Origin of the sequence: Paraburkholderia tropica (assembly GCF_914484835.1) — a bacterium.
GTDB lineage: Bacteria > Pseudomonadota > Gammaproteobacteria > Burkholderiales > Burkholderiaceae > Paraburkholderia > Paraburkholderia tropica_A.
Window position 1 is genome coordinate 229,677 of sequence record NZ_CAJZAR010000079.1, and the last position, 55,814, is coordinate 285,490.

The 55,814-nt window shown below is 64.3% G+C and carries 56 protein-coding genes (1 of these 56 only partly in view); 27 read left to right on the top strand and 29 right to left on the bottom strand.

Annotated elements, in window-relative coordinates; translation table 11 throughout:
• The 3 genes in view from LDO54_RS30490 to LDO54_RS30500 are tightly spaced (at most 50 nt apart) and all read left to right on the top strand, a layout consistent with a single transcriptional unit that may run on beyond the window.
• Positions 1-648, top strand: partial view of a DUF4118 domain-containing protein gene (locus LDO54_RS30490; RefSeq protein WP_224015037.1) — the 3' portion only. It extends 129 nt beyond the left edge of the window; the window shows 648 of its 777 coding nt (coding positions 130-777); the start codon falls outside the window, past its left edge; the stop codon is at positions 646-648.
• Positions 649-694: 46 nt separating this feature from the next.
• Positions 695-1,579 carry an alpha/beta hydrolase gene (locus LDO54_RS30495; RefSeq protein ID WP_224015226.1) on the top strand — a complete coding sequence of 295 codons (885 nt, stop codon included), beginning with the start codon at positions 695-697 and terminating at the stop codon, positions 1,577-1,579.
• A 50-nt stretch (positions 1,580-1,629) separates the two neighbouring features.
• Positions 1,630-2,373, top strand: a complete 744-nt coding sequence (locus tag LDO54_RS30500) for a MipA/OmpV family protein (protein ID WP_224015228.1) — start codon at positions 1,630-1,632, stop codon at positions 2,371-2,373.
• Positions 2,374-2,409: 36 nt separating this feature from the next.
• Here the strand turns inward: LDO54_RS30500 and LDO54_RS30505 are convergent, their stop codons facing one another.
• Together LDO54_RS30505 and LDO54_RS30510 are read right to left on the bottom strand one after the other, a co-directional pair.
• Positions 2,410-2,784 carry a BON domain-containing protein gene (locus LDO54_RS30505; protein WP_224015039.1) on the bottom strand — a complete coding sequence of 125 codons (375 nt, stop codon included), beginning with the start codon at positions 2,782-2,784 and terminating at the stop codon, positions 2,410-2,412.
• 122 nt (positions 2,785-2,906) lie between these two features.
• Positions 2,907-4,022: an extracellular catalytic domain type 1 short-chain-length polyhydroxyalkanoate depolymerase gene (locus LDO54_RS30510; RefSeq protein ID WP_224015041.1), complete on the bottom strand. Its 1,116-nt coding sequence runs from the start codon at positions 4,020-4,022 to the stop codon at positions 2,907-2,909.
• A 331-nt stretch (positions 4,023-4,353) separates the two neighbouring features.
• Here LDO54_RS30510 and LDO54_RS30515 point away from each other — a divergent pair, with 331 nt between their 5' ends.
• A complete protein-coding gene (locus LDO54_RS30515; protein ID WP_224015042.1) occupies positions 4,354-4,635 on the top strand; it encodes a DUF4148 domain-containing protein in 282 nt (93 codons plus the stop codon).
• 25 nt (positions 4,636-4,660) lie between these two features.
• Here the strand turns inward: LDO54_RS30515 and hutC are convergent, their stop codons facing one another.
• The 6 genes from hutC to LDO54_RS30545 form a co-directional block, all read right to left on the bottom strand.
• Positions 4,661-5,395: a histidine utilization repressor gene (hutC, locus tag LDO54_RS30520; RefSeq protein WP_224015230.1), complete on the bottom strand. Its 735-nt coding sequence runs from the start codon at positions 5,393-5,395 to the stop codon at positions 4,661-4,663.
• A 46-nt stretch (positions 5,396-5,441) separates the two neighbouring features.
• A complete protein-coding gene (locus LDO54_RS30525) occupies positions 5,442-7,052 on the bottom strand; it encodes an HAL/PAL/TAL family ammonia-lyase (protein ID WP_224015044.1) in 1,611 nt (536 codons plus the stop codon).
• A gap of 19 nt (positions 7,053-7,071) precedes the next feature.
• Entirely contained in the window at positions 7,072-7,863 is a 792-nt protein-coding gene (locus LDO54_RS30530; RefSeq protein WP_224015045.1) for an ABC transporter ATP-binding protein, read from the bottom strand.
• A 25-nt stretch (positions 7,864-7,888) separates the two neighbouring features.
• Positions 7,889-8,635, bottom strand: a complete 747-nt coding sequence (locus LDO54_RS30535; RefSeq protein ID WP_224015048.1) for an ABC transporter permease — start codon at positions 8,633-8,635, stop codon at positions 7,889-7,891.
• Positions 8,636-8,653: 18 nt separating this feature from the next.
• Positions 8,654-9,376 (bottom strand): ABC transporter permease, encoded by a 723-nt coding sequence (locus LDO54_RS30540; RefSeq protein WP_224015050.1) that lies wholly within the window; start codon positions 9,374-9,376, stop codon positions 8,654-8,656.
• Positions 9,377-9,471: 95 nt separating this feature from the next.
• Entirely contained in the window at positions 9,472-10,320 is an 849-nt protein-coding gene (locus LDO54_RS30545) for a transporter substrate-binding domain-containing protein (RefSeq protein ID WP_224015052.1), read from the bottom strand.
• A 352-nt stretch (positions 10,321-10,672) separates the two neighbouring features.
• On the opposite strand from LDO54_RS30545, the gene LDO54_RS30550 reads away from it, so the two are divergent.
• The 3 genes from LDO54_RS30550 (at position 10,673) to LDO54_RS30560 (ending at position 12,965) form a co-directional block, all read left to right on the top strand.
• On the top strand, positions 10,673-11,245 hold the full coding sequence (locus LDO54_RS30550; RefSeq protein ID WP_224015054.1) for a TetR/AcrR family transcriptional regulator: 573 nt from the start codon (positions 10,673-10,675) through the stop codon (positions 11,243-11,245).
• A gap of 66 nt (positions 11,246-11,311) precedes the next feature.
• On the top strand, positions 11,312-12,175 hold the full coding sequence (locus tag LDO54_RS30555; RefSeq protein WP_224015056.1) for an SDR family NAD(P)-dependent oxidoreductase: 864 nt from the start codon (positions 11,312-11,314) through the stop codon (positions 12,173-12,175).
• Between the two features lie 112 nt (positions 12,176-12,287).
• Complete coding sequence (locus tag LDO54_RS30560) at positions 12,288-12,965, top strand: NAD-dependent epimerase/dehydratase family protein (protein ID WP_224015058.1); 678 nt, start codon at positions 12,288-12,290, stop codon at positions 12,963-12,965.
• Here LDO54_RS30560 and LDO54_RS30565 read toward each other — a convergent pair.
• Positions 12,962-13,360 (bottom strand): gamma-glutamylcyclotransferase family protein, encoded by a 399-nt coding sequence (locus LDO54_RS30565; protein WP_321787463.1) that lies wholly within the window; start codon positions 13,358-13,360, stop codon positions 12,962-12,964. The genes LDO54_RS30560 and LDO54_RS30565 overlap by 4 nt on opposite strands.
• Before the next feature lie 143 nt (positions 13,361-13,503).
• Between LDO54_RS30565 and LDO54_RS30570 the strand changes: the two genes are divergently transcribed.
• A complete protein-coding gene (locus LDO54_RS30570) occupies positions 13,504-14,328 on the top strand; it encodes an AraC family transcriptional regulator (protein WP_224015062.1) in 825 nt (274 codons plus the stop codon).
• A 179-nt stretch (positions 14,329-14,507) separates the two neighbouring features.
• Here the strand turns inward: LDO54_RS30570 and LDO54_RS30575 are convergent, their stop codons facing one another.
• The 7 genes from LDO54_RS30575 to LDO54_RS30605 all read right to left on the bottom strand — a co-directional run bounded on the left by LDO54_RS30575 (position 14,508) and on the right by LDO54_RS30605 (position 21,432).
• Complete coding sequence (locus tag LDO54_RS30575; RefSeq protein WP_065057435.1) at positions 14,508-14,813, bottom strand: putative quinol monooxygenase; 306 nt, start codon at positions 14,811-14,813, stop codon at positions 14,508-14,510.
• Positions 14,814-14,854: 41 nt separating this feature from the next.
• Positions 14,855-15,604: an SDR family NAD(P)-dependent oxidoreductase gene (locus LDO54_RS30580; RefSeq protein WP_224015064.1), complete on the bottom strand. Its 750-nt coding sequence runs from the start codon at positions 15,602-15,604 to the stop codon at positions 14,855-14,857.
• Between the two features lie 42 nt (positions 15,605-15,646).
• Positions 15,647-16,330: a hypothetical protein gene (locus tag LDO54_RS30585; RefSeq protein WP_224015066.1), complete on the bottom strand. Its 684-nt coding sequence runs from the start codon at positions 16,328-16,330 to the stop codon at positions 15,647-15,649.
• A gap of 81 nt (positions 16,331-16,411) precedes the next feature.
• The gene (locus LDO54_RS30590; RefSeq protein WP_224015068.1) at positions 16,412-17,800 is read right to left on the bottom strand and encodes a cytochrome c; all 1,389 of its coding nucleotides are present in this window, start codon (positions 17,798-17,800) and stop codon (positions 16,412-16,414) included.
• Between the two features lie 5 nt (positions 17,801-17,805).
• The gene (locus tag LDO54_RS30595; protein WP_224015231.1) at positions 17,806-19,593 is read right to left on the bottom strand and encodes a GMC family oxidoreductase; all 1,788 of its coding nucleotides are present in this window, start codon (positions 19,591-19,593) and stop codon (positions 17,806-17,808) included.
• 86 nt (positions 19,594-19,679) lie between these two features.
• Positions 19,680-20,381: a gluconate 2-dehydrogenase subunit 3 family protein gene (locus LDO54_RS30600; RefSeq protein WP_224015070.1), complete on the bottom strand. Its 702-nt coding sequence runs from the start codon at positions 20,379-20,381 to the stop codon at positions 19,680-19,682.
• Between the two features lie 7 nt (positions 20,382-20,388).
• Entirely contained in the window at positions 20,389-21,432 is a 1,044-nt protein-coding gene (locus LDO54_RS30605) for a porin (RefSeq protein WP_224015073.1), read from the bottom strand.
• Between the two features lie 613 nt (positions 21,433-22,045).
• Between LDO54_RS30605 and LDO54_RS30610 the strand changes: the two genes are divergently transcribed.
• A complete protein-coding gene (locus LDO54_RS30610; protein WP_224015074.1) occupies positions 22,046-22,567 on the top strand; it encodes a GlcG/HbpS family heme-binding protein in 522 nt (173 codons plus the stop codon).
• Positions 22,568-22,676: 109 nt separating this feature from the next.
• Here LDO54_RS30610 and LDO54_RS30615 read toward each other — a convergent pair whose 3' ends face one another.
• Positions 22,677-23,597, bottom strand: a complete 921-nt coding sequence (locus LDO54_RS30615; protein ID WP_065057441.1) for a LysR family transcriptional regulator — start codon at positions 23,595-23,597, stop codon at positions 22,677-22,679.
• 255 nt (positions 23,598-23,852) lie between these two features.
• Between LDO54_RS30615 and LDO54_RS30620 the strand changes: the two genes are divergently transcribed.
• Entirely contained in the window at positions 23,853-25,169 is a 1,317-nt protein-coding gene (locus LDO54_RS30620; protein WP_224015076.1) for an MFS transporter, read from the top strand.
• 91 nt (positions 25,170-25,260) lie between these two features.
• On the opposite strand, the gene LDO54_RS30625 is transcribed toward LDO54_RS30620, so the two are convergent.
• Entirely contained in the window at positions 25,261-26,034 is a 774-nt protein-coding gene (locus tag LDO54_RS30625) for an alpha/beta hydrolase (protein WP_224015078.1), read from the bottom strand.
• 759 nt (positions 26,035-26,793) lie between these two features.
• Entirely contained in the window at positions 26,794-27,069 is a 276-nt protein-coding gene (locus tag LDO54_RS39100; protein ID WP_356792108.1) for a helix-turn-helix transcriptional regulator, read from the bottom strand.
• 328 nt (positions 27,070-27,397) lie between these two features.
• Between LDO54_RS39100 and LDO54_RS30635 the strand changes: the two genes are divergently transcribed.
• The 5 genes from LDO54_RS30635 (at position 27,398) to ttdB (ending at position 33,121) form a co-directional block, all read left to right on the top strand.
• On the top strand, positions 27,398-28,597 hold the full coding sequence (locus tag LDO54_RS30635) for a cytochrome c (protein WP_224015233.1): 1,200 nt from the start codon (positions 27,398-27,400) through the stop codon (positions 28,595-28,597).
• Entirely contained in the window at positions 28,594-29,067 is a 474-nt protein-coding gene (locus LDO54_RS30640; protein ID WP_224015082.1) for a (2Fe-2S)-binding protein, read from the top strand. Before LDO54_RS30635 ends, LDO54_RS30640 begins: the two co-directional genes overlap by 4 nt.
• Positions 29,068-31,350 carry a xanthine dehydrogenase family protein molybdopterin-binding subunit gene (locus LDO54_RS30645; protein ID WP_224015084.1) on the top strand — a complete coding sequence of 761 codons (2,283 nt, stop codon included), beginning with the start codon at positions 29,068-29,070 and terminating at the stop codon, positions 31,348-31,350.
• Between the two features lie 305 nt (positions 31,351-31,655).
• Positions 31,656-32,516: a L(+)-tartrate dehydratase subunit alpha gene (ttdA, locus tag LDO54_RS30650; protein WP_065057448.1), complete on the top strand. Its 861-nt coding sequence runs from the start codon at positions 31,656-31,658 to the stop codon at positions 32,514-32,516.
• Entirely contained in the window at positions 32,513-33,121 is a 609-nt protein-coding gene (gene ttdB / locus LDO54_RS30655) for a L(+)-tartrate dehydratase subunit beta (RefSeq protein ID WP_027818402.1), read from the top strand. The genes ttdA and ttdB overlap by 4 nt, the downstream gene beginning before the upstream one ends.
• A 53-nt stretch (positions 33,122-33,174) precedes the next feature.
• Here the strand turns inward: ttdB and LDO54_RS30660 are convergent, their stop codons facing one another.
• From LDO54_RS30660 to LDO54_RS30670, 3 genes are read right to left on the bottom strand one after another with little or no spacing between them, the layout of a single operon-like run.
• Complete coding sequence (locus LDO54_RS30660; protein WP_224015086.1) at positions 33,175-34,431, bottom strand: ferritin-like domain-containing protein; 1,257 nt, start codon at positions 34,429-34,431, stop codon at positions 33,175-33,177.
• On the bottom strand, positions 34,388-35,254 hold the full coding sequence (locus tag LDO54_RS30665; protein ID WP_224015088.1) for a phosphate/phosphite/phosphonate ABC transporter substrate-binding protein: 867 nt from the start codon (positions 35,252-35,254) through the stop codon (positions 34,388-34,390). Before LDO54_RS30665 ends, LDO54_RS30660 begins: the two co-directional genes overlap by 44 nt.
• 15 nt (positions 35,255-35,269) lie before the next feature.
• Entirely contained in the window at positions 35,270-36,385 is a 1,116-nt protein-coding gene (locus LDO54_RS30670) for an acyl-CoA dehydrogenase family protein (protein WP_224015090.1), read from the bottom strand.
• Positions 36,386-36,836: 451 nt separating this feature from the next.
• On the opposite strand from LDO54_RS30670, the gene LDO54_RS30675 reads away from it, so the two are divergent.
• On the top strand, positions 36,837-37,109 hold the full coding sequence (locus tag LDO54_RS30675; RefSeq protein WP_224015092.1) for a hypothetical protein: 273 nt from the start codon (positions 36,837-36,839) through the stop codon (positions 37,107-37,109).
• A gap of 197 nt (positions 37,110-37,306) precedes the next feature.
• Here LDO54_RS30675 and LDO54_RS30680 read toward each other — a convergent pair whose 3' ends face one another.
• Positions 37,307-38,056 carry an NUDIX hydrolase gene (locus LDO54_RS30680; protein WP_224015094.1) on the bottom strand — a complete coding sequence of 250 codons (750 nt, stop codon included), beginning with the start codon at positions 38,054-38,056 and terminating at the stop codon, positions 37,307-37,309.
• A 105-nt stretch (positions 38,057-38,161) separates the two neighbouring features.
• Here LDO54_RS30680 and LDO54_RS30685 point away from each other — a divergent pair, with 105 nt between their 5' ends.
• The 5 genes from LDO54_RS30685 (at position 38,162) to LDO54_RS30705 (ending at position 41,927) form a co-directional block, all read left to right on the top strand.
• Positions 38,162-39,190, top strand: coding sequence for an SPFH domain-containing protein (locus LDO54_RS30685; RefSeq protein ID WP_224015096.1), 1,029 nt, complete (start codon positions 38,162-38,164; stop codon positions 39,188-39,190).
• Positions 39,187-40,119, top strand: a complete 933-nt coding sequence (locus tag LDO54_RS30690) for a sugar kinase (protein ID WP_224015098.1) — start codon at positions 39,187-39,189, stop codon at positions 40,117-40,119. The genes LDO54_RS30685 and LDO54_RS30690 overlap by 4 nt, the downstream gene beginning before the upstream one ends.
• 76 nt (positions 40,120-40,195) lie before the next feature.
• Complete coding sequence (locus LDO54_RS30695; RefSeq protein WP_224015100.1) at positions 40,196-40,414, top strand: DUF2945 domain-containing protein; 219 nt, start codon at positions 40,196-40,198, stop codon at positions 40,412-40,414.
• A gap of 219 nt (positions 40,415-40,633) precedes the next feature.
• Positions 40,634-41,458 (top strand): AraC family transcriptional regulator, encoded by an 825-nt coding sequence (locus LDO54_RS30700; protein ID WP_224015101.1) that lies wholly within the window; start codon positions 40,634-40,636, stop codon positions 41,456-41,458.
• Positions 41,459-41,543: 85 nt separating this feature from the next.
• Positions 41,544-41,927, top strand: a complete 384-nt coding sequence (locus LDO54_RS30705) for a cupin domain-containing protein (RefSeq protein ID WP_224015103.1) — start codon at positions 41,544-41,546, stop codon at positions 41,925-41,927.
• Between the two features lie 82 nt (positions 41,928-42,009).
• On the opposite strand, the gene LDO54_RS30710 is transcribed toward LDO54_RS30705, so the two are convergent.
• The 4 genes from LDO54_RS30710 to LDO54_RS30725 form a co-directional block, all read right to left on the bottom strand.
• Positions 42,010-42,699, bottom strand: coding sequence for a hypothetical protein (locus LDO54_RS30710; protein ID WP_224015105.1), 690 nt, complete (start codon positions 42,697-42,699; stop codon positions 42,010-42,012).
• Positions 42,700-42,860: 161 nt separating this feature from the next.
• A complete protein-coding gene (locus LDO54_RS30715; RefSeq protein ID WP_224015107.1) occupies positions 42,861-44,231 on the bottom strand; it encodes an MFS transporter in 1,371 nt (456 codons plus the stop codon).
• A gap of 74 nt (positions 44,232-44,305) precedes the next feature.
• Entirely contained in the window at positions 44,306-44,860 is a 555-nt protein-coding gene (locus tag LDO54_RS30720; RefSeq protein ID WP_224015109.1) for a cupin domain-containing protein, read from the bottom strand.
• Between the two features lie 14 nt (positions 44,861-44,874).
• Positions 44,875-45,990, bottom strand: a complete 1,116-nt coding sequence (locus tag LDO54_RS30725) for an SDR family NAD(P)-dependent oxidoreductase (RefSeq protein ID WP_224015111.1) — start codon at positions 45,988-45,990, stop codon at positions 44,875-44,877.
• 173 nt (positions 45,991-46,163) lie between these two features.
• Between LDO54_RS30725 and LDO54_RS30730 the strand changes: the two genes are divergently transcribed.
• A complete protein-coding gene (locus LDO54_RS30730) occupies positions 46,164-47,762 on the top strand; it encodes an FAD-binding oxidoreductase (protein WP_224015113.1) in 1,599 nt (532 codons plus the stop codon).
• 187 nt (positions 47,763-47,949) lie between these two features.
• Positions 47,950-48,657 carry a TetR/AcrR family transcriptional regulator gene (locus LDO54_RS30735; protein ID WP_224015115.1) on the top strand — a complete coding sequence of 236 codons (708 nt, stop codon included), beginning with the start codon at positions 47,950-47,952 and terminating at the stop codon, positions 48,655-48,657.
• A gap of 8 nt (positions 48,658-48,665) precedes the next feature.
• Here LDO54_RS30735 and LDO54_RS30740 read toward each other — a convergent pair whose 3' ends face one another.
• Positions 48,666-49,334, bottom strand: coding sequence for a FadR/GntR family transcriptional regulator (locus LDO54_RS30740; RefSeq protein WP_224015117.1), 669 nt, complete (start codon positions 49,332-49,334; stop codon positions 48,666-48,668).
• Positions 49,335-49,651: 317 nt separating this feature from the next.
• On the opposite strand from LDO54_RS30740, the gene LDO54_RS30745 reads away from it, so the two are divergent.
• From LDO54_RS30745 to LDO54_RS30760, 4 genes are all read left to right on the top strand, one after another.
• The gene (locus LDO54_RS30745) at positions 49,652-50,683 is read left to right on the top strand and encodes an ornithine cyclodeaminase family protein (RefSeq protein WP_224015124.1); all 1,032 of its coding nucleotides are present in this window, start codon (positions 49,652-49,654) and stop codon (positions 50,681-50,683) included.
• Between the two features lie 15 nt (positions 50,684-50,698).
• Positions 50,699-51,709 (top strand): dihydrodipicolinate synthase family protein, encoded by a 1,011-nt coding sequence (locus tag LDO54_RS30750; protein ID WP_224015126.1) that lies wholly within the window; start codon positions 50,699-50,701, stop codon positions 51,707-51,709.
• An 11-nt stretch (positions 51,710-51,720) separates the two neighbouring features.
• Positions 51,721-53,190 (top strand): NAD-dependent succinate-semialdehyde dehydrogenase, encoded by a 1,470-nt coding sequence (locus LDO54_RS30755; RefSeq protein WP_290371164.1) that lies wholly within the window; start codon positions 51,721-51,723, stop codon positions 53,188-53,190.
• An 86-nt stretch (positions 53,191-53,276) separates the two neighbouring features.
• Complete coding sequence (locus tag LDO54_RS30760) at positions 53,277-54,269, top strand: zinc-dependent alcohol dehydrogenase (protein WP_224015127.1); 993 nt, start codon at positions 53,277-53,279, stop codon at positions 54,267-54,269.
• 161 nt (positions 54,270-54,430) lie between these two features.
• Here LDO54_RS30760 and LDO54_RS30765 read toward each other — a convergent pair whose 3' ends face one another.
• Complete coding sequence (locus LDO54_RS30765; RefSeq protein WP_224015129.1) at positions 54,431-55,657, bottom strand: MFS transporter; 1,227 nt, start codon at positions 55,655-55,657, stop codon at positions 54,431-54,433.
• Between the last annotated feature and the right edge of the window lie 157 nt (positions 55,658-55,814).

The following is a 55,814-nucleotide window of genomic DNA, read 5'->3' on the forward strand; positions in this document are numbered from 1 at the left end:
GCTACCGGGTTCTGCATCACCGCCGCGCTGGTCGAATACTATCTCGGTCTCGCACCCGCGCTCACGGTGATGGTGTTCGGTCTCGGAATCGCCGATTATCTGTTCGTGCCTCCTTACGGCAATATTACGTATTTCGATCGACACGACCTGATCCTTGTCGTGTCGTATCCGCTCGTCACGCTGATCGTGATTACCTTGATCGAGCGCCTGCGGCGCGAGCAATGCCGCGCGCAATTGATCGCCTCGGTCGCGCAATCGCGCTACGAAATGCTGCTGCGTCACGACAACGAGCGCGCGCTCGCCCGCCGCGCCGTCGACGAAACGCATCGTCTGCTGCGCCATCTCGCGCAGCATCACGACGGCTTCATTCTCATCAAGGCGCTCGAAACCAATGCCGCGCAGCGCGCGAGCGTGGGACAGAGCGCCGGTTCCGCGCTGCCGCAGGCGAGTGAGATCGCGCCCGGCCCGCTGTTCGATGCAGTCCATCCCGACGACATGCAGCGCCTCGGCAATACGCTGTGGCCCGGCCATCATCGCGTGCGCCTGCGGCGCGCGCCGCACGAGCGCGAGCATCGGCTCACGAATTGCACCTGCGAGCGCTTCACGACGCACGCGGGCGAATTCCTCGTGCTGCGTACGGAGGCCTGACATGGCGACGATCGAACACCCTCCCGTCGCCGTGAAAGCGCCGGCCATGCAGGCCGCGCGCTTTTTCCACGAAGGCGATTCGCACGCCGTGCTGCTGCTGCACGGCCTTTCCAGTTCGCCGCTCGAATTGCGTTATCTCGCGCGCTATTTGCAGAACGAAGGCTTCACGGTCTGCGCGCCCGTCATCGAAGGCTATAGCGCGGGATCGCCGGTGCAGACGATGGAGCGCTGGCTCGAAGGCGCCGTGCGCGAATTCGACGCGCTGGCTGCGCGCTACGCGCGTGTGTCGGTCTGCGGATTGTCGATCGGCGGCGCGCTGGCGCTGCGCCTCGTGCACGCCCGCCCGGCCGCGCAGTCGCTCGTGCTGCTTTCGCTCACGCTCGCCTACGACGGCTGGGCGATTCCGTGGTATCGCTTCCTGCTCGATTGCGCGTATTACACGCCATTGCGCCACATCTACCAGTATCGCGAAGCCGAACCGTTCGGATTACGAAACGAAGCGCTGCGCGCGAAGATCGCCCGTGCGATGCAGCGCAACGCGTTCAGCGAAGTCGGCCCCTCGACGATTGCGCTGCCCGCGCTGCATCAGGCGCTGCGGCTTTCGCGCGCCGCGCGCAAGGACGTGGCCGAGATCGAGAACGACACGCTCGTGATTCATTCGATCGACGACGAAACCTCGAGCCCGCGCAATCCGCGCTACGTGATCGAGCATATCGGCGCGAGCTTGCTGCGCACCGTCTGGCTCGACGATTCGTATCACATGATCACGTCGGACAACGAACGCGAGATCGTCGCGCGCGAGACCGCGCTGTTTCTGCGCGAAAGCGAAATCGCGCGCGGCGCACGCGACGCGCAAAGCCAGCCCGTGGTGTCGAAGGCACTGGCGCGACGCTTGCGCCAACTGGCGGCCGTGGGAAGGAAAAACACGTGAGGACGCTGCCAAAACTCGCTGGCGCGATAGGCTTGGCGTGCGTGGCCGCGCTGGCCTGCGTTCGCCCCGCATGGGCCGACGATGCGCCGCAATCGTCACAAGCTGACTCGCCGTGGAAGATCGCGATCGGGCCGGGCATGTATATCGCGCCCGAGTACCCGGGCGCGCGTCATTTGAAGGTGTATCCGTTCCCGTCGCTCGATATCTCGTACCGCGACCGCATCTTCTCGCAAGGCCCCGACGTGCTCGGCGTGAACGTGTTCCGCGGCGAGAACTATCACGTGGGCGCGTCGCTGAGCTTCGATTTCCAGTCGCGCAACGTTTCCGACGATCCGCATCTGCGCGGACTCGGCAACGTTGACGACGGCCCCAAGCTGCGCCTGTTCGCCGACTACACGCTATGGGCCTTCACGGGCGCGGCCGCCGTATATCAGGACATCAGCGGGCACGGCCAGGGCACGACGGCTTCGCTCGATCTGTACGCGTCGCTGCCGCTCACGGGCTGGCTGTTCTCGGTCGGTCCTGGCCTCACGTGGGCCAATGCGCTCTACACGCGCACGCTGTTCGGCGTGTCGGATGCGCAGAGCGAGGCGTCCGGCTTGCCGCAATACGCCACCGGCTCGGGCGTGCGCGACGTGCACATGACGTTCTACGCGACGCACGATTTCTCGAAGCACTGGGTCGGCTCCGTCAACGCGACGCTCGGCCGCCTCGAACACTACGCCGCGGGCAGTCCGATCACCGAGCGCCGCCGCGAACTCACCACTTTCGCCGCGCTGAATTACCGCTTCTGATCGCCCGCTTCCGGTCACCCGCTACTCGTCACGCTGCTAGCCGTTGCCGCCGTGAAAGAGCGTCAGCTTGTTCGATACGGACGTCACGCCTTGCACCGAGCGCGTTACCTCTTCCGCCTGGCGGATCTGGTCGCCGCTGCGCACGGTGCCGCTCAAGGTCACGGCGCCGCTGCGCGCCCGCACGAACACGCCTGAAACGTCGAAGCCCTGCGCCTTCGCCAGCGCGCGGCGCACCGCGTGAGACAGGGCACGATCGGCCTTGGTCGCCTTCTGGCTCGCGGACGCGGTTTGCGCGGCCTGCGCGGGCATCGACGACGCCTCGGCGGGCGGGCTATCCGTCTGGGCGTACGCGGCGACGCCGCCGCTCAGCGCCACGCAGGCGCACACGCTTCGCAACAGAGTGAGTGTCATGACGATCTCCGTGGGGATGCGGATCGGCCGCGCAAGCCATGCGCGGCTGTTACGGTTATACGCCAGACGCGCGCGACGGGTCGCCTGGCTGCAACGACAGCACGCGCATCGCCCACAGAATACTAAGTAGTCCTTTTCTGCCGACGAAAGAATTGCCAGAGCATCGCGGTCGATTCGGGACCGCGCCCCGAATGAAACGCCTCGCGCGGATCGCCGCCGCTCCACGCGTGACCGAGCCCGCGAATCACGCAGACGCGCACGATCAAACGCCCGCCTTTCAGATAATCGACATAGTCCGCGCCGTCGCGCTCGAACGCACGCTCCTCGCCCACGCGCAGCACGCCCTGCGCATCGACAAGCCGGTTGACGCGCGCGAACTCCACGCCCAGTTGCAGCGCATTGCGCCGCGCCACCACGGCGTCGATCTCGCCATGCACGATCATGGCGGGCATGCCCGGATACGTCTGCACGTCGACAGTGCCGTCGATCAGTTGCGCGGGCTCCTCGCGGCTGCCGCGCCGCATGACGCTCATCGCGCTCATCGTCGACGTGGCCGCGCCGAACACCGGCCCCGAATGCAGCCCCACGGCCGCGAAGAGTCGCGGATGCCGTATCGCGAGTTGCGCCGCGAGTCCCGCGCCCGCCGACATGCCCGCGAGATAGACGCGCGCGTCGTCGAAACCGTACTCGCGCACGAGCGCCGCGACGAGCGACGCCACGGCGGGCGCTTCCGTCTGCGCCGCGTCGCCGTGCCAGTGCCAGCAGCGCTGCGCATTCGCGGTCTTGGCCTGCTCCGGCAGCAGCACGGCGAAACCGGCGCGCTCCGCGAGCTTGCAGATACGCGTGCCCGCCGCGAACGACGCCGCCGTCTGCTTGCAGCCGTGCAGCATGACGACGAGCGGCAAGCCCGCGCGCGGCGAATAACTCGCGGGCAAATACAACTCGTAGGCGAGATGGTTGACGAGGTGGCCCGGCAAAGGCGGCGCGGAATGAAACGAGCGGACCCATTTTCCCGGCACGCCGGACGGCGTGGCGCGCGCCGCCGTGCGTTTGACCGCGGGCTGGCGCTTCGCGGCAGGTTTGATGACGGGCTTGAGGACAGACGTGGCAGCGGCCTTCGTGCCCCGCTTCTTCAGCCCGGATTTCGCGGCTTTCGGCGGCTTGACGGGCCGCACGCCGAGCGCGCTTGAAAGCAGATCGAAACCTCTGAGCCAGACGCTCGACTTTTTGCGGGGCATGGGCAGCGGCGCCGAAGTGTGCGGAGAGACGTGTGCGGAAATTCGCGGTGCTTCGTGGTGTTTCGCGAAGCTTGCGTGTTCGCGCCCTTCAATGCGGACGCGGTTCGAAACCGCGCGCGGGCAGCCTGCCACGCACGCTCGCCTCACTGTATCGCGACCGCCAAACCCGCGCTTCGGACGCGCTCGCCTTAGCCGAACTCGCCGCCCGCGCGAGTTAACTTTTCTTCATCAAGCCGTCTCTTTTCTGATAAGTCCAGGGCACTACGCTATGCAACATGGAGCGAGCAATAACACCCGCATCGCTCCTCACTCAACCGTAATGGAGAAACAGATGAAAGCCCTCATGATCGCCGCCGCCCTTGCAGGTATCGCCACCACCACGACCGCCTTCGCGCAGACGAACGTCGGCTCGGCGCCGAATTACGGCACGCATCAAGCCGCGCCCACGCAGGTGAAATACGTCGGCGCGGCCGCATCGGCGGAACAATGGGTGCCGCCGTACGGCCAGGCCGTCAAGCCGCTCACGCGTGCCCAGGTGTATCAGGATCTCGTGCACGCCGAGCAGGACGGTCAGCTCGCGTATCTGGATTCGGTGGTGTACGCGCACTCGTAATGCGCGCCGCAAAGGCAGGCGCGGCTCAGACCGCGCCCGCCAGATGAAAGCGCGACGCCGGATGCCAGAGTTGCATGGCCGTCGCCACGTCGTCGCCGACCCAGGTGCGCCGCCATAGCATCAGGCAAGGCTCGCCGATTTCCATCGCGAGATGGCGGCGAATCTGCGCATCGGGCTTGCGCGCGTAAATGCGGAATTCCGCGCGCTGGATCGGCGCGAGCCGCACCATATACACGTTCGGCGTTTCGAGCGTGAAGTCCTGCTCCAGATAACGCGGAAACACCCGCGGATTCACATAGCGGTCCTCGAACTGAATTGGTTCGTTATCCTCCATATGTACGATGGAGGAATGAAACACCGGACCGCTTTTCAATTCCAGTTCGTCGATCGCGGTGGACCATCCGCTCGCTTCGAGCGCGATCACGCGCGCCGCGTGGCGATGGCCGCGCGAGGCGATTTCGTCCGCGATATTGCGGATATCCAGCACCGTCGATTCGTAATCGCGCGGCGCGACGAACGTGCCCGATCCCTGTACACGCGTCAGCACGTGCTCCGCGGTCAGTTCGCGCAACGCGCGCGAGACCGTCATGCGCGCCACGCCGAACTCCTTCACGAACTCGGTTTCCGAGGGAATCGCATCGCCCGGCTTCCAGGTGCCGTCGGCGATATGCCCCATCACGTAACGCTTGATCTGCTCGTAGGGCGGCGCGACCTTGCGCGGCGCGGACGGCGTGCGCCGCGCCGCGCTTTCGGCCTGCATCGGAGCGCTCATGTCGGTCATGATCTCGTTGCGCCTCGAACCGCGTTCAGCTGCCGACCACGCCCGGCATCGCATCGTTGGCGGACGCCGCGCCCGCGCCTGCGACGGGCTCGACCGGCGCGGGCGTCCAGCGCTCGGGCGTCGACGGCAAATCGAACGGATCGGGCAGCGGCGGCGGTCCGCCATCGGCGATCAGATGGAAGGCCAGCGTCATGTCTTCCGCAAGCGGGCGGTCGTCGCAATAGGTCGGCAGCACGCCGCGCACCTGCGTATAGAGCGCTTCCGTGTACGGCGCGCGCGCCGCCGCGAGCGGCTGCAGATCGTAGGCCTGCGCCGCCGCCAGCAGTTCGATGCCGACAATGCGGCTGCTGTTTTCGATGACCGCGAGCGCCTTGAGCGCAGCGGGCGTCGCGTGACACAGATGATCTTCCTGCAAGCCGGACGTCACCCCGCCGTCGAGACTCGCGGGCGCGGCTTCGCGGCGGTTCTGCGCGACCAGCGCGGCCGCCGTGTACTGCGCGATCATGAAGCCCGAACGCGTGCCGCTCGCTTGCGCGAGGAACGCGGGCAGTCCGCTCACGAGCGGATTCACGAGGCGGTCCAGACGCCGCTCCGCCATCGCCGCGACCTGCGCGACGGCGGCGGCGAGGCTGTCCATCGCCAGCGCGATCGACGCGCCCACCGCGTGCGCCTGCGAATACACGCGAGGTTCATCAGGTGTCCCAACGACAATCGGATTGTCGGTCGTCGACGCGAGTTCGCGATTCACCACTTCCGCCGTCGCGGCCAGCACGTCGCGCGCCGCGCCGTGCACATGCGGAATCGTCCGCATGCTGAGCGGATCCTGGGTGCGCCGCCCGAGCGCCGCCGCCAGCAGGCCGCTGCCCGCGAGCGCCGCGCGCATGCGCGCGCCGACTCGCGCAAGGCCCGGCGAAACGCGAAACGCCAGCGAGCCCGCGTCGAACGCCGCCATCTGCCCGCCGAGATTTTCGAAGCTCATCGCGGCGACCGCGTCGGCCCAATCGAGCAGCCAGTGCGCGCGTTGCAGCGCGAGCGCCGCGAGCCCCGTCACGCACGGCGTGCCGTTCACGAGGCTCAAACCCTCCTTCGCCTGCAACGACAGCGGTTCGAGTCCGAGCCGCCGCAACGCTTCGGCGCCGCTCAGCCGCTCGCCGCGCCAGCGCGCGTGACCCGCGCCCACGCACACGAGCGCGATATGCGCCATGTGACTCAGATAACCGACCGAACCGAGCGCCGGCACTTCGGGCAGGCAGTCGGCTTCGAGCAGCGCCACGAGCCGCTCGACGAGTTCGACGCGCACGCCCGAATGCCCATGCGCGTAGTTGTTGATGGCGGCGGCCATGATCGCGCGCGTTTCCTGCGCGCCCAGCGGCTCGCCCACGCCCACCGCATGGCTCATCAGAATGTTGTGCGACAGCGCGTGCTGTTCGGCGGGCGACACGACCACGTCGCACAGCGCGCCGACGCCCGTGTTCACGCCATACGCGCGGATATTGCGGGTGATGATCTGCTCGACCAGCGCACGCGCGGCGCCGATGCGCTCGCGCGCGTCGGGTGCCAATTCGAGGGGCGCGCCCGCGGCGACGGCGCAGATTTCGCGCCAGTCCAACGGGCGCGTGGAACGGATGACTGACATGATGAACTCGGTCCGGGAATCAGTGAGCGTTGCGGTCCTGGTGGCTCGACACGAACTGGCGGAAGCGTTCCGACTTGTGTTCGCCGAATACCTCGTCGGGCGTGCCGTCCGAATCGACCTGGCCTTGATGCAGGAACATCACGCGATTCGACACATGTTTCGCGAAACCCATTTCGTGGGTGACGACGAGCATCGTGCGGCCCTCGTCGGCGAGCGCGCGCATCACGCGCAGCACTTCGCCCACGAGTTCGGGATCGAGCGCCGACGTCGGCTCGTCGAACAACATCACCTTCGGATGCATCGCGAGTGCGCGCGCGATGGCCACGCGCTGCTGCTGGCCGCCGGACAGATGGGCGGGATAGTGCGCACGCTTGTCGGCGAGACCGACCTTGGCGAGCAGCGCCTCGGCTTCCTCGATCGATTCCGCGCGCGTGCGCTTGAGCACGCGCATCGGCCCTTCGATGAGGTTTTCGAGCACGGTCATGTGCGACCAGAGATTGAAGTTCTGAAACACCATGCCCAGCTGCGAGCGCACGCGGTCCACCTGGCGGCGGTCCTCGGGTTGCAGTTTGCCGTCGCGGCGGCGCTTCATTTTCAGCGCTTCGCCGCCGAGCGCCACGGAACCGTCGTCGGGCATTTCGAGCAGATTCAGGCAGCGCAGGAAGGTGCTCTTGCCCGATCCGCTCGCGCCGAGAATCGAAATCACATCGCCTTCGTGGGCGTCGAGCGAAATGCCCTTGAGGACGTGATGGTCGCCGAACGACTTGTGAATGTTCTTCACGGACAGGGCGACCGGTGCGGATGCGTTCATACGTTTCTCCGGGGGGATGCGCCGCTCACGAAGCGGCGCGACGGGTTTCGAGTTGCGTGGCGGTACGGCGCGCGGACACGGGCGCGGCGCGCAGATGGCGCGACAGGCGGCGCTCCAGCAGCCCGATCAGGCGAACCACGAGGAAATTCAGGCACAGATAGATCAGCGCGGCGCAAGCGAACACTTCGGTGGTCCGATAGGTCTGCTGAATGATTTGCTGCGCGACGCCGGTGACTTCCCACACGGTGACGAGGCTCGCGAGCGCCGTCGACTTCACGAGCAGCACCGCTTCGGTCGAATACGCGGGCAGGCACTGGCGCAGCGCGATCGGGGCAATCACGCGGCGCAGCAGCGAGAAGCCCGAAAGACCGACCGCATAGCCCGCCTCGATCTGCCCGACCGGCACCGCCATCAGGCCGCCGCGAATGATCTCGGCCGTATAGCCCGCCGTGCAGAGCGCGAGCGAGAGCACGGCGCACACATACGGCTCGCGCAGCACGGGCCACAGAAAACTTTCGCGGATCACGCCGAACTGGCCGAGCCCGTAATAGACGAGAAACATCTGGATCAGCAGCGGCGAGCCGCGAAACACGAGGATGTACGCGCGCGCGAAGCGATTGGGCAGCCAGTGCGGCGAGACGCGCATCGTGACGATCACGAGCGACAACAGCCCGCCGATCACGAGCGAGGCGAAGAACAGGCCCAGCGTGACCGGCACCGCCGCGATCAACTGGCGCGTGGTGTCGAGAAGAAAGTCGAAGTCGATTTGCATGATGGGGCCGCTCTGGCGTCAGTTGCGCGCGAAGTTGCGCTTGAAGGAGCGGCCGACAATCGCCTCCGCCCGGCCGAACACGCGGTTCGATACACCCGTCATCGCGAGATACAGTGCGCCGCCCACGACGAAGAACAGGAAATACTGATGCGTCGATCCCGCCGCCACCTGGCTCGCGCGCAGCAACTCGACGAGACCGGTCACCGAGATCAGCGCGGAATCCTTGAGGCTCAATTGCCAGACATTGCCAATACCTGGCAATGCGAAACGAAGCACCTGGGGAATCAGGATGCGGCGCGCCATCGTGAGCGTGGGCATGCCGATCGCGCGCGCGGCTTCGAGTTCGCCGCGCGACACCGCCTGCACGGCGGCGCGGTAAACCTCGGCCTGATACGCGCCGGAAATCATGCCCACCGCGAATGCGCCGATCACGAACGGCGGCACGCCGATGAAGCCGTCCGCGCCGAACCACTGCCCGATCGAGGACACCAGCGACGAGCCGCCGAAATAAAACAGATAGATGACGAGCAGTTCCGGCACGCCGCGAAACACCGTCGTGTAGAAGTCGCCAATCACGCGCGCCGTGCGAAAGCGCGAGAGCTTGGCGGCCGCCACCAGCGCGCCGAACACCGCGCCGATCGCGAGCGCCGCGATCGTCAGCACCACCGTCATGAGCGCGCCGAGCAGGAGCACACCGCCCCAGCCTTCGGTCCCGAAACCGAGCATTTGGAAAAGAGCCATCACGCCACCTCAAGCAAGCCTGCGAAACCCACCGCGCGACAACCGCCGTTCACACCGGAGCGGACGGTCGCGCGCGCTCACGCGATGCGCGCCGCTCAGGGCGTCACGTCGGTCTTGAACCACTTCTCCGAGAGCTTCTTCACGGTGCCGTCGGCAATCGCCGCCGTGATCGCCGCGTCGAACTTCGCCTTCAGGTCGGCGTCCTGCTTGCGGAACGCGAGGCCCTCGCCCGGCCCCCAGATCGGGCCGCCGATCTTCGGGCCGGCCGTGACGGTGGGCACGGCTTCTTTCTTGTCGGCGTTCGCGGCGTAATAGGTCACGTCGTCGAAGGACGCGTCGATGCGGCCGTTGGACAGGTCGAGATCGCGTTCCGGCGAGGTCTTGTAGACGCGGATCGAGGCAACGTCCTTGAAGTTCTCGTTGATGAAGCGCGTGTACACCGTGCCCGACTGGATGCCGATGGTCTTGCCCTTGAGCGCCGTGCGCAGCGCCTGCACGGCGGGCGCGTTCGACTTCGCGTCGGTGTCGAGCTTGAGCGCCGCCGAGGTCGGGGCCGCCTTCGGCAGGATCTTCGTGTCGGTCACGGCGAAGGTCGCCGGCGTGGACGCATACGGCTTCGAGAACGCGATGATCTTCTCGCGCTCGGGCGTGATCGAAATCGCATCCATCAGGACATCGAACTTTCCAGCCTGGAGGCCCGGAATCATGCCGTCCCAGTCCTGCGCCACGAGATTGCACTTGAGCTGCGCGCGAGCGCACAGATTCGCGACAAGCTCGGGCTCGAAGCCGCCGAGCTTGCCGCCCGGCAGCGTCATGTTCCAGGGCGCGTAACCGCCTTCGAGCGCGATCGTCACGTCCTTCGCCTGCGCGGCGCCGCCAAACAGGGCCGTGCCGATGGCAGCACCGATCAATCCCTTGGCCAACTTGCTGTACTTCGACTGCATCTCGACACTCCTTTGATTTGCGAAACACCGGAACGGCTCGCAAGGCTTTGTCGCCTCGCGTGTTGTCTAGACAAGATGCGGGAACAAAATAATTGATGCAAGCGGATTTCCCAAAAATCCCCCTTCCCTGGGGTATGCCCCAAGCACGCGAGGCGCTCTAAGGGGCGCAAAGACGTGCATTCGTCGGATGCTTGCCCCAGTACGGGGCAAAACGACAGCCAATCGAAAGCCTACGACCGAGGCATGCACAAAGTTGACTAGACGAGATTCGCGATGCAAACCGCTTGCTCAGATCGCCGCCCCGCTTTATGATTGAGTAATCACTCAGCTATTCACGTCAAACGCCTTCACCATGGCCCGCCCGAAAAGCGAAGACAAACGCAACGCCATTCTTGCCGCCGCCGTCGAGGTCATCGCGGAGCAAGGGCTCGGCGCGCCCACGGCCAGGATCGCGAAGATGGCGGGCGTCGCCGAAGGCACGCTTTTCACCTACTTCGAGAACAAGGACGAGCTGCTCAACGCGCTCTATCTCGCGCTCAAGAGCGAGTTGCGCGAGGCGCTCGTGCCCGACTTCCCGCGCAACGCGAGCCTGCGCGAGCGCGCGCAGCATCTGTGGCGGCGCTATGTCGACTGGGGCGTCGCCAATCCGCACAAGCGCAAGGTCATGCTCGTGCTCAGCGCGTCCGAACGCATTACCGACCAGGTGCGCGCGGCCGGCATGCAGGCCTTCGCCGAAACCGGCACGCTGATCGAACACTGCATCGCCAGCGGGCATCTGCAAGGCCACTCCGCCGCGTTCGCGTCCGCGATCATGGGCGCGCTCGCGGAGACCACCATGGACTTCATCGTCCGCGAACCCACGCAGCGCAACCGCTATCTCGACGCGGGCTTCAACGCCTTCTGGAATGCCGTCGCGCACGCCTGAGCGTGCGTTTTTTTGTCTTTTTAATGAGTGAGTACTCGCTCATATTCAACGAGGAAGGAACCGATCATGTCCAAAGTCTGGCTTGTCACCGGCAGCGCGCGCGGCCTCGGCCGTCATATCGTCGAAACCGCGCTGGATGCGGGCGAACGCGTGCTCGCCACCGCGCGCGATCCGCTGCGGCTCGGCGATCTCGTGACGCGTTACGGCGACCGCGTGAAAACCGCGCCGCTCGATGTCGTCGATCCGGCGGCGGCGCGTGAGGCCGTGCAGCGCGCGCTCGATGCGTTCGGGCGTATCGACGTGCTCGTCAACAACGCGGGCTTCGGTCATATCGCGCCCTTCGAGCAAAGTCCCGAGGACGATTTCCGCGCGCAGATCGACACCAACTTCTTCGGCGTGGCGAACGTCACGCGCGCCGTGCTGCCGGCGATGCGCGCGCAGCGGTCCGGGCATATCCTGCATGTCTCGTCGGTGGGCGGACGGCTGGGCGTGGCGGGGCTCGCCGCTTACCAGTCGGCGAAATGGGCGGTGGGCGGATTCACCGAAGTGCTGCGCCAGGAGCTCGCGCCCATCGGCATTCACATGACGGCGCTCGAACCGGGCGGCATGGCGACCGATTGGGGCAGCGAGGCCGCCAGCCGGATTCCGGCGCTGCTGCCCGACTACGCGCCGTCGATCGGCGTGCTGGCGAAGCGGCTGGAGGAGCACCTGGGCCACGAATGCGGCGATCCCGCGCGCGTGGCGCAGGTCGTGCTGCAACTGACGCGCCACGCGAATCCGCCCGCGCATCTGCTGCTGGGCAGCGACGCACTGCAATACGCGAACGCCGCCGACGCCGCGCGCGCCGCCGAAGGCGAGCGCTGGCGCGCCATCTCGCTGGCGACCGATTTCGGTCACACCGACCCGATTCCGGCCATGCCGCGCGACTAAGCCCGGCGCGCATCGTCCGCCTGAGCGCGCGGGACAGTTCCGGGACGCGTCCCGCCGCTCATCGATACGCTCATCGATACGCTGATCCAACCTTCCGTCCCGAGGACGCAACATGAAAGTGCTGATTTACGGCGCGACCGGCATGGTCGGCCAGGGCGTCTTGCGCGAATGCCTGCGCGCCGCCGATGTCGAACAGGTGCGCGTGGTCGGCCGCCGCGAAACCGGCGTGCGCGATCCCAAGCTACGCGAAACCGTGCTCGCCGATCTCGCGAATCCAGACGTCAACCGCGCCGTCGAAGCCGAACTCACGGGCTACGACGCCTGCTTCTTCTGCCTCGGCGTGTCGTCGGTCGGCATGTCGGAGGCGGAATACGCGCGCGTGAGCTATGACCTCACGATGTCGGTCGCGGGCACGCTCGCGCGGCTGAATCCCGCGATGACCTTCGTCTACGTCTCGGGCGCGGGCACCGACAGCAGCGAGCATGGCCGCAGCATGTGGGCGCGCGTGAAGGGCCGCACCGAAAACGCGCTGCAACGCGCGGGCTTTCGCGCGGTGTATCTGTTCCGGCCCGGCGCGATCGAGCCGCTCGACGGCATCCGCTCGAAAACGCGCCTCTATCACGCGCTCTATGTGCTGATGAAGCCGCTCTGGCCGCTGCTGCGCGTCGCGCTCGGCGACAAGCTGGTGACGACCGCCGACATGGGCCAGGCGATGCTCGCGGTCGCGCGGCACGGCGCGCCGCACGCGGTGCTGGAAGCGCGCGATATCGGCGCGGCCGCGCGCGGCTAGGGCTGACGCGGCGAGTTGGCGTCGACGTAAACCCACGCCGCGACGCCAGACGCGAGCGTGACGCGATCGCGCCGGTACGCGGCGACTTCGTAATCGTCCGCGTGGGCGAGTTCCTGCGCGGTGATCGCGAACACGGCGCCCGTCACGCGGTCGGCGGGATTGCCGGTATAGGCGACCACCGGGTGATGCGTCTTGCCGCTCGTCGCGACCACTTCGGGGTCGTCGATCTTGACCATCGTGAGCGAGAAGCCCGGCATTTCGTCGGGCTGCGCGTCGAGCTTGCGGCCGAAAGTGGCGAGCTGAACCGGTTCGAGCTGGAGCGTGCCGTAGGAAAACAAACGCTCGGTATGGAGGGGATCCTTCTGGGGCTGATCGGTATTCGTCATGATGAGCATGTTGAAGCGCGGTTGAACTGCGCGCGCGCCCTCTGATCAGGCGGCGTCCACGGCAGCGATATCGCGCCAAGTTTAAAATGTGCGCTCCGCACCGGCCACATCGGATTGGCCAACTTCAGCAGCGAATCGGACACACACGCAGCATGGCAAAGAGTTCCAACCGGGATGACTATCAAACGATTTCGCGTCCGGTCGGCGCCATGGCGAAGGAATTCGCGCGCGGCAGCGTGAGCACGTGGCATCGGCATCCGCGTGCGCAGTTGCTCTACGCGCCGGTCGGCGTCATGGAAGTGAAGACCGGCGGCGTGTCGTGGATCGCCTCGCCGCATCGCGCCGTGTGGATTCCGCCCGACTGCGAGCACGAGGTGCACTTCAAGACGGCCACCTCGGTTAGAACGTTCTATATCGCGCCCGATGCGATTCCCGTGAATGCGCCCCCCGTGCCCTGCACGATCGAAGTTTCCACGCTGCTGAAGGAACTCATTCTGAGGGCCGTGGAAATGCCCGTGGAGTACAACGTCGACGGCCGCGACGGACAGATCGCCGCGCTCGCCCTGGCGGAAATCGAATGGTCGCGCGCGCGGCCGTTGAAACTCCCCGCCTTCACCGACCAGCGGCTTCAGCCGCTCCATGCCGCGCTCGCGGCCACGCCCGCCGACGCGCGGACGCTCGATCAATGGGCCAGCGCATTGAACATGTCGGCGCGCACGTTGGCGCGGCTATTTCAGGCGCAGGTCGGCATGTCGTTTACGCAATGGCGTCAGCATATGCGCGTGCTCGCGGCGCTGCCGCGCCTCGCCAGCGGCGAGCCGGTCACGTCGATTGCATTCGATCTGGGCTACGATTCCGCGAGCGCGTTTTCAGCGGTCTTTCGACGGATCATGGGCGTGGTGCCCAGCCAATATTATCGGTCACCTACCGTCGGCGCGGAATTCGATCAGGATTCCGATCTATTCGACGACGAATAAACACACGACCCATCGACCTGCATGATCGCGGTTTGCGCATTGCGCGCGAGATTCACAATTTGATTGTGACAAAAAAAGAAGCCTTGGCCGGGTTCCGGCGGCCAAGGCCCTTAAAAATACGAGGCTGGTCGTCCTCGCAAATTCACACCTGGGTCAGTGTGAAATCCTGTACTCGCGCGTCAGGCGTGACGCTGAAAGAAGCGCACCGTGCGCTCGCCGTCGAGCAGCGGCGCGGCGGCGGCTTTGAAAGTCGCGAAATGCGGCGTGCGCGTATGCCATTCGTAGGCGGAACGATCCGCATAGACTTCGTGGAAAACCACCAGGTTTTCATCGCCCTCGGTCAACAGCACGTCGAACGCGCTGCAACCGGATTCGTTCGCCATGGAATCGCGCGCGTCGGCGTGGGCCGCTTCGAGGAATGCCTCGCGCTTGCCCGGCAGCAAGCGGAATTCGGCCATCACCACATACTTTCTGGATTCGCTCACGTTATTGCTCCGTTAAAAAGAAGTTCGTGCGTATCAGGCGCTTAAACGCGCCGCTTGACCGCAAGCGGACCTGGCGCCTGGCAGGTCGGCATCATTTCGATGGCGTTGATATTGACGTGCTCGGGCAGCGAGATCAGCCAGCGAATGGTGTTCGCCAGATCGTCGGCGGTGATCGGATCGGTGCCTTCGTAGACCTTGTCGGCCTGCGCGCTATCGCCCTTGAAACGCGTCGTCGAAAATTCGGTGCCGCCGCACAGGCCCGGTTCGATCGAGCACACGCGCACGTTCTTGCCGACCAGATCCGCACGCAGATTCAGGCTGAATTGATGCACGAATGCCTTCGTCGCGCCGTACACATTGCCGCCCGGATACGGATAGGTGCCCGCCGTCGAGCCGAGATTCACGATCCAGCCGCGATCGCGCGCAACCATGCCCTTGAGCACCGCATGCGTGCAATAAACGAGCCCCTTGATATTCGTGTCGATCATGTCGTCCCAATCGTCGAGCGACGCCTTGTCGGCCGAATCGAGACCCAGCGCGAGACCCGCGTTATTGACGAGCCCATCGATCGGGCCGACCTCTTCCTCGATTTCGGCGAACACGTTTTGCACAGCGCCGCGCTGCGTGACGTCGAGTTCGCGCCCAATGAAACGCGGACCGAGTTCAGCGGCGATCTGCGCGAGACGCTCGGCGCGGCGCCCCGTGCCCGTCACCGTATGTCCATCCGCCACGAGCGCTTTCGCGATCGCGAGGCCGAATCCGGCAGTCGCGCCGGTCACGAGAATATGCATGGCTTACCTCACAATTTGAAATGGAATGACGGCGCGTTTCAATCAGAGCACGCAGGCCTGATTGTCGTAATGCTTGCCGGGCTTTTTCTTGAGCGTGATGATGACGCGCACGTCCGGCGCATCGCCGACCTGGCGCGCCGTGTGGCCGACGGGATCGCCCGCCTTTTCGGCAAACGCACCCTGATCGGAATTGAATTGAATCTGTCCGGGGCCCTGACGCAGCGTCGTGCCGTCGGCGGTTTTGATTTCCCATTCGCCCGACAAATCGATCACCCATTGCGGACCCGGCGCGTGATGCCAATCGCCATACCAGCCGACCGGCAAGACCGAATACACGATGCTTTGAATGTCCTCGGGCGCGACGCCCATGTAATACGGCGCGGCGGGCGGCGCGAAGCCGTGCAGCTTCAAACCTTTGAGCACGCAATGGCTCACGTGCGTGCGGCCGTGATCGTCGGCCCAGACGTTCTGGAACGGAATCAGGTTCTCTGCGATCAGCACGTCGTCGGTCGTATTCGGCGGGGCGGGCTCGGTCGAGAGCAGGATCGGGGCCGCGTGCGCGGGCTTCACTGCGGTTTGGGTTGCCGCGTTGGAAGCTGCGTTGACGGCAGCAACCGGCGCGCTCGCATCGAGTTCAGGCATCGCCGCCTGCGCCGCCGCGCCATTGAGCAGCACAAAGCTGCACACGGCGCTGGCCGCGGCCCATTTCGTCATTAACTGGTTCATGCGATTTCTCCGTTAATTCGATCGCCAAAATCATCGGCGACCGGAGTTCTCAATCTCATTCGACGCGTATTCAAACGTCGCTCAACCGCCGCTCAATCCCGTATTCGCGCCCGATGCCGGCGCGTGCGGCGCAGCGTGATGCAATTGCGGCTGCGCGGGCACGACGCTTTGCGCTTCCACCGGCACTGCGTTTTCACGAATGCGCTTGACGTCGTTCGCCGAGGCAGTGCCGCCTTTATTGCCCCACGCTGTTTCAATGAACGTGACGACCGACGCCACCTGTTCGTCGTTCAGCACGTCGCCGAGCGGCCCCATCGTGAATGCAGAAGGCGCGTTTTGCGTCGAGGGCTGACGCCCGCCTGAGAGCACGATATGAATCGCCGAAGTCGGGTCTTGCGTCTGCAAAACCGGATTGCCCGCGAGCGCCGGAAATGCCACGCCCGCACCCGAGCCATCGGCGCGATGACACGCCGCGCAGCGATCGAGATAGATTTGCGCGCCTTCGTTCGGCACTTGCTGATCGCGCATTTGCAGCGCGACGCGATCGTCCTTCACGTAAGGCGCGCGATTATGCGCGGGCGCGAGCGAACGCAAATACAGCGCGATGCTCTTGAGATCGGTATCGTTCATATGCTGCGTCGAATTCACGATCACGTCGTTCATCGCGCCAAACGACACGGTCTGCGTCGTGCGGCCCGTCTTGAGGAACGCGACGATATCGGCTTCGCTCCATCCGCCGAGACCGCCACGGTTATCGCCGCGCAGCGACGGCGCGACCCAGCCGTCGATCACCGAACCGCCTTCGAGATAATCGAGGCCGTCCGCATCGGTCAGCGCCTTCTCCTCCAGCGCCACGCCGCGCGCCGTATGGCAACTGCCGCAATGGCCGAGACCTTCCACGAGATAGCGGCCGAGCGAGACCGAAGGGCTATCGAGCGTCGTCGGCGTGAACGGTTGCGGACGCGGCGCGAATGCCCACGCCCAGAGCCTGAGCGGCCAGCGCATCGACAACGGCCACGGAATCTCATTGGCGCGATTGGGCTGATCCACGGGCGCAACGCCTTCGTGGAAATACGCGTAAAGCGCGTGCATATCCGCATCGTTGACGCGCGAATACGAGGGGTACGGCATGGCCGGATAAACCGTGTAACCCTCGCGCGTCTGACCCGTGCGCATCAGGCGCGCGAAATCGTCATAGGTCCAGTCGCCGATACCGGTTTGACGATCCGGCGTGATATTGGTCGCGTAAATGCGGCCCATCGGCGTGGCGAGCGGCAAACCGCCCGCAAAAGGCTTGCCGTTTTTCGCGGTGTGACAGGCCATGCAATCGCCCGCGTGCGCGAGGTATTCGCCGCGCGCAATCAAGGCGGCATCGGCATCGTTCGACGTCGCGGATGCCGCCGCGTGTGCCGTGCCCATCGCCGCCGCGCCGCACGCGACCAGCATGAGCCAATACTTGATAAGCTTCATCGTCTTCACGCCGTCATCAGGTGGCCGGGATTCTTCAGGTATTGCTCGCGAATCGCGCGCGCCGTCCAGTAGGCGAGCGCGCAAACGAGCCCCGTCGGGTTGTAGCCAATGCCATTTGCAAACACCCCCGAACCCGCCGCGAATACATTCGGCACATCCCAGCTCTGGCAATAGCGATTGAGCGCGCTCGTGCGCGGGTCGGTGCCCATCGGCACGCCGCCCGACCAGTGCGTGGTCTGATACGGACGCAAATCGAACGCCTGGCCGAATTCCATGACATCCGAGTGCATGGCGCGCGGATTCATTTCCCGCGCAATACGCTCGGCCTGCTTCGTCACGTACTGGCTCATGCGGATATCGTTGTCCTGCCAGTTGAACGTGAAGCGCAGCAGCGGCTGACCGAATGCGTCGCGATAGGTCGGATCGAGATCGAGGTAATTCGCGCGATAGACCATATTCGAGCCGTGGCAAATAATCTCGACGTAATGGTTGTAGCTGTCCACCACGGCCTGTTTCCAGCGTGCGCCCCACTTCGGCGTGCCCGGCGGCAACGGTACGTTCGCAATCGGCTTCACGCCGGCCGGATTGCACCAGATCGGCGAGCCGCCCACGAAACCGAGTCCCGCATGATCGAAGTTGTCGGCGTTGTATTCATCGCAGGCCATGGCATTGCCGCCCGAGCCGATAAAGTTATTCGTCTCGGTTTGCTTGTCGAAATAGACCTGCACGGTCGACACGGTTTGATAGGACACGTTGCGCCCCACGACGCCCTCGCCCGTTTGCGGATCGAACGGCTTACCGATGCCCGAGAGCAGAAACAGATGCGCGTTGTTATAGGCGAACGTGGCCGCGATCACGATATCGGCGGGTTGCTCGATCAGCACGCCCTGTGCATCGACATACGTCACGCCGGTGGCTTTACGCCCGGTGTGATCGAGATTGATCTTCAGGACGTTGCTGTTCGCGCGCAATTCGAATAAGGGCGAGCGCACCAGCGCGGGCATGATCGAAACTTGCGGCGAGGCTTTCGAATAATTGAAGCACGCAAAACCCGAACAGAATCCGCAGAAATTGCACGGACCCATCGTGCAGCCGTATTGATTCGTGTACGGCACCGATGCATTCGCGGACGGTTCGCGAAACGGTTGAAAGCCCGCCGCGCGCGCGGCCTGTTCGAAAATATGCGCCGTATACGGGACTTTCTGCGCAGGCGTCGGAAAATCGGCGGAGCGATTGGCCTCGAACGGATTGCCATTGCCGACGATCTTGCCATTCACGCGATACGCCTGCCCCGACGTGCCCATCATCTGCTCGGAAAACGTGAAGTGCGGTTCGAGCTCGTCGTAGCTCACGCCGTAATCCTGCAACTGCATGCCTTCGGGAATGAATTTCGCGCCGTATTTCTCGCGATAATGGCTCGCCATTTTCAATTCCTCGGGATGCACGCGCCAATGCTGTCCCGACCAGTGCAGCCCCGCGCCGCCCACGCCCGTCCCAGGCTTGAACGCACCAATCTGCCGATAAGGCAAGGCCGTATCCTTTGTGGAATGCCGGAAGGTGAAGCTCGACTTCGACATATCCTGAAAGAGCTTGCCGCGCTGGATATAGGTCAGCTCGTCGATGGTCTTCGGATACGCGCCATCGGGATAGGTGTCGCGAGATTCTCCGCGTTCGAGCGCCACCACGCGCAATCCGGCTTCGGTCAATTCCTTTGCGAGAATGGCACCGGTCCAGCCGAATCCGACGATCACCACGTCGGTCGGCTTCATTTTCCTGTCGGCCTTCTTGTCCATCATTTGATACTCGATATTGAATGCGCGATCGCGCTAATGGCGGGGGCGTAACGATTCGAATTCGGCGGCGTGAACACCTGCTTCGCTCAGCCGATGGACACCGGCGGCAAGCGATACGGCTTGCCGTATTGCTCGACCGCGTCCATATAATCGGCGCGCGCGCCGGGGAAATTGATCATCTTCCACGCACCCATGTCCTTGTTGCCGCCGTGAACCGGGTCGCTGAAATAGCCTTCGCGCGTGTTCTTCAGCAATTGGTCGAAAAACACCGGACCGGGTATTTCACCCATCGGCAATTGGCCGTGTTCGAGCGACGTCAGCACGCGATCTTTCGTGGCGTCGTCGAGTTGCGCAAAGGGTTTGCCGTGTGCCTGCATCACCGCCGCATCCAATCCTTGCAGCCCCTTGCGATAGAGATCGCGCGGACCATACGGCAATTGATAACCCATCTGCGGCGGCGCATCGGCGACAAACGGACCGTGCATGTACCAGAGCTTGCCGAAGCCATATGGCAGCATCATCTGCTTGTCGATAAAGCCCGGCACGCCGGCTTCGAGTGCGCCGGGGCCGAGCGCATCGGCGGGAATCAGACGGTCCGTGAGCGCGCAGAGCGTGGTCCATTCCGCTTCGTTGAAATAGACGGGCTGCGAAGACGCTGTCGCCGACGCGCCCGCCGCCTTGATCACCGGCGCGAGCACGCCCGCGCTCGCCACGGCGGCGGCGGGCGCCGCTGCCGCGACGCCGCGCAGAAATGCCCGGCGGCCGGGCGTAATACCAGGAGATTTCATGCGATGCTCAAAAGGAATGGTTGATGCCGACCTGCACGCCCGTCTGGCTCATGCCATAGGGTTGCGTCGAATCGAGCGCGTTGAGGCTGACGGTGTCCGCGCCGTGGTTGTCGAGCACGCCGACGAACGAATAAAGAAACGTGCGCGCCGACAAGTTGTATTGGCCGCCGAGAATCAGCCACGTCGGTTCGCCGCGACCGTCGAACATGGTGTGATGAATCACTTCGCCAAGCAGATGCGTGTGCGACGACACCGCATAAGTCGCCCCGGCCCAATACAGATTGCCGCGCGGACTCAAGCCGAGATCGCCGGAAATATTCGCGTAGCCGCCCATCAGCGCGAGCCGGTCGAAGCGATATTTGGCCGCGACGGTTGCGCGTCGCTCCACGCGATTCGCCTCGGAAATGCCCGTCGTGGTATCGACTTCGCCGCGCGTGTCTTCGTAGATCGCGCGCATCGAAAGCGGGCCGCGGTCGTACGAAAGCGACACACCCATGTAACGGCCCGCGCGCGAATCGCCGGCAATCTGCTGCCCGAATGAATATTCGGCGCTCGCGCTCATGCCATCGACAACTGGCGAGCGATATTTGACCGCATTGCTCGGCCAGTCCGATTGCGCCGGAAACAGATTCGTCGAGAGCAGCGAATATTGCGCCATGCTCGTCGCGTCGAAATCGAGCAGCGCCTGGAACATCAGATTCCATTCACGGCCGAGTTCAATCGATCCCCACGTGGGATCTTCGATCCCAACGAACGCGTAACGATTGAAGAAAGAACTCGAATCGGCCTGCTGGCCCGTATTGACGACATAACCGCTTTCGAGGTCGAAGTAGGCTTTGCGGCCGCTGCCCAGATCCTCCGATCCCTTGATGCCGAATAGCGAAGGAATGGCATTGCCCGATTGCAGGCCAATTTCGGCGTGCCCGCTGCTGCTCGAGTGCGTGAGATATTGCAGGCCTTCATCGACCGTACCGTACAGCGTCACGGACGACTGGGCGTGCGCGATCATGGGACCGGCACCGCACAACAAGACGACAAGCCACTTCTTCATCGAAAAACGCCTTCAACATGAATGCCCCCTTCTCCGCCTTCCTGTTGACGATGTTGCTGATCACGCCCGGAGTGACGCAGTCGCCGATTGCGGAGAATGTGCTCGTTCGGGGAAAAATCCGAGCCGGGCGGATTCTATACACGACGCATTCGCGTAGATTGAGGAAAAGTAAAACCAACTTTTCCTGCCATTCATGAATGAAGGAAGTCACCGCGCGCAGATGAATCGCGCTTCATTCACGGCGTAATCGCGCAAAGCGGTGCTGGGCGGACGATTCGCCGCAACGCGTGTGGCGGCGTGGCATCGGCGTCTCGTGCCGTGGCGCGACTCGATTGATCGCGGCAATCTCACATGAAACTATTTTCATCTGCAGCGCCAGACTTTTATGTTGTTAATATCTCGTGGCTCGAATTTCAAAATCTCTTGCTGCGGCGTCATGCTAGAAAGGCACGGTGCGCGTTTCAGGATTCATTTCGTTGTTTTCGTTTTTCATTGCTGATCGCGGGTGTTGCGCCCGGGTGTTGCATCCGTGTTGTGTCCGGGTCTGCGTCCATTCGCGCGCCGCGTTCAGCCCTTCCGCTGTTCAAGCCAACCCCACTTCCAAGGTACGTTCATGTCCCTTCGTTTCCGGGCCATCGCGCTCGTCGCCTCTTCGCTCACCGCCGCCCTCTCCGCTTCGCTCGCCAGCAGTGCCGCGCTCGCCGCATCGCCGAATGCAGCCGAATTGCCGACGACTCACGTCCTCACGCTGGCCGCCGCTCGCATCATCGCCAACGATGCGACGAGCGACGCCACGCTGCGCGGCACGCCTGGTGCGGTCGCCATCGTGGATGCGGGCGGCCATTTGCTGCTGCTCGAACGCATGGACGGCGCGTCCGCTGCGTTCGCCGATATCGCCACCGGCAAGGCGCGCACGGCCGCGCTGTTCAAGGTGCCCACGAAGAAGCTCGAAGCCGCGATCAATGGCGGTCGTCCGGCGGCCATCACGGCAGGCCTCACGATGATGAACGGCGGTGAGCCGATCGTGTTCGACGGTCAGGTGATTGGCGCAATCGGCGTCAGCACGGCAGTGCCGCCCAACGATGCGCCGATCGCGGAGCAGGCGAGCCAGGCGCTGGGCCACGTCGCACCGTAAAACAAGGGCTATTCTCTTCGCCGCGCATCGCCGAGGCGAAAAAAAACGGGACGCGGTATCGACACCGCGTCCCGTTTCGTCTGATCGATCGCCGTACGTGGCGGCGTCTTCACGCGCCGCCCGCGCGCTCCAGTTCCGCACTCAGAAAATCGACGAAGGCCCGCACACGCGTCGATAGCTGATGCCGCTGCGCATAGACCGCGTAGATATCCGCGCCCGGCGTGCGGTAGTCGGGCAGCACCACCACGAGGCGGCCGTCCGCGATGTAATCCTTCACGTCCCATTCCGCGCGCATCAGAATGCCGTGGCCGTCGAGCGCCCACTTCACCGCGATCTCACCGTCGTTCGTCGTGAGATTGCCATTCACGCGTATCGCCTCGCTTTTCGCGTTGGCCCCGCGCTCCGCCGTGAGCCGCCACACACCATACGCCTCATCGCCCTGACGAATGCCGATGCAGTTGTGACGCGCGAGATCGTGCGGCGACGCAGGCGTGCCGTGCCTGGCCAGATACACGGGCGAAGCGCACAACAGCCTGCGGTTCGGCGCGAGACGGCGCGCAATCACGCGCGCGTCGGGCGGTTCGCCGAAACGAATGCAGACGTCGAAGCTGTCGTCGGTAAATGGCGGCGGCGTGACGGACAACTGCAATTGCACCGACACCTGCGGATAACGCGCGACGAAACGCGAAATGGCCGGCGCGATATGACTGCGCCCAAAACCGAGCGTCGCGTTCACGCGCAGCAACCCGGTTGGGCTGCGCCGCGAACTGCCGAGCAGCTCGCTCAATTCCTCGACCTGATCGAGGATGCGCCGCGCGTGTTCCAGATACACCTCGCCTTCGGGCGTGAGCAACATGCGCCGCGTGGTGCGATTGATCAGCGTGACGCCCGCGCGTTGTTCCATCTGCGTGAGGCGCTTGCTGACGGCGGCGGGCGTGAGTCCTAATTCGCGCGCGGCCGCGCTCAGGCTGCCGCAAATCGCGAGTGTCGAAAAGAAGCCGAGATCGGCGGGAGAAACCACTTCAGTCACGGCGCGGTCTTTGAATTCAGGTTAATGATGGATTAAGTCTAGCACCGGTTACAGCACTTCAGGTTCGGTAAAGTGCCTCTCATCGAGCAATCACTGAGGACGCGGACACGTCGCACGGCACGACCGCTGCACACAGCGTTCGTCAGACGTTTGCCAACATTCAGTCCAACAGATGATCTAGCGAGACCGATATTTGACTCACGGCGCCCAACCATTCGACCAATCAAACCGGCGCTTTCCCCAAGGTGGAGACACATGCAGACTCATCACGACCTCGAAGCGCGCGTGTCGCGCAAACTCATGTGGCGAATCATTCCATTCGTCATGCTGCTGTATTTCGTCAGCTTTCTCGATCGCGTTAATGTCGGCTTTGCGGCGCTGTCGATGAACAAGGACATCGGTTTGTCGCCGAGTGCATTTGGATTGGGCGGCGGCCTGTTCTTCATCGGCTATTTTCTTTGCGAAGTCCCGTCGAATCTGATTCTGCATCGCGTCGGCGCGCGCATCTGGATTGCTCGCGTCATGATTACGTGGGGCATCGTGTCGGGCATTTCGGCTTTCGTCGTCGGACCGACCAGTTTTTACGTGCTGCGCTTTCTTTTGGGCGTGGCCGAAGCAGGATTCTTCCCCGGCATCATTCTCTATTTGAGCCTGTGGTTTCCGTCGCGCCAGCGCGCGGTCGCGGCTGCGTGGTTCATGGCCGCTGCACCGCTGTCCACCGCAATCGGCTCGCCGCTTTCGGGCGCGATCATGCAATTGCCTTCGGTGTTCGGTCTCGCCGACTGGCAAATGCTCTATGTGCTCGAAGCGGTACCTGCGGTATTGCTGGGCTTCGTGGTGCTGCGCCGTCTGACCGACAGCCCGAAGCAGGCCACGTGGCTCGCCGACGACGAACGCACCTGGCTCATCGCGAAACTTCATCAGGAGGCAAGCGAACGCCAGAACCACGCGGGGCACACGGCGGGCGCGCTGAGCGCACTGCGCGATCCTCGCGTGCTCGCACTCGCGCTGATTTATTTCGGCACGTCGGCCGGTTTGTATACGCTCGGTCTGTGGGCGCCGCTCATCATTCGGCAATACGGTTTTACCGCGTTCGAAACCGGCTTGCTCAACGGCGTGCCGAGCCTCGTCGCCGTGCTCGTCATGATTTTCTGGGCACGCAGTTCGGATCGTAGCGGCGAACGCACGTGGCACGTCATCATTCCGTGCGTGCTCGCCTGTGTGGGCTTTATTTTCGCGGGCCAGGCCACGACGGCGATGTTCGTCATCGGCGCGCTCGTCATCGTGAACGTGGGGATCAGCGCAGCGAAAGCGCCGCTCTGGGCCATGCCGAGCATGTTTCTTTCGGGCGCAGGGGCTGCAGCGGGCATCGCCATGATCAATTCGCTCGGCAACCTCGGCGGCTTCGTCGGCCCGGCCGTGATCGGCTGGCTCAAGAACGAAACGGGCAGCTACGCAGCGGGCCTTTACGTCGTAGCAGGAACGCTCGCGGTCTCGTCCGTCGTCACGTTGCTGCTGAGCCGGCGCACGCCTGCCGACGCCGTCATGACGCAAGTTCGCCACGACCATTGATCGCTTGCTGAAGCTGATTCATAGCGGAAAAAAGGTGCGCCCGATGCGGCGCACCTTTTCCATTTCATGCGTCGCTAGTTGTGTGGTGCGATCACTGCGCGTTGAGCCACGCCACGAGATCGCGCAATGCGTCGGGACGGATCTCATGCGACATACCGCGATAAACATGCGCTTCGGGTCGCAGACCGAGCGCCTGCAATCGCGACACCGCCTCGTGTTCATACGCGACCGGGATCACCGTATCCGCGTCGCCGTGCGAAATAAAAATACGCAATGGCTTGAGCGACGGCGATGCACTGACATGCGGCGCGAGCGAATCGAAAAACGCGCCGCTCATTACGCCGATGCCGCGAAATGCCTTCCGGTCCGTCAAGGCGACTTCGTACGACATGATCGCGCCCTGGCTGAAGCCGACGAGATAAACACGGCGCGGATCGAAGTGATATTTGTCGATCAACTGCTGGCGCAATTGTTCGATCGACGCCGTGCTTTGGCGCAGCGAAATGGGATCGCCGTCGAGCCGCCCATTCGGCGCGACGCTCTCGAACCACTCGTAACTGTCGTCGCCCAACACGCCAGGCGCACGCGCAGAAACGATCGCGTACTGCTTCGGCAAGGCGTCGCGCAGCGAAAACAGATCCGCTTCGTTACTGCCCCTGCCGTGCAACAGAATGATCAACGGCGCGTGCTCCGCCGCCTTGAGCGAATCATCGGGCAATTGCAGCAAATAAGGCAGCACGAGATCGCGATGAAGGGGTGCGCCGCCGTCCTGCGCGGAATCGAATGGCGCCGATTGCGCGGTGGCGGGCCCGGTGAGCAGCGCGCTCGCGCTCAACGACGCCGCGATCACGAGACGTTTGAACATGAATGAAGGATCAGGTAGGTGGATTGCACGAAAACGGCCGTAGCGAAACCGGCGGACCATGCCGCGCCGATTACGTCGGTGAAACGCTGCGCCACAACGCGCACATGCGCGCGGTTTGCCGCCGATGCATCGCCCAGCGCAACAGCAACACCACGGCGGCAGCAACATCGAGCGCGATGCACAGCGTGGATCGGCAATGCTCGACCTTCCACGCGGCGCTCGCCAGCAACGCGGCGCCGAGCAGCAGGACCGCTGCGGTCGACGCCATCATCGGCATGCAGAGTTCGGCGTACGCTTGCTGCGAGGGCGTCGTGGTCCGCTTCGCGCGCCACACGACCGGCAGCACGGCGAGCGCGCACACGCACGCCAAGCCCACTCCGATCCACGACATCTCGCCGACGAATAAACCCAGCATATACGCGCCCGCGCTCACGCCGAATACCCAGGCCAGCAACGCCAGCATTTTGCGGAAGACGTAAGTGGACGCGAATTGCGCGGCGAGTGTGCGCGGCGGGCCGAATCGATCGAACAGTTTGTCGAGTGCTGCGTCGGCTAAATCGGCTTTATCGGCGCCATCGGCTTTGGCCGTTTGCGCCGCGCGACTATTCAACGCCGATTCCCGCGAATCGAATTCATCGCCTGACGCGACGCATTCATAAAGATGATCGGCCATTTCGTCGCAAACATCGCGCGCGTAGTGCGCGTCGAATTGCAACGCCTCGCCAATTTCATCCAGCCAGGCTTCGACCGCGGGATGCTTCATGCTTTTTTTGACGGCGTGACAGGCCGCAGAAAGCGGTCGATCGCACTCGAAAAACGGGCCCATTTCGCCGCCTTTCCAGCGAGCTCCGTGCGCCCGGCATCCGTGATGCGATAAGTGCGGCGCTTGCGGCCCGATTCGGACACCGCCCACTCGCTTTCGATCAAGCCTTTCTGTTCGAGGCCATGCAGCACGGGATAAATCGTGCCTTCGGGAAAATCGAACAGGCCTTCGCTGACCTCACGCAGATGCGTGATCAGCGCATAGCCGTGCATCGTGTGTTTGTCGAGCGCGGCAAGAATGGTCAAGTCGATATGACTTGAAAGCGATTTGTCTGTTTTCACCAGAAATAGCAGTAAAGGTGCGGAGCGAATGCGGTCACTTTACCGCACGGCGCGCGCGACGTGCTCTTGACGACGCATCGACATATACCTAGAGTATCTAGGTAATTTGCCGGTCTGTCCATCGCGCGTCGAAACGATCTTGCCTTTGGCTGTTTTCATGTCGTCGCGGCCAGAAAGGCGCAATGCGAACTTCCCTAAGAGGACATGGCCTTTGAGAAAACTTCTTCTCGTCGTTCTGTTGCTGTTGAACGGCGCCGGCATGGCGTACGCCGCGCCGCGCGTAGCGGAGCCAACACTCATCGAGCGCGGCCGCTATCTCGCACAGGCCGCCGACTGCGCGGCGTGTCATTCGGTGCAAAACGCGCCGGCCTTTTCCGGCGGCCTGAAAATGAACGTGCCGATCGGCGCGATCTATTCGACCAATATCACGCCCGATCCGCAAACCGGTATCGGCCAATATACGGAACGCGATTTCGCCCGCGCGCTGCGTGAAGGCGTCGCGCGCGACGGCCACGCGCTCTATCCCGCGATGCCGTATACCTCGTACAGCAAGGTCTCGGATGCCGATGTCGCGGCGCTCTACGCGTATTTCATGCACGGCGTGCCGCCCGTGCATCGCGCCAATCTCACGGCCACGATGCCGTGGCCGCTCACGATGCGCTGGCCGCTCACGCTCTGGAACACGCTATTTCTCGACGATCGCCGCTATACACCCGACACGCGGCAGAGCGTCGAATGGAATCGCGGCGCCTATCTGGTTCAGGGCCTCGGCCATTGCAGCGCATGCCACACGCCGCGCGGCGCGGCCTTCCAGGAACTCGCGCTCGACGAGCACGGCGCAGCCTTCCTTTCGGGCGCGGCGCTCGACGGCTGGTTCGCGTCGAATCTCACGGCGAACGCCCAAACCGGCATTGGCGCATGGAGCGCGGACGATATCGCCACCTTCCTGAAGACCGGCGCGAACGCGCATGCCACGGCATTCGGACCGATGACCTCGGTGATCAATCACAGCACGCAGCATTTGTCCGATCAGGATCTCGCGTCGATTGCGGTTTATCTGAAGTCGTTGAAAGCGGAGAACCGAAACGCCAGCACGACGAGTGCCGTCGATCCCGCCGCCATGGCTCACGGCGCGCAAATCTACCGCGACTTTTGCGTGGCCTGTCACCTCGCGAACGGTAGCGGCACCGCGCCCTGGCTCGCGCCATTGGTCTGGAATCCTAATGTTATGGAAAACGACCCGCTCTCGCTTATCAACATCACGCTCAACGGCACACCGCATCTCACGATCGACGGCCAGCCCGCGCCCTATCCCATGCCCGCGCACCGCGCGGCGCTCAGCAACGCCGATATCGCGGACGTGCTCACCTACACGCGCAACAGTTGGGGCAATCACGCGCCGGCCGTCGCCGCGCATGAGGTCGACACGCTGCGCAAGCAAACTGGAACGCAACCATGACGGCCACGACACCCGACGAATTCACCCTGCACGTCAACGGCCAGTCCGTGCGCGTGCGAGCCACGCCCGACACGCCGCTGCTCTACGTGCTGCGCGATCAATTGTCCTTGAAGGGTCCGCGTTTCGGCTGCGGACTCGGTCAGTGCGGCGCCTGCTCGGTGCTCGTCGACGGAAGCGCGCGGCGCTCGTGCGTGATGCCGGTGGCGTCGGCCACGCACGTCAAGATCACGACGCTCGAAGGCATGGGCACGCCCAGCGCGCCCGACCCGCTGCAAACCGCCTTCATCGACGAACAGGCCGTGCAGTGCGGCTACTGCATCAACGGCATGCTGATTGCGGCGCGTTCGCTGCTGAACGCGAATCCGCATCCCGACGAAGCGCAGATCAAGGACGCGCTCGCATCCAATCTGTGCCGCTGCGGAACGCATATGCGTATCGTGCGCGCGATTCTCAAAGCACGAGGTGCGTGAATGTCGATCGCTGAACCGCTTCAATTTTCGCGCCGCGATTTTCTGCGCCAGGGCGCGGCGCTCGTCATCGGCTTTTCGTTTGCGCGTATCGCGCCCGCGCAGAATGCAACACGCTCGCCCCCTGCTATCCCAGACGAAATCATCGATGAAAACGCCTTGCCCGTCGCGCGCGCGAAAACGCTCGACGCCGCGCGCGTCGATGCATTTCTCGTGCTCGAAAGCGACGGCGCGCTCACGCTCTACACGGGCAAGGTCAATCTCGGCACCGGCAACACCACAGCGCTCGCGCAGATGGTGGTCGAAGAACTGGAGTTTCCGATCGAGCGTGTGCGCGTCGTGCAAGGCGACACTGCGATGACCGTCGATCAAGGGCCGACCAACGGTTCGATGTCGATTCAGGGCGCGGGCATTCAGTTGCGCCAGGCGGCCGCCACGGCGGCGGCGGCGATTCGCGCGGCCGCCGCGCGCGTGTTTCATATCGCGCCCGGCGACGTTCGCCTCGACAACGGTCAGGTCTTTCGCGATGCGCGCGATACGCAAGGCATCGCGTATCACACGCTGCTCGCGAGCCAGCCCGTCGCGCTCGATCTCGACCCGAAGGCGGTGCTCAAGCCACCGAAGCACTATAAGGTCGTGGGCCAGCCGATCAAGCGCGTCGACGTGCGCGCGAAAGTCTTCGCCGAATTCACGTTCATGCACGACGTTCACGTGGACGGCATGGTGCACGCGCGCATCGTCCATCCTGCTGCGTATGGCGCGCAATTGCTCGACGTCGACGAGCAGCACGCGAAGCAGGTGCCCGGTTTTCTGCGCACCGTGCGCATCGGCAATCTGCTCGCGGCCATCGCCACCGACGAGTGGTCGGCGATACGCAGCGCGCGCGCCTTGCGCGTGAAGTGGTCGGCATGGTCGGGCCTGCCGGAGCAAAGCAAACTGTTCGACGTCGTGCGCGCGTTGCCTGTTCACGATCGCGGGCAGTTGCTCGATCGCGGCCAGGCCACCACCACCATCGAGCATGCCGATAAGGTGATTCGCGCGACTTATTGCTGGCCGATGCAAACACACGGTTCGATCGGCCCGTCGTGTGCGATCGGCGACTGGCGCGGCGGCAAGCTCACGGTCTGGTCGTCGACGCAGGCGCCGCATATGACGCGCGACCAGATCGCCGCGATGATGAAGATCCCGAAAGCCGACGTGCGCCTCATCTATGTCGAAGGCGCGGGCTGCTATGGCCGCAACGGCCACGAGGACGCGACCGCCGAAGCCGCGCTGCTTTCGCGCGCCGTGGGCAAGCCCGTGCGCGTGCAGTGGATGCGCGAGGACGAGCACGGCTGGGACCCGAAAGGCGCGCCCGTGGTCTCCGACGTGGCGGGCGTGCTCGACGCGCAGGGCAACATCACAGCGTGGCAGTACACGACGTGGGTGCCCTGGCGCGTCTCCGGCAACGCGGACGTGCCCTTGCTCGCCGCCGAACTCATGCGCGACTCGGCGATGGTCGACGAGCCGAACAACGCGGGCGGCATGGAGTTCAACATGGTCGCGCCTTACGACGTGCCGAACATGAGCGTCGCGGTCAACCGCACGACGCGCACGCCGTTGCGTCCTTCGTGGCTGCGCGGACCGGGACGTGTTCAGCATACCTATGCAAATGAGTCGTTCATGGACGAGCTCGCCGTGGCCGCGCATGCCGATCCGCTCGAATTCCGCTTGCGCCATTTCTCCGATCCACGCGCCCAGGCCGTGTTGCACGCGGTCGAACAGCGTGCCGCGTGGCAGCGACGCCCGCTGTTTTCGCTGCGCCAGAGCGCGGATATCGTGCGCGGACGCGGCATGGCCTGCGTGCGCTATGAACCGAATCACGCCTACGTGGCCGCTGTCGTCGAAATCGAATTGAATCGCGCGACCGGCGTGATTCAGATCGGCAAGGTGACGGTGGCGCACGATTGCGGTCTCGTCGTGAATCCCGATGGCGTGCGCAATCAGGTCGAAGGCGAAGTCGTGCAGACGCTCAGCCGCACGCTGTTCGAACAGGTGGACTTCTCGCGCTCGGCGGTCACGAGCGTCGACTGGCTCACTTACCGCCTGCTGAAATTTCCCGAGCTGCCTTCGCAGGTCGACGTGATGCTGCTCGACCGTCCCGATCAGCCGCCCGTCGGCGCGGGCGAACCCACCTGCGCGGTCATTCCTCCGGCGCTCGCGAGCGCCGTGTACGACGCCATCGGCGTGCGTCCTCGCACCATTCCATTCACGCCCGCTTCGATACTCGCGCTATTGGCCGCGTAATTCGCTTTACCGCCAGAACACCGGGCGAATTCATCCTTAACCAGAATTCAAAGATGGATTGAATTCCGCCCCGGTTACAGCGTTTTCAGTTGGGTAAAGTACGCACAGATCCCATGCTTCCCGACGGACGGAGACACGTAGCGCGGGCCACGCGAACAGGCCGATCAAAACGGCTCGCGATTCCCGCCCTCTCGCGCCTTCTCACGCCGCGACGCGCATCGGCAATCTGCCTACCTATCCCCACAGTCACAGTATCAGGAGAAATCGTGGACAAGGAATCGAGTATCCAGTCCCTGACCGACACGATGGCGAAGTTCACGGCCTATATCGGCAAGCGCCTGCCGAAAGACGTGAAAGCCAAACTGTCCGAACTTCGCACGATGGAGACGAATCCGCTCGCGAAGTCGGTTTACGACTCCATGCACGGCAATCAGGAAGCCGCCGACAAACTCAATCGTCCGAGCTGCCAGGACACGGGCGTCATTCAATATTTCGTGGAAGCCGGCGCGCATTTTCCGTTGCTCGGCGAACTCGAGGAAATTCTGCGCGGCGCGACCGAAGGCGCGACGAAACTCGGGCCGCTGCGTCACAACGCGGTCGAAACGTTCGACGAAAAGAACACCGGCACGAATACCGGCACGCAGATTCCCTGGCTCGACTGGCGCATCGTGCCGGAAAAGGATAGCTGCACGATCGATGTCTATATGGCGGGCGGCGGCTGCACGCTGCCGGGCGCAGCGAAGGTGCTGATGCCGGGCCAGGGTTACGAAGGCGTGGCCGAATTCGTCATGGACGTGATCACCGAACGCGGCGTGAACGCGTGCCCGCCGCTGCTCGTGGGCGTGGGCGTGTCGACCTCGGTCGAAACGGCGGCGCGTCTGTCGAAGCTCGCGATCCTGCGCCCCGTCGATTCGAAGAGTGACAATCCGCGCGCGGCGCTGATGGAACAATTGCTCGAACAAGGGCTGAACGAAGTCGGCATCGGCCCGCAAGGTCTCACGGGCAACAACAGCGTGATGGGCGTGAATATCGAATCGTCGGCGCGTCATCCGTCGACGATCGGCGTGGCGATCAACACGGGTTGCTGGGCGCACCGGCGCGGCAAGATCCGCATCAACGCGGACCTGTCCTACGAAATTCTTTCCCACGAAGGGGTGGTGCTGTGAAGAAGGTCCTTACGACTCCCATCAAGTCCGAAGATCTCGAGGATCTCAATGTCGGCGACGTCGTCTATCTGACCGGACGGCTCGTCACCTGCCGCGACGTCGCGCATCGCCGCCTGATCGAACAGGGCCGCGAATTGCCCGTGAATCTCGAAGGCGGCGCGATCTTTCACGCGGGCCCCATCGTGCGCAAGAAAGACGACGGCAGCTTTGAAATGGTCTCCATCGGCCCGACGACGAGCATGCGCATGGAGAAGTTCGAGCGCGAGTTCATCGAGCAGACCGGTGTGAAGCTGATCGTCGGCAAAGGCGGCATGGGGCCGGAAACAGCGGCGGGCTGCCAGGAACACAAGGCCGTGCACGCGATTTTCCCCGGCGGCTGCGCGGTGCTCGCGGCGACGCTCGTCGAGGAAATCGAAGGCGCGGAATGGCAGGATCTCGGCATGCCCGAAACGCTGTGGATCAATCGTGTTAGAGAATTCGGACCCCTGATCATTTCGATCGACACGAAGGGCAATAATCTGATTCAGCAGAACAAGACGGTGTTCAACGAGAAGAAGAAGCCCATTCTCGATCGCATCAGCAAGGAACTCAGCTTTATCAAGTAAGCGATAGCGCTGTGAAAGACCGCGCGGCGCGAGCCGTATTCGAACCGCGCGGTCTACATGAAATTGCGCGTATGCAGCGACGCGAGTTCTCGCGCTTCGGCCGCGTCGAAACCCAGGCGCACGAGCCGCGTGTAACGGCCATCGGCCATCTCGCGCATCAGATCCTGCACCCGCGCATAGCCGCGCGCCACGGCGGCCGGTGTCAGTTCGCCCGCCGCCACGAGTATCAGCGCATCGAAGACTTCTTCGTTGAGGCCCGCCGTGCCCGCCAGCGCACCGTGACGCGCCTCGATCGCGCGCGCCAGCCGCGTGCGCAAATACGGCTCGCTTTTGAGCCGATAAAGCAGATGCGACATACCGAGCGCCACGTGCCGCGCTTCGTCGCGCGCAGCAAGACGCGCGATCTGCCGTGTCAGCGGATCGGGGCCGTGCGCTTGCAGGAATTGCAGCAGCGCCACGAACGTGCCCTCGCCCATCACCGAAAGCAGAAAGCTCGCGAGCGAAAAATCCGCTTCGTCGAGCAGCGTCTTCAGCGAGGCTTGTCCGCCCGCCGTCGATAAGGCCGGTTCGTGCCCCTTGTGACGAATGCGCCGCGTAAAGACTTCGATATGCCGCGCTTCGTCGGCGACCTGAATCGCGAGCGCCGCCTGCAATTCCCGATAATGCGGATGCAACTGGCCGAGAAAACGCGCGGGCACGATTAGCGCAGCATTCTCGTTTTCGACCATATAGGTCATGATCTGCACCACCGCCGCTTCGACGGGCGCGGGCAATTCGAATTCCACCGACCAGTCGATGGCCTCATCGGGATTCCATTGCGCCGCGACGGCCTGCGCATAGAGTTCGCCCGCGTTTTCCGCCCAGACTTCCTCTTTGCGATCCAGACGAAATGCGTATGGCGGCGAGCCCGCCTCCACCTGCGCCCCGCGCGCCGCCAGCCCCCAACCCGGCGACGCACGCGGCAAGACCGCATCGGGCGCACGCGGATCGCTATGACCGCTTTGCTGCGCGTCGCGCCAACGTCCGTCACGGCCATAGCGGCTGTCGCGTTCGACGAGCGCGTAGCGCCGTTCATCGCCATCCGCGCCATCCGCTCCATCGTTGTCCGTTTGCCACTGCAGAAGATGGCCTTGCGCGCGGCACCAGTGCGCGAGCATCACGTCCCAGCCGGGCGACGCGCCAATCACGCGCAAGCGCTCGCCCGGCCTGAGCGCGTCGAGCGCGTGCCGGACCAGCAGATGCGCGCCCGCGTCGAAACCGAGCAACTCAATATCGATAAGCGGGCTCGATGATCCGGCCTTGATCGTCATAGAACGCCTCCTCCGTGACCGCGCGATCGAGCAAGGCATAGCCGCTCGCGCGGCCGGGCAGCCAGCGCCGGAGCCCTTCCAGTTCGAGCAGCGGACGCACGCTCGCGTCGTTCCAGTCCATCGAGCGCAGCAGCGCGCCAAAGCGTTGCGCGTCGTCTTCCGGCACGCCGGGGCTCACCGTCATGTTGCAGTGATCGAATGCGCCCGTCGTCGCGACGATGCGCGTGCCGCCAGCGGGCAGCGTGCCTTCGTCGGCGAACGCCTTGTAATTGCCTGCGATCATCCACGCCGCGTCGATCTCGCCGTTCACGAGCGCATGGGCCGCATCGCGTTCGCCGCCGATATGATCGCCGTGCTTGCCGCCGAGCACGTCGAAACGGCGCGCGCGAAAATCCTGTTCGGCGACGAGACCGCCCTCGTGACGCAGATGATCGAGCGGAATCAGCGTCGCCTGAGGCGAATCGATCGCGCCGAAACCGATCGTCGCATCGCGCAGATCGTGCAGCGCCTGTACGCGACTATCGCTTCGCACAATTAGTACGGAATGCAGATCGATATCGGTATCGCGCATGACGAGCGATTGAACCGTTTCGCCGCGCGCTTCGGCCATGCGCTGCGCCCGTATCCACGCGAGCGGGGAATTCCAGGCGAAGGCGATATCGCCGGCGAATTGCGCCTCGACCTGGGTTTCGTAATTCGAATACAGCAGATAGTCGATCGCCAGTCCCTGCCCGGCGAACCACGATTTAAAGCCTTCCCAGATCGTGACGACCTTGGGTGCATAGGCGACGGCGCCGAGCATCAGCGGTGCGTGTCGTGACATGGCGTGTTGTCTCCGTCAAGCGAGCGGCATGCCGCAGAGCGCGCGGCCGATGAAGTCGTAGAGGACGTCCGAGGTCGGTCCCATGATGGACGCGGCGCGCGCGTCGCGGAACAGCCGCTCGATGCCCACTTCCTTGCGGAACGCCGCGCCGCCGCAGAGACGCATTGCCGTGTCGGTGACGTCGAGCGCCGCTTCCGCCGCCGCGGCCTTCACTTCGAGCACGCGCAGCATCGCGTCGGCGCGGCCCGCCGACAACGCCGCAAGCGTATCGTCGCGCAGCGTGCGAGCCTGGTCGGCGCGAAGTTGGGCGCGCGCGAGATAGGCGCGGATCGTCGGCAGATCGCACAGCGCCTCGCCGCTCTCCGCGAAGCGGCTCGCGGTGATGTGCTGCGTTGCGCGTTGCAGCGAGCCGTCGGCGAGTCCGATCGACGTCGACGCCACGAGGTTTGCAAACACCGGCAGCGCGTCGCCGTTCATGATGTCGCCGCCGCTGCCGTCCGCGCCGAGCATCGCGCTTGCGGGCACGCGCAGGCCTTCGGCGCGAATCGGCGCCGATGCGTTGCCGCGCAGACCGAGGCCGTCGAACGCGCTCGGTGCTTGTAGCCCTTGAGCGCGGCTGTCGACGAGCCAGAGCGTGCTCGCGCCTTCCGCGCGCGCGGGCCGCGACGACCAGACATAGGAATCCGCTTCCGAGGCGGACGTCACCATGCTCTTGCTGCCGTTGAGCACGAAGTCGTCGCCGTCGGGACGCGCCGTGCCGACCGGCGCCCAGAAGTGGCTGCGCGAGCCGGTCTCCGACCACGCGAGCGTGGTGAGGTGCTCCCCGCGCGCGACCGCGCCACGGATTTCGACCGGGCCATACTTTTCGATCAGCGACGCGCCCGCGTAGTGCATGGTGACGACCATGGCCGTCGACGGGCAATCGCGCGCGATGCGCTCGACGACCTGGCACGCCTGCGCGAGACCGAGTCCCATGCCGCCGACTTCCTCGGCGCTGATGAGACCGAGCAGACCCGCCTGGCCGAGCGCGTCGACGGCCGCGCGCGGAAAGCGCCCAAGCTGGTCAATATGCGGGGCTTCAGGGGCGATGATGGTGCAAATAAGCGGTTCCAGCACTTCGATGTAGGACATCGGAACGTCTCCCGGGCAAGGTTCGCATAAACGGTTGTCCGGTCTGTGCTGAAGCCGCGAGCGGCGCGCGGCTAACCATGGCGCGCCCGTGGGGCGCTCCGGTGCATCTGTCGCATGCAGACCTGCAACAACGACTCTCGCACTTGATGAGGCCCGCTGCACGCAAGCGTGGCGGCGGGTCGAGGCATTATTGCACTTGCCGGAAATGTCTGGGCGCTGGATGCGGGGCGTGGATTGAGCGTGCTTTGGCGCGCGATTAAATGTTTAAGATCGATCGTTCGCGACATTCAAACTGGCAGCACGCAAAAGAAATCGAAAGGAGAATGCACGTGAAAGAAACATCAAGGCACGGTCTTTGCTATTAATTTTTCCGGGAGCGGTTCGTTAACCTTCCTGAGAGCGGCTTGAAGCGCTCTCGCGTCGAGGACAATTCATTCAGGAAGCCAAAGGCATGCAACGCAATTACGACTACAAGGGATATGCCATTCGAGTCAGCACCGAATGCATCTCGGAGCCGGCGCTGCGGAAAATGAGAATGACCGATAGTGGTTTCGTGGCCATGGTATCGATTCATAAGTCAGACAATTCGACGCCGTGCTTTCCGCAAATCCGCCTGGCCGATCTTGGCGACCGATGGTTCGTCAACGAAGTCGATGCGCTGATGCGCGGTTATAGCGTCGGCCGCCGCATCGTCGAAGAAGCGCTGGGCCAACGCGCAGCGTAATCCGACGCAGGAAAGCCGCTAGCCGTCGACGCCTTCAAGTCCGCTGATTTCGATGCCGGTGCCGACCGGCAGCAACACGCTTTTCATACCCGGCTGGCTTCGCACGGCGGTTTGAATCTGCGCTTTCGCCTACGCGGATTGATGCTCGAACTGCTCCACCGTCGTGATCGCGGACGCGAGCGACGCGTTCGCCCAATTCAATCCCCGCCACGCGGACTGAACGTGCGCGGAAACACCGCCGGCGCGCTTCGATCGACGATGGAATAGCCGAGCGCCGGCCGATTCGATTCTCCGGCGACATAACCCGCTTCCTTGAGAAACCCCGCCGCGAGCATCCGCGTGCGAAAGCCGCTTTTATCGACGGGCCGCCCCAGCACGATTTCATACATCCGCTGAAGCTGCGGCAACGTGAACGGCTCCGGCAGCAGGAATGCAGGCAGCGACGTGTATTCGACCTTGCTGCGCAAGCGCTCGACCGCCGCCTGCAAAATGACGTCGTGATCGAAGGCGAGTCCCTGCGCCGCGATCACCGCATCGACCGCGAACCACGCCACCTCAGCCGCATTCGCGCCCTTCGCGAGCGTCACGTCCTGCGCCGCGATCAGCGCGAACCAGACGTGCGTGGCCGACCAGCCGCGCGGGTCGCGCACCGCACTGCCCCAACTCCCCAACTGCTCCAGATACGGACTCGCCACGCCGGTCTTGTCGTACAGCTTGCGGCGCGCGCACTCCTCGAGCGTCCTGTCGACCACTACGTCGACAAAACCGCCCGGCAGCGCCCAGCGTCCCGGGAACGGCTCGCCGGGCTCGTCCGGGCGCTGGACCAGCAAGACCTGCAACGCGTTGTCGAGCACCGAAAAGATCACGACATCGACGGTCGTATGCGGCTGTGAGAACTCGCGCGGCGCGCGCGCGCGTCGTCCGGCGGAAGACTTCGTGTTGGCCATGTGCACCTCGAAAACTTGACGTCCCTGAATCGAGGTTGTATTGTACAACCCATAGAAGTTGTACTGTACAACTCACACCCCGACACGCCACACAAGGAGCCCATCATGTTCGGTATCCGGTACATCAAGTCGCAGCCGACGGTCCACCTCATGCAGTTCCGCGCCGGCCAGATGGTGCGCGAAGGCGCGGGCCTCTCGTTCTTCTATTACGCGCCGGCGACGACGCTGGTTTCGGTGCCCGTCGCCAGCCAGGATCGCCCTTTTATCCTCGAACTGGTGACGGCGGATTTCCAGAGCGTCACCGTGCAGGGACAGGTGACCTACCGCGTGCGCGACCCGCACCGCACGGCCGCGATGATGGACTTTTCGCTCGGCAAGGACGGCCGCAGCTATGTGTCCGACGACCCCAAACGCCTCGGCGACCGCGTGGCGATGCAGGTCGAAGTCATCGTTCAGCAGACCGTGCAGGCGCTCGATCTGAAGCAGGCCTTGCGCGCCTCGGCGGCAATCGCGCAAACCGTGCAGACGGGCCTCGCCGATCAAACCGAAATCGCGGCGCTCGGCCTGGAAATCCTCGGCGTCTCCGTGATGGCCGTGAAGCCGACGCCGGACATCGCCCGCGCACTCGAAGCGGAGGCCCGCGAATCCAACCTCAAGGCCGCCGACGATGCCGTCTATCTGCGCCGCATGTCGGCGGTGGAAAACGAGCGGGCGATCCGGCAAAACGAACTCGATACCGATATCGCCGTCGAGCAGAAGAAGCGGCAAATCCGCGAAACGCAGATGGAAGCGAAGGCCACGCTGATGCGCAAGGAGAACGGGCTGCGCAACGAGCAGATGGCCGCCGATATCGAGCTCGAGGAAAAGCGCAAGGCGTTCGTGTCGGGTCAGGCGCAGAACAGCCGCACGCTCGCGGAAGCCGAGGCGCACCGCGTCGCCGCCGTCATGCAGGCGCTCGAAAAGGCCGACCCGCGCATCGTCAGTGCGCTCGCGGCGGCGGGCATGCAGCCGGGCCAATTGATCGCCCAGGCGTTCGGCGGCATCGCCGAGCGCGCGGAACGCATCGGTCAACTCAATGTGTCGCCCGATCTGCTCCAGGGCTTGCTCGGCAGCACGGAAAGGAAGGCAGCATGAGCGCCGATTCACGCAAGGTCGTGCTGGTGACGCGCCGCACGCGCTATGAAGATCTGATCGCGCGGCACCACACGCTCGCGCAGGCGAAGTTCTACATCGAGCACCTCGGCGCGGACTTCTCCGATTACCTCGCCGAGCACGCCGCCTACGCGCGCGCGCTGGAACTGACGGTTCGCGCGCTGGAAGACTGGGGCCGCTATCAGATTGTCGATCGCAGCTATCTGCCGAATTTCATCTTCGCGCCCGACGATATCGTCGTCGCGCTCGGGCAGGACGGGATCGTGGCGAACTCGATGAAGTACCTCGACGGCCAGCCGCTGATCGGACTCAATCCCGAACCCGGACGATGGGACGGCGTGCTGCTGCCGTTCGAGCCGCCCGAACTCGGCACGGTGCTCGCGGATGTCGCGCGCGGCCGCCGCCCGACGCAGGCGGTCACCATGGCGGAGGCGCGGCTCTCGGACGGACAGGTTCTGCGCGCGGTGAACGATCTGTTTGTCGGCCCGCGCACGCACGCGTCCGCGCTCTACGAAATCGAACTGGGCGAACGCTGCGAATCGCAATCGTCGTCGGGCGTGATCGTGGCGACGGGTCTGGGCTCGACCGCGTGGATCAAGAGCGTGGTGACGGGGTCGATCGGCGTGAGCATGGCCGTGCAGGGTTCGCGCGAGACCTTCCGCTACGAGGCGCGGTCCTGGGACAGCCCTGAGCTGACCTTCGCGGTGCGCGAGCCGTTTCCGAGCCGGGCGTCGAAAACCGAACTCGTATTCGGCCAGGTGAGCGCGGCGCAGCCTTTGCGGCTGCGTTCGCGCATGCCGGAAAACGGCGTGATTTTTTCCGATGGAATGGAGAGCGATTATCTGCGCTTCACGGCGGGCATGGAAGCGACCGTGACTGTGGCGGATACGCAGGGTTGTCTCGTGGTTTAGGCGCGTGGTTTAGCCCAGCGCCCAGGAACACGGAATGCGGCGATTAAAGGCCTTTCAACCACTGGAGCGCACCATCATGTCCCATCGACTCAAAACAGGCGATCGCGTGACGTGGAATACCCCGCAAGGCATGACGACGGGTACAGTCGTCCGCCGCATCATCCGGGATACGGAACTGGACGGTCACGCGGTCGCTGCGTCGAAGGAAGACCCGCATTATGAGGTCGAAAGCGAAAAGAGCGGCGAACATGCCGTTCATCGCGCCGAGGCGCTGGAAAAGGTGCACGGGCACTAATCTGCGCGCCATTCCCCCGTGCCATTCCCCGCTCATAATTCGCCGCGCAATTCCCTACTGGGAATACGGTCGCCATTCAACCCATGCCCGATAAATTCGGCTATCGCGTTATCATGAATCGATGCTTGAATCTGTTTAATCGATAGCGGTGAATATGTCGGGTTTTACACAACCGTTCAGCGGGAAAATCTCCGGGGCCTTGAGGCCGCGAGCACGCGCATGAGCCGCGGCCCGCAATCCCGGCGCGCCGATTGGGTTCAGCGCGCGGAGCCGGTTGAAGGCGTCGAGCGCTTCGAAGCCTTCTTTACCGGCAACGCGTACGCGAGCCATCGCCACGACACTTATGCGATCGGCCGCTCGCTCGCGGGCGTGCACGACTTCCAGTACCGCCGCGGCATGCGTCGCAGCCTGCCCGGCCACACCATCGTGCTGCATCCCGACGAAACCCACGACGGTCAGGCCGGCGCCGAGGGCGGCTTCCGCTACCGCATGATCTACGTCGAGCCGGCGTTGTTCCAGAACGTGCTCGACGGCCGCACGCTGCCCTTCATCGAGCACGGCATTTCGACCGACCCGCGTTTGCTGGCCGCCACCGAAACGCTGCTCCAGCCGATGAACGTCACGCTCGATCCGATGGAGCAGGCCGAAGCGCTCGCCGAACTCGCGACGGCGCTCGCGGCCGTCTCCGGCGCGCGCCCCGCACCCGCCTCGCGCGACTTCGCGAGCGCCCGCCGCGCGCGCGATTTCCTGCACGAGAACGCGCTGCGCGTGGTGACGCTCGATGAACTCGAAGCGGTCACGGGCCGCGACCGCTGGAGCCTCACGCGCGACTTCCACACTTTCTACGGCACGAGTCCGTATCGCTTCCTGACCATGCGCAGGCTCGATGTCGCGCGGCGCATGATGGAAGCGGGCACGCCGCTGGCGAGCGTGGCCGCCGCCACCGGCTTTACGGATCAGAGCCACCTCACCCGCCATTTCGGCAAGACATACGGCATCGCGCCGGCCCGCTGGCTTCAGATGGCGCGCGGCGCGGACGACTGAAAGCCAGTTGCAATATCGTGCAAGACGGTTGTATGCGCGACGGGTAGCCTCTGCGCTATCCATTGCAACCGGGGAAATCGCCGTCATGTCTCGCGACACATCCGATACATCCGACACGCGCGCTACGCGCGGCCAGCGCAGCACCGTCGCCCTTCGCGGCAAGTTCGAACGCATCGAATCGCACTGGGGCCCGCAGGTGATCGCCGAAATGAACGATCACCAGTTCAAGGTCGTGCGTCTGCAGGGCGATTTCCTGTGGCGCAGCCGCGCGCATAGCGACGAGACTTACTTCGTGTTCGACGGCGAATTGCGTCTGGACTTTCGCGATCGTTCGGTGCTGTTGCGGGCGGGCGAGATGGCGGTCGTGCCCAAAGGGGTCGAGCACAAACCGTATGCGGCAGACGAAGTCAAATTGCTGCTGATCGCGCGGCGCGACATCGATCCGTCCACACAGGAACGCTGGATCTAGTCGTTCGACGCCCCGTGTGGAGCGTCGGCCATATCATCGAGAGCGAACCGGCGGATCGCGCGGGTTCGCTTCTCCGCCGCTCTTATTCCGCAGCGTGTTCGGCCGCTTGTTCAGCCGTCACAGCGCTCGCCGGATCGGTTTGCGCAGCGGGCGCCGAAGCCTCCTTCGGCGGCTCCTCTTCCTTGATCACATAGGACGGGTCGCGCACCCAGCGGCTCAGATCCTTGCTGATGACGATCGTCGTGCGATCCAGAATCGAGCAGCTTCCCTTGAACGCGCCCCACACGCCGCCGACCGACCAGCGATTGATTTTGGTGTGACGGATCACCTTGCCGTTTTCGATCAGATCCGCGCTCACCGTCGTCGCCTTCGGGCCGCTCCATGCGCCGCCGCCGACGCCCAATACGTGGGTGATCTGCAATCGGAGAATCCTTGCATCGCCCGCATCGACTTGCGACGAAATCGTGCCGTCGCCGGTCCGGTTGATCTTGCGAAGCACCGCGCCGACATGGCGCGTGAGCATGTCTTCGATGTGGCATTCATCCTTGATCTGCTCGACGACGCTCGCGCCCGGCGCGTAGGTCACCGGTGTTTCCAGTAGAACCTGACTCGCGGCAAACGCCGATGTCGTCGAGAAACACAGTGCAGTCAGGAGGAGTTTCTTCATGGCGTGCAATTTTCTGGTCTTATAGTTGGCTAGGGCGTCCCGGTTGGTGTGCATGCAACGGGCGCGTCGATACGGCGCCGCACGCAACGACTCCAGAACGCACAACGGTGAATTCTTTATTCGCTTCGAGGCGTGTGTCGCTACCGCTTTTCAATTTCGAAGCGGCAGCCCACGTAGAGAGATAACGGCAGCGCGATTTAAATGTTTAATTTAAATCGCGCTGCGTTGTGATGATGGCGCGCGAATGCCGCGCCAGGCAGGCTGTTTCAGCCCGCAGCGGCTTCGGCGCTCGCCTGGGCGCCATCGGCACGCTGCGGTCGAATCATCGTCACGGCTTTTTCTGGAATGACGAATAACGCGAGCACACAGGCGATTGCGAAAAGCAGTGCAAAAAGCGCAATGCCGAGCGACACGCTGCCAGTCAAAGTCTTCACGAATCCGAGAATGGACGGACAGAAGAAGCCCGCGCTGATACCGAGCGTATTGATCACCGCGATTCCGAGCGCGGCCTGTGAACGCGGCAAATAGGTCGACGGCAAGGACCAGAATAGCGCCATGCTGCCGAAAATCCCGACCGCGGCGAATGTGAAGCAGACGAGGAGCGCCGTCGCGCTGCCGGTCCAGAGGAGCGTGCCGACCAGTCCCAGCGCGCCGACTGCGAGACACCCGGCCAGGTGATACCGTCGCTCGAAGCGCACGTCCGAGCTATAACTCAATGCGAGCGATCCGACGATCCCCGCTATGGCAGGAATCGTGGTCAGCCAGCCGATCGTCGCGTTCGAGGTCACCCCCGTGTCGCGGATCATTGCCGGCAGCCAGAAGTTCATGATGAACCCGCCGCACGATCCGGCGAAGTAAATCACGGTCAGCACATAGATCATCGGGTCGCGAATCACCGCAAGGCGCGCGGCGGGCAGGTCATCGCGGGCAGTATCCTGAGCGTGAAGCGCCCGTTGATCGGCACGATGCGCGTGCTCGAGTATCGCCTTGTCCTGCGCCGACAGCCAGCGCGCCTCCTCCGGCCGGTCGTCGAGCCAGAAGTAGCAAACGACGCCCAGCACGCAGGCAGGCGCACCCGCGAGCAGGAACACCCATTGCCAGCCTTGCAGCCCGCCTGCGCCATCCAGACCGCTCATGATGCTGCCGAACAGCGGTCCGCTCACCGCCCCGGCCGCCACGCTGCCGACCCAGAATGCGCTCGTCGTGCGCGCGCGATAGCGGCCGGGGAACCAGTACGACAGGTACAGGATGACGCCCGGAAAGAAGCCCGCCTCGAACACGCCGAGCAGCATACGCAGCGCGTAGAACTGGTGGGCCGTCGTCACGAACATCGTCGCCGATGCCGTGAGCCCCCACGGCACCATGATGCGCAACAGCGTCCGGCGCGCACCGGCGCGCTGGAACCAGAGGTTGCTGGGAATTTCGAGCAACGCATATGGCAGAAAGAAGAGTCCCGCCGCCAGCCCGTACTGCGCGGCGCTCAACCCCAGCGCTTGCGTCATCTGCAATTGCGCGATGCCGACGTTGACCCGATCGAGAAACGCGACCAGGTAGCAGACGAACAGCAACGGCACGATGCGCCGCGCGATACGCCGGAACAACAGGTCTTCCTGCTGGACCTGGGATGCGGATGCCATGGCAGGCACTCCTCAGATGAGGGCGAAACGTTACGCGCCTTGTTGCGCGCGCTTTATTCGATACAGGTCCGGGCTCACTCGCCGGTCTTCGCATCGACGAGAATGAAGGCGATCCGCGCGGGACGATCGGTGCGATTGCTCCACGCGTGCCGCGTGCCGCGCTGGACCACCACGTCGCCGGGCGACAGCCGGGTTTCGCTCTCGTCGAGGACCAGCCATAGCTCGCCTTCCAGCAGGATGCCGTAGTCGATCGTGTCGGTCTGATGCATCAGCGCATGAGGTTCGGCGGCACTATTCCCTTCGGGCCGGACCATGCCGATTTCGGCGAAATGCGCTTCGATGTCGACGTCTGGGCCATCGTGTGCCGCGTCGGGCGGGATGTCACAAATCCTGATGACCGTCCCGCCCGTTTCGGGCGACAAGCGCAGCGGCGCGGCGGCATCGACCGTCGCGCCGAGCGGCGACGGCGCGCACGACGTGCGCCACACCTCGTGGAAAACCAGGCCCGGTAGTCCCTTGACGGGCTTTGCCGGTGTGTCCGTGTTGTCGGCTACGTAGGAGCTTCCGTCTGCACGGCTGCCGGTTACGAAGCGCCTGACATGGCGTGACTCGTGCATCTCCCTGCCCATATCCGTACTCCTTATCAATTTCCGTCGCTGATCGTTGTGCCGCCGTCGACAATCACGTTCTGGCCCGTGATGAAGGCACCGCCCGGCGCGGCCAGCATCAATGCCACGCCCGCGATCTCTTCCGGCGTACCGGGCCGGCGCAGCGGTGTCGCGAGCATGCGGCGTTCGCGCACTTCGGCGTTGTCGAGTAGCGGCCTCGCGAACTCGGTGGCGATCATGCCGGGCGAGATCGCGTTGGCGCGCACGTTGTGCGGCCCCCACTCCACCGCGAGGTTGCGCGCGAGCGCCGCGACCGCTGCCTTGGACACCCCATACACGCCGATCGCCTTGTTGCCGCGCACGCCCGAAATGCTCGACGTCAGAATGATGCTGCCGCCGCCGCGCGCCGCCATGGCCGGCGCGGCCAGGTTCGCGAGCCATACGGCGCTATGCAGGTTGACGTTCATCGTCGTCGTCCACGCGTCGTCGCTGGCGCTGACGAGCGGTCCCAAATGGGGCGCCACGCCCGCATTGCACACGACGATATCGATCGCGCCGCGCGCTCGCACCGCATACGCCCACATCGCTTCGACGCTGGCTCGTTCGCCCGCGTCGAGAAAGCAGAATTCGGCGTCGATGCCCTCTGCCTCGCGCAGCGTCCTGGCGCAAGCCTCACCCTCGGCGGCGTCGTTGCTGGCTATGACGACGCTCGCGCCGGCTTGCCCCAACGCACGCGCGATGGCAAGCCCGATGCCGCGCGACGCGCCCGTCACGAGAGCGTGCTTGCCACGCAGGTCGTACAACGCATGAATCATGTGACTGGCTCCTGCCGGGGCCGCGCCCCGGTGTTCGAACGGCGTGCTGCGTGCACTTCGAGAAACGCGCGCACGGATTGCGGTTGCGCGCTCATCCAGTGCGGCGAGACCCGTCGTTACGATTCGATCCGTGTGTTTTGCAGGCCACGCCCTTCTGGACGTCGACGAGGATGCCCGTGAACGTGTGACGAGCGTTGTCGCTTCCGCTGGCGTATCGCTGCGATTGGCCGAAAATTTAGCGCAATCGTTTATGCAAATGGTGTGCAAATGATCGGTGCTTTCCCCAAGACCGCGTTTTGATGCGGTCGCCTGGCGGTCACCGGTTGTGGCCGCCAAACCCGGCCACGGGATTGAGACTCGTGGAGCGCACGACCCAAAATAATTAGTCATGCAGATCGATATCGATCGAACGACCGCCGCGCGAAGCGAATTGTGCAGAACCATAGTATACGCTATGGTTTTCCGGGAGCGCCTGTCGAGCGCCATATCCAACAACGGAGACAAGAGCCATGAGCGTCGCAACCCCTGCATTCATTCCTGAACGCGGCACCACTGCCGAGCCTTCCGCCGTCGCGGCAGCCCTGGCGGCGATGACGGTGGCGCTTGGCGCCGATCGCGTGATCGTCGGCGACGGCGGCGAGTTTCGCGACCCCTTCCAGCCGACCGCCTGGCACGCATTCGCCACGGCCGGCGTCGTTCAGCCCGACTCGGCGGAGGACGTGCAGACCATCGTGAGGATCGCCGCGCAACATGGCGTGCCGGTCTGGGCGCAGGGCCAGGGACGCAACAATGGCTACGGGGGCGCTGCGCCGCGCGTGTCTGGCGGGATCACCATCAACTTCCGCCGGATGAACCGCGTGTTGAAGATCGACGAGGAACTGGGCTATGCGCTCGTCGAACCGGGCGTGTCGTTCCAGGACATGTACGACGCGATCGAAAACGCCGGTGCGAATCTCATGGTGTCGGTGCCCGACCTCGGCTGGGGCAGCCTCGGCGGAAACTCGCAGGACAATGGCCTCACCTACCTCCCGTACGGCCGCGACTTCCAGGCCGTGTGCGGCCTGGAAGTGGTCACCGCCGACGGCGGCCTGCTGCGCACGGGCATGGGGGCGATGGACGGCAACGAGTCCTGGAATCTCTACAGGCGCAGCCTCGGCCCGACGATCGAGCCGCTCTTTATGCAAGGCAACTTCGGCGTGGTCACGAAACTCGGCATTTGGCTCATGCCGAAGCCGGAAGTCATCACGCACGTGCACGTCGACGTCAAGCGGGATGAAGACCTGATTCCCCTCGTCGACATCCTGCGGCGCCTGCGGCTGGACGGCACGATCGACGGCGTGCCCTGCATCCTGAACACCTTGCTCATCGCCTCCACCATCGCGAAGCGCGATCACTGGTACGACGGCGACCCCGCGCTGCCGATCCCCGACGCGGCCATCGACGCGATTGCCGCGCGCATCGGCATCGGCCGATGGCACCTCCGGTTCGCGCTCTATGGCGACGAGGCGGTGAACGCCCTGCAACTCAAGAAAGTGGAGAAGGCATTCGGCGCCATTCCCGATTGCAGCATCCGGGCGACGACGAGCGGTCCGCAAGAATGGGCGAACCTGCCGGACCCGTCCGACCGCGTCTACGCCGGGGTGCCGAATCTGGACTGGAAAGACATGGGCGGCTGGTACGGCGGCGACCACGGCGGCCATATGAGCTTTGCCCCCGTGGCGCCGCTGAGCGGCAAAAAGGTCTACGAGTTGCAGCGCTGGATGCGCGGCGAGTTCGAGCGGCACGGCATCGACCACACCGCCGACCTCATCGTCGTCAACGCTCGCTCACTCGTGAGCGTCGCCGGTGTCCAGTTCGATATCAACGATGAAGCGTCGACCGCCGCGAGCTATCAGGCGATGCAGGATCTGGTGCGGGAAGCGGGCAAGATCGGCTATGGCGAATACCGCGCGCACCTGCACTTCATGGATCTCGCGCAGGAGCAATATGGTTTCGGCGATCACGCGTACCGCCGGTTCGTCGAGCGGATCAAGGACGCCGTCGATCCGCAAGGCCTGATCAACCCCGGCCGACACGGCATCTGGCCGGCCGGACTGCGGCACGCCTGAGGTGCTTTCGTCGTTGCGTGAGGCGGCTGGACACGCCGCCTCACGCTCTGCTCTCTCGCGAGAATCAGACCGGCAAAAACCCGGCAAAAACACAGTTGCAAAACCCGCCGAATCGCCGCATTCTTGCCACGATTCGAATCTGGCCATACCGGCCGTGGCTTCCGCCCGCACTTCCGAACAACGCTCCGTGACAAACGCTCCCGAAGAACTTCAAGTCCATCCCCCGCAGCAAGAGCGCACCCATGCGGCCTGGGAGCGGATCCTGGATGCCGGCGTCGCGATCCTCGAAGAAGCCGGCTACGAGGGCTTCACGATTGCCGCCATCTGCGAGCGGGCGGGCGTCAATCCGCCCGCCATCTACGCGCGCGTGCGCACCAAGCAGGCGCTCTTTCTCGCCGTGTTCGAACAGGGATTTCGCCAGGTCCGCGAAGAAACCGAGGCAACGCGCGCCCGGCTCACGGCGGGCTCGCCAGAGGCGATCGTGCGCAACGCCGTCGCGGCGATCGTGCTGACGACCTTCGCGCACGAGCGTTTCCAACGCCCCGTGATCCTTCGCGCCGAAGCCGATGCGGAGGTCGCCGCGCGAACGCAACAGGCACGCATGGATACCGCCGCCTGGTTCCGCGACCTCGTCCTGCAACATCCAACGGCACTTCGAGACCCCAAGCGGATCGACGCCTGCTTTCGCGTGATTTTCGCCGCGCTCGTGGCCCGCATCGCGACCCCGAGCGCGCTCGACATCGGCGTGCCTTACCCGGACGACGCGTTCATGAGGGATCTCCAGGACACCGCGGAGCGATGGCTGCTGCCTGACGCTGCGGCACCGGCGTCTCCGGGGCACCCGGACCGCTCGCACTCACACTCACGCTCGCGCGCTCGGCCAAAGCGCGCCTGAAGCGTCGCTTATTGCAGGCCGAAAAGGCTGTCTCGCACCGAATTCAAATGCGCGCGCATGGCCTGTTGCGCCTTGACCGGATTGTGCGTCCTGATGGCGTCGATAAACGAACGATGCTCGTCTCCCGTCGCCTCCAACGGCCCGGCAGCGTCGCCATACACCTCTTCGAACCGGACATCGAGCGTCAGCTTCACCTGGGACCGGAGCGCGTCGTAAAGAATCAGCAACACGGCGTTGTGGGTTGCGGCGGCGATCAGCCGATGGAGTTTGTCGTCCAGCCGCTTCCATTGCAGAAACGATGTCGCCGATGACATTTCGTCGATGCACTGATCCATCGCGGCCAGGTCCGCGGGCGTGGCATGGATGGCCGCCTGCGCGGCAAGCTGCGGCTCGAGCAGCAAGCGTGCGTCCATGATGTGATCCACGCTGATCGTCGCGGCCAATGCCTCGTCGTCGACGCTCGTCTGACGCGGCCCGGCAAAGGTGCCCTTGCCAACGTGACGCCAGATCAAGCCCTCATCTTCCAGCCGCTTGAGCAGCGTCCTCAATCGACCGCGCGAAACCCCGAGCATCTCCCCGAGCTTGGGCTCGGGCGGCAGGCGCGGATTGTCGCTCACCGACGCTTTCTCGACGTACTCGCGCAACCGGAGCACGTCGTCATCAATTGTCCGTTCCATGATTCTTCTGGCCGATTGCCTGATGTCAATCCGCCGATTTTAACGAATCAATTCAGCCGCAGCAAATGAACCCTTCCGACCGCAGGCGCCTTGACGGGCCGACTGGTCCGCCCTCGCGCGGGGACAGAGCGCAATCCCGGCGCACGCTACCCAAACGAATCAAATGCATGATTGACACGCATCAATATCGTTATTAGCATGTCACAAACTTCGCATGATCCGGTCGACGACCTGCCCGCAGGACATGTTCCAGGGCGCATGCGGAGTTTCGAGCCCTAGCCCGCGATCGTCGCAATCCGGCGTGCCCGCGCGCTGCCGTGACCGCCTCCACAGGAACCTGCCGAATGACTCAAGCCCTTCCATCTCCGGTGTTTGTTTCCGGCGATGCCGCCCGCGCCGTCTTCCGATGGGAAGACGCCATCCGCGCAATCCAGCGAACCTACAGTCAGCCCCTCTCGACCGGCGCCACGCCGCCGCGCACCATCGCCCGCGCAGACGGCACATGGCTGCGCACGCTCCCGGCCATCCCGCCGGGCGGCCGCTACTACGGCGCGAAGCTCATGGGCATGGCCACGCGCTCGCCGTCCTCTGGCGTCGAATATGTCGTTGTCCTCTACGATCAGGAGACCAGCCGTCTCGCGGCCTTCGTCGACGCCAACCAGATCACGGGATTCCGTACGGCGGCGACCTCCGCTGCCGCGCTGGACCGCCTCGCGCCGCAACGCCCATTGCGTCTCGCCGTGCTCGGCAGCGGGCTGGAGGCGTCCATGCACACGCGCGCGTTCGCAGCCGTGCGGCAACTCGCCGAAGTCACCGTATTCAGCCCATCCGCCGACCGGCGCGAGGCCTTCGCGCAGGCCGTGACGCAGGATCTCGGCGTGCCCTGCCGGAGCGCCGCGAGCGCGCAGGAAGCCGTCGAAGGCGCCGATCTGGTCCTCGCCGCGGCACGTTCGCGCGACGAGCAGCCGATCCTGTACGGCAACTGGCTTCAACCCGGCAGCGTGGTCGTCTCGATCGGATCGACCGTTCCCGAACAGCGCGAAATCGATGTGTCGGTCGTCGAGCGCAGCGACCTGATCGTCGGCGACATGCTCGAAGAAGTGCTCGAACAGACGGGCGACATGATCGCCGCCCGCCACGCGGGCATCGCGTTCCACGACAAAGCCCTGAGCCTCACGGACCTCATGAGCGGCGCACACGACGAACGGGTGAAAGCGGCCAGGGCGCCCCTCTTCAAGTCGGTCGGCGGCGGCCTTCAGGACATCGTCGTTGCCGAACTCATTCTGAGCAAGGCGCTTGAAGCGGGACTCGCTACGCCGCTGCCGATTGCCTTCGAAACCAAACACTGAAAAAGGAAAATTCTCATGGCTCGCTATCATCGCCACGAAGCCCGTGAATGGGCGCGCGAACATCTGCGCGGCGTCGCCAACGTCGTGATCCCGACGATGACGTCCGACTTCAAGCGCCTGAACGAAAAGGCCATCCGGCACGACGTGGAAACCACCATCGGTCACGGCTTTGCCGGTGCGCTGGCCTGCTCGGAAGTGGCGGTCACGCCCGACGAATACGAGCAATTCACCCGCGTCATGGTCGAGCAGGCGAATGGCCGCATCTTCGTGGTCCATCAGGCCGTCTTCAACACGCTCGAAGACAATATCGAGGCCGTGAAGCGCGCCGAAGCCGCGGGTGCGGAACTCGTGCTGCTCGGCTATCCGCCGTTCTTTTATCCGCAGTCGTACGAAGACGTGTACAACTACACGCGCGCGCTGTGCGATGCGACGAATCTCGCGGTCATGCTGTTCCCCATTCCGACCTGGGGCTTCTCGCGCCTGCATCCGTCCGACCTGCCGATCCCGTTGCTGCGCCGGCTCATCGACGATTGCCCGAATGTCGTCGCGATCAAGGCCGAAGGCGGCATGCCCCACATCATGTCGGCGATCGAAGTGCACCGGGCGTTTCACAAGGAAGTCGTGATTTCCCTGCCGATCGAGTGGGAGTACATCCCGCTCTCGCAGATCATCCCCATCCAGTTTTGCGGCACGAATTTTTCGGCGTACTACGGATCTGCGCTGCCGAAAATTTTCAACCTCGTGCAGGAAGGCAAGTTCGACGAAGCCACGCAATGGTTCTATCGTCTCGATGCGGCGCGCAAGGCGTTCAGCAGCGTGCCGCAGGGCGGCAACGGCCTGATCAACCGGGTGATGTGGAAATACGAAAGCTGGCTCCAGGGGTATAACGGCGGCCCGCTGCGCCATCCCACCGCCCGCCTCTATTCGCGCGATATGGCGGCCTTGCGGCGCGGCCAGGAAGCGTCGGGACTGAATCCCACGAGCGATCCCGACGAGGCGTTCTTCGTCGGCCGTCATCCCGAATGACGGAGCATGCCATGACCCAAGCTGTTCTGCTGCCCCTGAAAGACAGGGACCTTCTGCGCCAGGCCATGCTGATCGACGGAGCCTGGGTGCAGGCCGACAACGGCCAGACGCTGGACGTGCGCAACCCGGCAACGGGCGAACTGGTGGCGCGCGTACCCAACGGAGGCGCCGCGGAAACCCGGCGCGCCATCGCGGCGGCAGAGGTCGCCATGCGCGGCTGGCGCGCGGCGCTCCCCAGGCACCGCGCGCAGGTGCTGCGCACGCTCTTCGATCTCATGCACGCGCACATCGACGATCTCGCGCTCATCATGACCGCGGAGCAAGGCAAGCCGATTGCCGAAGCCCGCGCCGAAATCCTGTATGCGGCGGGATTCATCGAATGGTTCGCCGAGGAGGCCAAGCGGGTGTACGGCGACATCATTCCGCACAACGCCGAAGGCCGCCGCATTCTCGTCCAGAAGGCGCCGATCGGCGTCTTCGCGGCCATCACGCCGTGGAACTTCCCCTCGGCGATGATCACCCGCAAGGCAGGCCCCGGCTGGGCGGCCGGCTGCGCCGGCGTCATCAAGCCGGCCAGCCAGACGCCGCTATCGGCGCTGGCGCTCGGCGTGCTGGCCGAGCGCGCGGGTCTTCCGAAGGGTGTCTGCAATATCGTCACGGGTTCCGCGCGCGCCATCGGCGCGGAAATCACGTCGAGCGCCACGGTACGCAAACTGTCCTTCACCGGTTCGACGGAAGTCGGCGCGCAACTGCTCGCGCAGTGCGCGCCCACGATCAAGAAGACCAGCATGGAACTGGGTGGCAACGCGCCGTTTATCGTGTTCGACGACGCCGACCTCGAAGCCGCCGTCAAGGGCGCACTCGCCGCGAAGTACCGCAATACCGGCCAGGCCTGCATCGCAGCCAACCGTCTTTTCGTGCAGTCCGGCATCTACGACCGGTTCGCGCAGCGACTCGCGGAGGAAACCGCTCGCCTCAAGGTCGGCAACGGACTCGAAGCCGGTGTCGTGCAAGGCCCCCTCATCAACGAGGAGGCCGTTCGCAAGGTCGAAGATCACATTGCCGATGCCGTCGCGAAGGGCGCAAGGATCGCGACCGGAGGCCAACGCCACTCACTCGGCGGCACGTTCTTCGAACCGACCGTGCTCACCGATGTGCCGCGCAATGCGGAGATTTTCAGCGACGAAACCTTCGGCCCCGTGGCGCCGCTATTCCGTTTCGAGAGCGAAGAAGAAGTCATCGCGCTCGCCAACGACACGCCGTTCGGCCTTGCCAGCTACGTCTATACGCGTGACATCGGCCGCGTCTTCCGCGTTACCGAAGCGCTGGAGTTCGGCATGGTCGGCGTCAACGAAGGCCTGATCTCGACGGAAGTCGCGCCTTTCGGCGGGGTCAAGACATCGGGACTCGGCCGCGAGGGTTCGAAATACGGAATCGATGACTACATCGAAATGAAATACGTGGCCCTCGGAGGCCTCTAGCCCCATTGCGCGGGGACGCTCGTCAAGCCCGCTTCACCTGCGTCCCGCGCCCGGACTTTTTGTCGATGCCAGGAGACGCAGGAAAAGTGAAATCAAAAGCCATCGTCTGGACGAGCCCTCGCGCCGTCGAACTGCAGGAAGTGGAAATCGGACAGCCGGGCCCCGGTGAAGTGCTGGTGGAGAATGTCCTCAGCGCGGTGAGCCCCGGAACCGAAGCCGAATGGCTGTCGAGCGACGAATCGCATCATGTGCTGGAAACGACGTTCCCCTTTGTGCCGGGTTATTCCCGCGTGGGGCGCATCGTAGCCGTTGGAGAAGGCGTCGAGCATTTCAGGCCCGGGGATCGTATCGTCTCGGGCTTCGACCATCTCGGCCGCCCGATCGGCGCGCACGCCGCCCATACCCTCACACGCGCCTCGGACGTCGATCGGATTCCCGATGGCGTGTCCTTCGAACAAGCCGCCTTCTTCATCCTCGGTCAGACCGCAGCGATGATGGTCAAGCTCGCGCACGTCGAACTATCGGACTCCATAGGAATCGTGGGCCAGGGCCCGATCGGCAATCTCGCGGTCCAGTTCGCGCGCGCTTCCGGGGCTTCGCCTATCGTCGCCTTCGACCTCGTGCCGTCGCGCCTCGCCTCGGCCCTGGCGGCCGGTGCCACGGAAGCCCTCGATCCGGCCGACGAGCCCGCGTTACAGGCATGGCTCGAACGCACCGGCGGCCTCTCCCGCATGATCGACCTCTCCGGCCACGTCTCCGGGACGAACACCGCGCTACGCGCCGCCGCGCCCGGGGCCACCGTCATACTCTCCACGGGCTACGCCGGCTCGATGTGCCTCGATTACGGGGCTATTTTCGGCAAAGGCCTGCACCTGATCGGCGGCTATGTGAACAGTCAGCCGACGCTGGCGCGCCAGAGCACCCGCACCTACCTGCGGCTGGTGGAAGCCGGAGTCGTCGATATCGGCCACCTCCTCGATACGCCCTTCGCTCCCGACGATGCGCCGGAGGTTTACCGCCGCGTACTCGATCGCGATCGCACGCTCATCGCGCCGCTGTTTCGTTGGCGCGATGACTGAGCGACCTTCCATACCACTGCACCGGAACGCCGTCGAGTTCCGGTTGCCTTAAATGCCAAGGGGCCCGTCGCGCTTTCGCGCTCCGGGCCCCTTTTCAGTGGGCTCTCAGTGGGCTCTCAGTGAGCTATGAATCCAGCGGGTCCAAGCCAACCCGCTCTCGCTCAGCCGAGTTTCAGGCGACGCACGCGCAGCAGCGGCACCGCCAGGCACACAGCCGCGAGCACGAACAGCGCGATCCCCCAGGTCTGCACGACCGCAAAGCGCGAACCCGAGTGCATGACCATGCCCATGACGATGATCGGGCTGCAGAAGTAGCCGATGAACTGCGCGGCCGTGAAGGCGCCCGTACCGAACCCGCGCCGCGAGAACGGCAGCGAGCGCAGTCCCCAGCTGACCAGTGCGGGCAGCACGATACCGCAGCCGACGCCATTGATCGCACCACCCACCGTGAGCATCGTCTCGTCGTGCGCCGTGCCCATGCAGACGAACCCGAGCCCGCACACCAACGTGCCCAGCACGAACTGCTGCAGCACCGTGCAGCGGCTGGCGAGCACCCAGCCGAAGCAGAGCGTACCGACGATGATGGCCGCGCTGTTCACCGCATAGGCGAAGCCGATCGCGCTCGTCGAATGCACTCCGAGCTGGACGAGCATGAACGAAAGATGCACCGGCACGATCATGAACACGAGACCCACGCCGAATGCCGCGAGGCAGATCAGCGCGAGGAGCCAGGGCCGGAACACGGGTTCGTCGGCAGCGGCGCGCGCATGGGCTTCGGTGAGTGCCGCGCGCGTGTCCCAGATAAAGATCTGCACGAGCGGTGCGAGCAGCAGCGGCAGCGCGTACGCGACGAACGGCGCGCGCCACCCATAGGCGCCCAGCATGCCGCCCATCAGGTTGAACACGAAGGCCGAGGTCGAGGCGACCGTGATCTGCAAGGCCGCATAGCGGTCGCGTCGCGACCCCGTGAACAGGTCGCCGATGAACGACGTGCTCACCGTCATCGCCGCGGCCTCGGCGAGACCGACCAGCGCGCGGCTCGCGAGAATCGCGTGGATCGAGTCGAGATAGAGCGGCGCGGTGCCCGCGATGGCATACAGCACCAGCGAGCCGACCAGCACGCGCTTGCGCCCCACCTTGTCGCTGATGGCGCCGATCACCATCGCCAGCGCGCCGAGCACGAGCATCGGCATCGTCACCACCACAGGCACCAGCGTTTCGATACCCGCCACATCGGCGAAATGCCGCTGCATTTCGGGCAGCACCGGGCCGATCACGGTCGGCGCGAGCGTGCCACAAATCACCGTACTCAGCAGGATGAACGCATGAAAAACGTTCGCTTCCCGGTTGGCCGGCGCACCCGTGCGCCGTTCTGTCTGGACATGCATGAAATCGTCTCCGTTTTATCTGAAGTGGGGCACGCTACGCTGCACGGGCGACGCGCGAACTTCCCGTTTGTGTGAGACGAATGATTCCGGCCGCGACGTTACGACACAATCAGATTGCGTCGACAAGACCATTTGATGTCGTCGAATCAACGCAGCC

Bases quoted from the DNA above. Each gene is read 5' to 3' on its own strand.
- LDO54_RS30495 (WP_224015226.1), top strand. From the start codon at position 695: ATGCAGGCCGCGCGCTTTTTCCACGAAGGCGATTCGCACGCCGTGCTG.
- LDO54_RS30505 (WP_224015039.1), bottom strand. From the start codon at position 2,784: ATGACACTCACTCTGTTGCGAAGCGTGTGCGCCTGCGTGGCGCTGAGC.
- LDO54_RS30510 (WP_224015041.1), bottom strand. From the start codon at position 4,022: ATGCCCCGCAAAAAGTCGAGCGTCTGGCTCAGAGGTTTCGATCTGCTT.
- LDO54_RS30515 (WP_224015042.1), top strand. From the start codon at position 4,354: ATGAAAGCCCTCATGATCGCCGCCGCCCTTGCAGGTATCGCCACCACC.
- hutC (WP_224015230.1), bottom strand. From the start codon at position 5,395: ATGCAGGCCGAAAGCGCGGCGCGGCGCACGCCGTCCGCGCCGCGCAAG.
- LDO54_RS30525 (WP_224015044.1), bottom strand. From the start codon at position 7,052: ATGTCAGTCATCCGTTCCACGCGCCCGTTGGACTGGCGCGAAATCTGC.
- LDO54_RS30530 (WP_224015045.1), bottom strand. From the start codon at position 7,863: ATGAACGCATCCGCACCGGTCGCCCTGTCCGTGAAGAACATTCACAAG.
- LDO54_RS30535 (WP_224015048.1), bottom strand. From the start codon at position 8,635: ATGCAAATCGACTTCGACTTTCTTCTCGACACCACGCGCCAGTTGATC.
- LDO54_RS30540 (WP_224015050.1), bottom strand. From the start codon at position 9,376: ATGGCTCTTTTCCAAATGCTCGGTTTCGGGACCGAAGGCTGGGGCGGT.
- LDO54_RS30545 (WP_224015052.1), bottom strand. From the start codon at position 10,320: ATGCAGTCGAAGTACAGCAAGTTGGCCAAGGGATTGATCGGTGCTGCC.
- LDO54_RS30550 (WP_224015054.1), top strand. From the start codon at position 10,673: ATGGCCCGCCCGAAAAGCGAAGACAAACGCAACGCCATTCTTGCCGCC.
- LDO54_RS30555 (WP_224015056.1), top strand. From the start codon at position 11,312: ATGTCCAAAGTCTGGCTTGTCACCGGCAGCGCGCGCGGCCTCGGCCGT.
- LDO54_RS30560 (WP_224015058.1), top strand. From the start codon at position 12,288: ATGAAAGTGCTGATTTACGGCGCGACCGGCATGGTCGGCCAGGGCGTC.
- LDO54_RS30565 (WP_321787463.1), bottom strand. From the start codon at position 13,360: ATGCTCATCATGACGAATACCGATCAGCCCCAGAAGGATCCCCTCCAT.
- LDO54_RS30570 (WP_224015062.1), top strand. From the start codon at position 13,504: ATGGCAAAGAGTTCCAACCGGGATGACTATCAAACGATTTCGCGTCCG.
- LDO54_RS30580 (WP_224015064.1), bottom strand. From the start codon at position 15,604: ATGCATATTCTCGTGACCGGCGCGACTGCCGGATTCGGCCTCGCGATC.
- LDO54_RS30585 (WP_224015066.1), bottom strand. From the start codon at position 16,330: ATGAACCAGTTAATGACGAAATGGGCCGCGGCCAGCGCCGTGTGCAGC.
- LDO54_RS30590 (WP_224015068.1), bottom strand. From the start codon at position 17,800: ATGAAGCTTATCAAGTATTGGCTCATGCTGGTCGCGTGCGGCGCGGCG.
- LDO54_RS30595 (WP_224015231.1), bottom strand. From the start codon at position 19,593: ATGGACAAGAAGGCCGACAGGAAAATGAAGCCGACCGACGTGGTGATC.
- LDO54_RS30600 (WP_224015070.1), bottom strand. From the start codon at position 20,381: ATGAAATCTCCTGGTATTACGCCCGGCCGCCGGGCATTTCTGCGCGGC.
- LDO54_RS30605 (WP_224015073.1), bottom strand. From the start codon at position 21,432: ATGAAGAAGTGGCTTGTCGTCTTGTTGTGCGGTGCCGGTCCCATGATC.
- LDO54_RS30610 (WP_224015074.1), top strand. From the start codon at position 22,046: ATGTCCCTTCGTTTCCGGGCCATCGCGCTCGTCGCCTCTTCGCTCACC.
- LDO54_RS30620 (WP_224015076.1), top strand. From the start codon at position 23,853: ATGCAGACTCATCACGACCTCGAAGCGCGCGTGTCGCGCAAACTCATG.
- LDO54_RS30625 (WP_224015078.1), bottom strand. From the start codon at position 26,034: ATGTTCAAACGTCTCGTGATCGCGGCGTCGTTGAGCGCGAGCGCGCTG.
- LDO54_RS39100 (WP_356792108.1), bottom strand. From the start codon at position 27,069: ATGCACGGCTATGCGCTGATCACGCATCTGCGTGAGGTCAGCGAAGGC.
- LDO54_RS30635 (WP_224015233.1), top strand. From the start codon at position 27,398: ATGGCGTACGCCGCGCCGCGCGTAGCGGAGCCAACACTCATCGAGCGC.
- LDO54_RS30640 (WP_224015082.1), top strand. From the start codon at position 28,594: ATGACGGCCACGACACCCGACGAATTCACCCTGCACGTCAACGGCCAG.
- LDO54_RS30645 (WP_224015084.1), top strand. From the start codon at position 29,068: ATGTCGATCGCTGAACCGCTTCAATTTTCGCGCCGCGATTTTCTGCGC.
- ttdA (WP_065057448.1), top strand. From the start codon at position 31,656: ATGGCGAAGTTCACGGCCTATATCGGCAAGCGCCTGCCGAAAGACGTG.
- LDO54_RS30660 (WP_224015086.1), bottom strand. From the start codon at position 34,431: ATGACGATCAAGGCCGGATCATCGAGCCCGCTTATCGATATTGAGTTG.
- LDO54_RS30665 (WP_224015088.1), bottom strand. From the start codon at position 35,254: ATGTCACGACACGCACCGCTGATGCTCGGCGCCGTCGCCTATGCACCC.
- LDO54_RS30670 (WP_224015090.1), bottom strand. From the start codon at position 36,385: ATGTCCTACATCGAAGTGCTGGAACCGCTTATTTGCACCATCATCGCC.
- LDO54_RS30675 (WP_224015092.1), top strand. From the start codon at position 36,837: ATGCAACGCAATTACGACTACAAGGGATATGCCATTCGAGTCAGCACC.
- LDO54_RS30680 (WP_224015094.1), bottom strand. From the start codon at position 38,056: ATGGCCAACACGAAGTCTTCCGCCGGACGACGCGCGCGCGCGCCGCGC.
- LDO54_RS30685 (WP_224015096.1), top strand. From the start codon at position 38,162: ATGTTCGGTATCCGGTACATCAAGTCGCAGCCGACGGTCCACCTCATG.
- LDO54_RS30690 (WP_224015098.1), top strand. From the start codon at position 39,187: ATGAGCGCCGATTCACGCAAGGTCGTGCTGGTGACGCGCCGCACGCGC.
- LDO54_RS30695 (WP_224015100.1), top strand. From the start codon at position 40,196: ATGTCCCATCGACTCAAAACAGGCGATCGCGTGACGTGGAATACCCCG.
- LDO54_RS30700 (WP_224015101.1), top strand. From the start codon at position 40,634: ATGAGCCGCGGCCCGCAATCCCGGCGCGCCGATTGGGTTCAGCGCGCG.
- LDO54_RS30705 (WP_224015103.1), top strand. From the start codon at position 41,544: ATGTCTCGCGACACATCCGATACATCCGACACGCGCGCTACGCGCGGC.
- LDO54_RS30715 (WP_224015107.1), bottom strand. From the start codon at position 44,231: ATGGCATCCGCATCCCAGGTCCAGCAGGAAGACCTGTTGTTCCGGCGT.
- LDO54_RS30720 (WP_224015109.1), bottom strand. From the start codon at position 44,860: ATGGGCAGGGAGATGCACGAGTCACGCCATGTCAGGCGCTTCGTAACC.
- LDO54_RS30730 (WP_224015113.1), top strand. From the start codon at position 46,164: ATGAGCGTCGCAACCCCTGCATTCATTCCTGAACGCGGCACCACTGCC.
- LDO54_RS30740 (WP_224015117.1), bottom strand. From the start codon at position 49,334: ATGGAACGGACAATTGATGACGACGTGCTCCGGTTGCGCGAGTACGTC.
- LDO54_RS30750 (WP_224015126.1), top strand. From the start codon at position 50,699: ATGGCTCGCTATCATCGCCACGAAGCCCGTGAATGGGCGCGCGAACAT.
- LDO54_RS30755 (WP_290371164.1), top strand. From the start codon at position 51,721: ATGACCCAAGCTGTTCTGCTGCCCCTGAAAGACAGGGACCTTCTGCGC.
- LDO54_RS30765 (WP_224015129.1), bottom strand. From the start codon at position 55,657: ATGCATGTCCAGACAGAACGGCGCACGGGTGCGCCGGCCAACCGGGAA.